This is a genomic window from Bradyrhizobium sp. 33ap4 (assembly GCF_032654765.1).
Taxonomy (GTDB): Bacteria; Pseudomonadota; Alphaproteobacteria; order Rhizobiales; family Xanthobacteraceae; genus Bradyrhizobium; species Bradyrhizobium australafricanum.
The window spans coordinates 54,195-110,105 of the sequence record NZ_JAUMTJ010000005.1 but is presented as its reverse complement, the minus strand read 5'-3'; the positions used below and the strand labels follow the sequence as shown (position 1 = coordinate 110,105).

Sequence of the window (55,911 nt, the reverse complement as noted above, 5' to 3'; positions counted from 1 at the left end):
CATTCCGGGGCGATGCGAAGCATCGAACCCGGAATCTAGAGATTCCGGGTCTGGCGCTAACGCGCCATCCCGGAATGACGACCTCTCATGACGCCATTCGACCGCGAGCGTTGACATCGGAGCGCACGGCCGATTGGATCAGCTCTAGATTCAATCCAGCGAGTTCAGATGTCCGCACCCGATACCAATGCCGACGGCAAGCCCCGCCGCCTGATGCACCGCCGCTCCGTCGAATGTCTCGGCTATCTCCGTGACGACGGATTGTGGGAAGTCGAGGCGCAGCTGGTCGACACCAAACCCTATGCCCGACAGGACAAGCATCGCGGGCTGCAGCAGCCCGACGATCCCGTGCACGACATCCGCCTGCGGCTCGCGGTCGACGACAGTTTTACGATCCGCGAGACCGGCACCACGATGGCCTCAACGCCCTACCCGTCCTGCCTCGACGTCGAGGGCATCTTGCAGCGCCTGGTCGGCGAACGCATCGGCAAGGGCTGGCGCGAACTGGTCCGTCGCAAGATTGGCAAGCTCGAAACCTGCACCCATCTCGCCGAGCTGCTGGGTCCCGCGGTGACGACGCTGTTCCAGACCGCAACCTCCGGCAAGGACCCGCAGGGCCGCGGCGCGCTCGATCACCAGCGCGATGTCACCGAGCCGCCATTCTTCGTCGGCGGCTGCTATTCATGGCGGCTGGATGGGCCTGTCGTCGCCGAGACCTTTCCGCAGTTCGCGCAGAAGCCTGTCGAGGCGAAGCCGGGTTCGTGAGTGGTGCTCCTGCTCCGCCGCTGACCAAGACGCGAGTATGGCGCGCCGCTGCTGGAGCTCAAATGTAGCTCCTCGTCGCAGCTTTATCCCATTCACGCAGATGATCGAACGCGGCACTAGCTCTCCGGCACGCCGGCCATGCGCATTCCCTCATAAAAGCGCTTACGCTTGGCGAGCCATACCGGATTGTCGGACAGGAAGACGACATTGACGTCGTATCGACGAATGCTGAAGTTGGGATCGAGCGCCAGTCCGGCTTTGGCACTGGATTGTGCTTCCTCGAGGTCTCCCATCATGGCCAACGCGCCAGCCAAGTGAAAGTGAGCGAGCGCAAAATTGGGATTAGCCTCAATGCTCCGGCGAAGCCAGTCCAGCGCCTCGAGGTCTGCGTTGGTGCAGGACATCAACTTGGCCATCCCGACAACCATGATCCAGAGAAAGGCACGCGTATCGCGAGGGGACAGTCGTAACGCCTCTTGAATATGCCCCTCGACTTCCTCACCACGCCCCAGCGCATGCTTCCCGAGGCCAATAAACCCATGCGCATCGGCCAAATTCCGATCGAGCGCCAGCGCCTGGCGACATTCAGCGATACCCTTTGCAGCGCGGTGCGTCCGAATTTGAACCGCGCCGAGCAACATGTGGGCTCTGGGGTGATTGGGCGCACGCAACAACACGCCATTCAGCGCCTTCTCCGCGGCCCTGAAATATGCCGGTCCGTCATCGGCCATGGAGGAAGAACCGATCGCAAAATCGACCTGAGCCGCGGCAACCGCTGCTTCAATATTGTCGGGATCAAGCGCGAGGGCGCGCATGAAGAAATCCCTTGCTCGCGCCATAACCGCTGGCGCTATTCCTTTATTCAGGACAGCCCTGCCCTGAAAATAGAGATCCATCGCGTCCGGCTGGGGCAACCGTTCTGCCCGTCGTGCTTCGGCCTTGATAAGCTCGGCGTTCAATGTATTGGCGAGCCGGGATACGATCTCATCCTGCATGTCCAGCAAGTCGGCAGCGGGCTTGTCGAAGCGCTCGGCCCACACATGGGCTCCGGTTTCCGTGTCAGTCAACTGAACGTTCAGGCGAAAGCGATTGCCGCCGCGTTGCACCGACCCTTCCAGCGCGTAACGGACATTCAATTCGCGACCGATCTCCCTCACGTCCACCGCCTTTCCCTTGAAGGTGAACGCAGTGCCCCGGCCGATGACGAACGCGCCGGCGATGCGCGACAGGTCGGTAGTCAGACTGTGAGTCACGCCATCGACAAAATATTCCTGCTCCAGATCGCCGCCAATATTTGTGAATGGTAGAACAACAATGGACAGGTGTGGGATCGAAGATGAACCCGCTGGCCTTCCGGCGTTGTCCGGCATCGACGAGGTCGTGACACTGGCAGAAGCCGGGCGGTCGGCCTGCTCGCCATCCACGACCAGCATGTAGCCGCGGCGAGGCAAGGTTCTCAGGGCCAATCGGCCCGCCCCTCCCAAGGCCTGCCTGATGTCGCCGATGGCCTGGACAAGCGAGTCTTCCGTGACCTCGCAGTCCGACCAGACCTCATCCAATATCTCGTCCTTATGCACCAGGCGCCCGACGCGTTGCGCGAGGAGCCGCAGCACCGCCCAGGCTTGAGGACGCAACGGCACGATGTCGCCGCGCCCGTCGAGCAGCAATTCGCGGGCTAGGTCCAAGGTCCGGTCGCCGATCACAATCGAAGGCTGCGATGACTTAAGCAAGAACGCCTCGTTGGGCCATTTCGGAAAGTATCGGCAGAATATCGGCGAGGTTTCGGGACCTGGCGGCAATTGTACAGCATCATCTTGCGGCGCGGGATAGCAAAACCGTCCCGAGCAGCGATCCACCAAAAGCGGTCAGCGCCAGGCAGGCCTCCATGATCAGTTCTGTCATCCATACTGCGCTAAGTATTTCAGGTTTCAACCCTTCCCCAATTGCGGGGACGGACCGGCGATGCGGTCCCGGCGTCAGCGACACCGAGATCAGGGTCGGCCAATCAATGCCGCGCAGCGCGCCGCTTTCGAGCCTGAGCAGGTTTGCCCGGGAGTGCTGGACCGGCACCAACTAGCAACATGAGGGGGAATGATCGATGGCCTCTGTCCAAGCATCCGCAAGATTGCTGCACCTTATTCAGTCGCAGCGCGTGACCGCGGTCATCTACGTCGCCGCGAAGCTGGGGATCGCCGAGCTCCTGCGCGATGGATCGCGGCCCCTCGGCGAACTCGTCGAGGCAACCGGCGCGAACAAGCAGGCGCTCCGCCGCCTGCTGACCGCGCTTTCGACCATAGGCATTTGCACGGTCGCTGAAGAGCGATACGCATTGACCGAACTGGGGGCTTGCCTTGACGGGGCCGCAACCCAGTCCCTCAAGAACTGGACGATCTTTGAAGGCCGGTTTCTGACCGAATCGTGGACCGGGTTGCTGGACTCGATCATGACCGGCAAGACCGCCGCGCAACTGCTTGACCATGAAAACAGCTTTGATCTGATGGCGCGCGATCCGGAGATGGTCAGCATATTTAATGCGGCTATGACGGAGGGGACCCGTCTGGCGATTCCGGATATCCTGGGGGCCTACGACTTCGGTGCGTTCGCTCATCTCATGGATGTCGGCGGCGGCTCCGGCGAACTCGTTGGCGCCATAGCCGGGCAGCATCCGCATATCCGAGGGACTATTTTCGACCTTCCGCGCTGCGCCGAATCCGCGACTGGCCATCTGAGGCGCAGCGGGCTCAGTGATCGCATCGAATTCATGGCCGGCGATTTCTTCCAGACGATTCCATCGATCGCGGATGCCATCGTCATGAAGAACATCATTCACGATTGGAACGATGAGCGCAGCATGGTCATCCTCGCAAACTGTCGAAGGGCGCTCCCCGGAGGGGGCGTGCTCCTGCTTATCGAACGGGTCATGCCGGAATTCCCGAGCGTAAGCGATGCGCACAGGGAACAGACGCTGACCGATCTGCTCATGCTTCGCGGTCCTGGCGGTCTCGAAAGAACGGAAAAGCAGTACGCCTGGCTGTTTCGCGAATCCGGCTTTACTCACACCGCGACCTGTCCGGCCGGGCGTCTCAGCGTCATCGAGGCAAAGGTCACCTGAGCTTTCGAGGTCAGACCATTACTCGCGCGCAATGGAGCAGCGACTGGTTTGAAGGACATCATAGGCAAAAGCATATTTTGGAAGGAACAAGAATGCATCTGCCTGCTGCAAGCAAGTCATCGTCGCCGATATTGGAGAACCCGGCGTACAAGGCCGTGTTCGCCAAGGTCGACTGGCGCCTTATGCCTTTGCTACTGATCGCCAGCATGGTCGCCTTTCTCGACCGCATCAACATCGGCTTCGCACAGCTTCAGATGAAGCAGACACTACCGTTTGATGATGCAGTCTACGGGCTCGGCGCGGGCATCTTCTTCGTCGGATATTTCCTGTTTGAGGTGCCCAGCAATCTTCTTCTGGAAAGGATCGGCGCGCGCAAAACCCTGTTGCGGATCATGGTGCTCTGGGGATTGGCGGCGACCGCCATGATGTTCGTATCGACGCCGCTCCAGTTCTATGCGGCGAGGTTCTTTCTTGGTGTCTTTGAGGCCGGCTTCGCCCCGGGCGTGCTGCTGTACTTGACGTACTGGTACCCGTCGGTGAGGCGCGGGCAGGTCATCGCGATCCTCGCGTCGGCGCCCCCCATTGTGATGTTCATCGCTGGTCCGCTGTGTGGTTCGATCCTGAAGTATTTCGACGGCGTCAGCGGTCTTTACGGCTGGCAATGGCTGTTTCTGATCCAGGGTTTGCCCGCGCCAATCCTCGGCGTTCTCGTGTATTACCTGCTCAAGGACAAGCCGTTCCAGGCCGCGTGGCTCTCGAAGGGGGAGAAGGCGCTGCTGGACGATGCTTTACAGCATGACGAAGAGAACATCGTGAAGGCGACCTCGGGGACGTTCCGGCAGCTGCTGCGAGACCCGAAGGTCTACCTGTTGTCGCTGGCCTGTTTTTGTCTGCTGGGCGCCAACTACACGATGGTATTCTGGATGCCGACCCTGATCCATAGCTGGGGAGTAAAGGATCCGCTACTGGTCGGCGTCTATCACGCAGTAGCCAACGCTGCGGGTATCGTCTGCATGATCCTGATCGGTCGTCATTCGGACAAGCGGCATGAGCGCCGCTGGCACTATGCGACCTGCGTCACGATTGCCGCCGGCGGCTTGTTCTTTCTCATGTTGCTCCACGGCACTTTTGTTGGTTCGATCCTGGCTCTCTCCTTCGCCGTCATCGGGTTTGTATCAGCGCCGCCGCTCTTCTATGCATTGACCAGTGAGTATCTCTCAGCGGGCGCGGCGGCCGGCGGCCTTGCCCTCGTCACTAGCCTCGGAAATCTCGGTCCGGCGGTAAGCCCGTCGATCACCGGGTTCATCGTGCGGAACACCGGCGACAACATCTATGGCATGTACTTCGTCATGGCGCTGTACTTGCTCTCCGGCGCACTCCTGCTGCTGAGCATGCGGCCCGCAACGAATGAGTTGCTTCCGTCCAGGAGTTGACCCATTCCTGCCAAGATCAAGCCGCCGCAGCGGAATGCTCGACCACAGCCTGCGGCGGGTTGCGGAAGCCGATGGCGATGCGGTTGTAGGTGTTCATCAGGCCGATCGCGATGGTCAGGTCGACCAGTTGCTTCTCGTTGAACACCTCGCGGGCCGCCTGGTAATCGGCATCCGGAATCGCGGTCTCCGCCACGCGGGTGACGGTTTCGGCCCAGGCCAGCGCGGCGCGCTCCTCGGCGTCGAACAGCGCCTCAGCCTCGCGCCAGACCTGCAGCACCGCAAGCTTCTCGACCTTGACGCCCATCTTCAGCAGGCTGCGGGTATGCGAATCCAGGCAATAGGCGCAGCCGTTGATCTGCGATATCCGCAGATAGACCAGTTCGACGAGCTGCGCGGAAAGCCCGCTTTGCGTGATGTAGCCATAGACGCCACCGAGCGCCTTGATGCCCGCGGGGGCGACCTTGTTGTAATCGATCCGCATGCTCATTGCTTGTGTCCTTCCTTGTCGAACACAGTCAGCGCCTTGTCGTTGCTGTCGACGACGAACACCGCAAGCAGCTTCGCCGGTTCGGTCGCGCTCGCGTTGCGCCCGAGCACGTGATGCGCGCCGGGCGGCTCGAAGAAGCTTTCGCCGGCCCGATAGACATGCGCGGCCTCGCCTTCCAGCTGGCTCTCGATCGCGCCCTGGAGCACGTAGACATAGAGAAACGCCGATTTGGCGTGATGATGCGGCGCCGACGGCTCGCCCGGCGGGAAGTTCACCTCCACCGCGATCAACGACTTGCCGGGAATGTTCGTGATCATATGCTCGAACTTCGGCGTCACCGATTGCGCCATCGCCGGAGTCGCAAGGGCCGCGCAGGCCAGCAGCGTTGTCATCAAGGTCTTCATCTCGTGCCTCCATTGCTACCGGATAGATGCGGGCACGCATGGCCAAAAAGAAGCACCAAGAATGAACCGAATTGGTGTACCACGAGCCATGCCCAACCCGCTTCCCATCGCGCTCGACCGGTCGGCCAGGACGCCGCTCTCCGAGCAGATCCGCAAGGCGATCGCGGCGGCGATCGACAACGGCGTGCTGGTGCCGGGCGCCCGGCTGCCATCGTGGCTCGACCTTGCCGCGCAGCTCGGCGTTGCGCGCGGCACCGTGCGGGCGGCCTATGACAAGCTGTCGGACGCCCAGCACATCGTGTCGTCGAAGGCGGGCGGCACCACCGTCGCGAGGCGGCCCAGGAAGGCCGCCAAGCCCGATGCGCCGGTCGCTCCCGGATCGGTCGTGGAGATGTTTCGCGATCTGAGCGGTCAGGGACACTTTCGGATGGGCGTCCCCGCGCAGGATAGGCTCCCCGCCAAGCTGCTGGCGCGAATCCGCGCGCGCGCCGTCCGGGCGGAATTGAGCGCGGTGATGCGCTATGTCGATCCACGCGGCGAGCTCGAATTGAGACGCGAGATCGCGGCGCATCTCGCGATCGCGCGCGGGCTCGAATGCTCGCCCGCGCAGATCGTCATCACCTCGGGATTCAGCGGAGGACTCGGCCTCGCGCTGCGCGTGCTCGGCCTCGAAGGCCGCCGCGCTTGGATGGAAAACCCGGGATTTCCATTGACGCGAAAGGGCCTCGATCTCGGCCGGCTGGAGGTCGTCCCGATCCCCGTCGATGCCAACGGCATCGATGTCGAGCACGGTCTCAAGCACGCCCCCGACGCGGCGCTCGCGGTCGTGACCCCGGGCCAGCAGGCGCCGCTCGGCCCGCCGCTGTCGCCGCAACGTCGCGCGCAGCTGCTCGACTGGGCCGCCCAAACCGGAGCCTTCATCATCGAGGACGACTATCTCGGCGAATTGCAGCTCGATGGCCGTGCCGCGCCGGCGCTCGCCTCGCTCGATCGCGCCGGCCGGGTGATCCATCTCGGCTCCTTCAGCAAGACGATCTCGCCGACGCTGCGCCTCGGCTTCCTGGTTGCGCCAGAGCCGTTGGCGGCGCAGTTCGCCGATGTCGCGACGTGCCTGGTCCCTGCTCCCGGCCCAGCGGTGCAGCTGTCCACCGCGGAGTTCATGCGCGACGGTCACTACATCCGCCATCTCAGGCGAACCAAGCGGGCCTATTGCGACAGGCGCGATGCGCTGACGACGGCGCTACGGAGCTGGAGCAACGATGTGCGGGTTGCCGGCCTCGCCGTCATGCTGACGCTGCCGGACAAGACCGCCGATGTCGAGATCGTCAGGGCACTGCTCGCGCACGGGCTGGCGCCCGCCCCGCTCTCGCCCTGGTATTTCTCACCGAAGCGCGCGCAGCCGGGTCTCTTGCTCGGCATTGCAACAGTGCCGGATCGCGGCGTTCCGGCCGCATGCAAGCGCCTGTTCGAGGCGATCCGCGCCCAAGGTCGCGTCCAAAGTGCGCCGGTCTCGCGCCGGATCAGGAAGCCCGCAGCCCGGTGAGCGTCAGGCTCAACGCCTTGAGCCGCTTGCGCGCCTCGGCGTCATAGGCCTGGGCATGGGCGCGCGCCTCGCGCTTACCGTCGAAGAACAGCCCGCTCCGGCCTGCCACATCGTCGTCCTGGACCAGACGCAGGATGGCATCACCGCCCTGCTCGACGGTCGAGATCGGCGTCGCGCCGCTGGCGCGCACCATGGTGGTGTTCATGTAGGTCGCGGGGTGCAGCGAGTTGACGGTCACGCCGGAGCCTTCCAGCTCCGTGGCCAGGTCGATGGTGAACATGATCTGCGACAGCTTGCTCTGCGCATAGGCGCGCGCACCGCTGTAGTTCTTCGTGATCATCACGTCGCCGAAATCGATCGGGTGCTGGCCGAGCGACGCGACATTGACGATGCGCGCCGGCGCGCTCGCCTTGAGCCGCGGCAGCAACAGATGCGCGAGCAGGAAGCCGGCGAGATAGTTGACCGCGAAGCGCAGCTCGTGGCCGTCCTTGCTGGTCTGCCGCGCCGGCCCCTCGTTTTGCGAACCGATGCCCGCGTTGCTGACGAACACATCAAGGCGTTCCTGGTCGTCGAGCACCAGCTGGGCGAACTCGCGGACCTCGGCGAGCGAGGACAGGTCGGCCTGGTAGAACATCGGCTCGCGGCCGCTGAGGCGCTTGATCTCGTCGGCGAGCGTCTGCGCCCGCTTGGTATCGCGGCCGTGGATCAGGACCCGGGCGCCGGCCGACGCCAGCTTCATCGCGACGTAGCGGCCGACGCCGTCGGTGGAACCGGTGATCAGCACCGTCTTGCCTGCCATATTCATCGAAATTGCCTTTCGATCGTTCGCCCAGCGCTGTCAGCAAAGATAAAGGCGCCGCGCGGACTTTGCCATGGCATGCCACCGCGCTGGCGGCGCCAAAATGGCGTCCAAGATCACCCCCAGGGTCTCGGGCCTTCTCCGGAACCGCATACGTACATCTTGTCGCGCGGCCGGCGGTCGCGCGGCGCCGCGTCGCGCGTCAAGGAGATCGCGTTCTGATATCCTCGACGTGAACGACAAGTCAGGATCGGTAAAGGACCGGAATGTCCTCGATCATTCCAGACACGATGCTGCGAAAGACTCCCTCTCTGGAGCCGTACGGCATGCTGCTGTTGTTCGGCGCGCTGACCGCGCTGCCGATCGTCCTGACGCTCCGTCTGGTTGAGCCCGCACTCGTGCTGCCCGTGCTCAGCCTGTTGTTGTTCGTCCAGGCAGCCATTGCCGCGATTGCGGCGCGCGTGATCCACGTGCGCACAAGCGTGGCGAACCTCACGCTGTGGGATTTTGCCGGCGCGTTCACCTTCATGGGGTGCGCGGCGGCGATCCTCGGCGAACCGGATCAGGCGGCGCTGTTCTTCGAGGAAGAAGCAGCAATGCGCCCGGTGTCACGACCGTAATCCCAGGCCGGGCCCCTCTGGCAGCCACAAGCTGCGATGTCGGACTGGAACCCAGTTGGAGTGGCCCTGCTTCGACCCGCGACGCGGATAAGCGTCGCGGTGGATTTGCCGTCCGCATGACGGCAAGAGCCGGTTTCGTCGAAAGGGTCCGCTCCCCGACCTCAAGGGGAACATGACCCATGTCCGAACTATTTTCGCCCGAGTTGTTTTCACTCGACGCCCTCAGCGCATTGCTGCAGGTCGTCGTCATCGACCTCGTGCTGGCCGGTGACAACGCCGTCGTGATCGGCCTTGCCGCGGCCGGCCTGCCGGAGAAGCAGCGCGGCAAGGCGATCCTGATCGGCATCGGTGCCGCGACACTGCTGCGCATCATGTTCGCGCTGGTCACCACGCAGCTGATGCAGATCGTCGGCCTGCTGCTGGCCGGCGGCATCCTGCTATTGTGGGTGTGCTGGAAGATGTGGCGCGAGCTGCGCGCCGACGCGCACGAGACCACGGCCGAACACGCCGATGGCGCAAAGGGCCAGCGCAAGACGCTGTGGCAGGCCACCACGCAGATCATCGTTGCCGACGTCTCGATGTCGCTCGACAACGTGCTGGCGGTCGCGGGTGCGGCGCGGGAGCAGCCGATCGTGCTGGTGTTCGGCCTCGCGCTCTCGATCGCGATGATGGGCGCGGCGGCCTCCGTCATCGCGCGGCTGCTGCAGAACCACCGCTGGATCGCCTATGTCGGACTCGCCGTGATCCTCTATGTCGCCATTGACATGACGGTTCGCGGGGCGAACGAGATCGCGAAGGTGGCTCCGGCCTGACCTTAGCCAACCTGTTTTGCGTCATTGCGAGCCATCCGGTCGGCGCAAAGCACCGCCGGATGACAGGCTCCGCGAAGCAATCCATCTCGACACTTGCGGAGACATGGATTGCTTCGTCGCTTCAGCGCAAAATTGCTCTGCAATTTTGTCGCGAGCTCCTCGCAATGACGGAGGGCACCTGCCCGCCGTCAGCACCATGCGCCTGCCTCAGTGGATTTCCGCCGAACGCTTCAGCGCGTCCTTGAGCTTCTCGAGCGAGAAATCCTTGCTGCGCGCGATGTCCAGGATCGGGGTCTCGCGGCGGCCGCAGAGTTCGGCGGCCTCGGGCAGCTTCGCCGCGACCTCATAGGGGATCACGATGGCGCCGTGGCTGTCGGCGTGGATCAGATCGTCGGATCGCACCGTCATGCCGGCGACGCGGACCTCGCCGCCAAAGCTCTCGGCATGCACCCAGGCGTGCGACGGGCCGATCGAGCCGGCCAGCGCCTGGAAGCCCGGCGCCCATTGCGGGATGTCGCGGATCGAGCCGTCGGTGATGACGCCGAGGCAGCCGAGCGCCTTGTGCACGTTGCTCTGCACCTCGCCCCAGAACGCACCATAGCCGACGTCCGGGCCGTCGATGTCCTGGATGACAGAGATGCGCGGGCCGAAGCCGGTGCCGACATATTCGTAATATTCGATGCGGCGCTTCGACTGCTCCTCGGCCGAGAGGCCGGATTTCAGCACCGAGCGGATCGTCGTGGTGCGGGCGTAGCCGACCATCGGCGGCAGCGTCGGAAACGGGCAGACCAGCGGCTTCACGGTGTAGCCGATCAGACGGCGCTCCGGCGCGACGATCTCCATCGCGTTGCAGATCGTCGGCGTGTCGTAGCGCGCCAACGCTTCAAGGACGGAAGCAGGAAGCGGGGCGGAAGCGGATGTCGTCACGGCGTTTCTCTCCTGATTTTTGGCGTCAGATCATGATGCGTTTCCAGGGAAACGCATCATGATCTCATTTCTTTGTTTGAGCATGATCTTTTCGGAAAACCGGTCTCCACTTTTCCGGATCATGCTCGAGCGGGCCGTTCTCAGCCTATAGCCGAGATCGCAGGCGAACCCAACCGAGGCACGCTCATGGCTGATATTTGCTGGAATGAAACCACTCTATCACCGTCACCCCCGCGCAACGGCGAAACCGTTGTCGCTGGAAGTGGCCGCTTCTTCAGCGGCCCTCGAAGGGTCGACGGCCCCAATCTCGGAGCCGGGCCGTACATCCTTCGAGGCTCGCCCGGCGGCGCAATTGCGCCGCAAGGCTCGCACCTCAGGATGACGGTCGACTACCGAGGGCGCACTCAGTGCAGATGCGTCGGACGATCGTCGTGGTCACTCTCCGCGACCGGCGCCGTATAGGGAGCAGCGGCCTGCGCCGCCACCGGCGCGCCCGCAGCTTGCGTCTGCGCGGCAAGCTGGCGCTCCTGGTCGCGGTAGGACTTCCAGCCCCAGGGCAGGCTGATCAGATAGAGCACCGAGCCCGCCGACAGGATGTGCCAGGGATAGCCGATCAGCAGCGCGACGATGAACACCACCGACACGAACACCGGCAGCACCATTTCCGGCGGCACGCGCATCTTCACGGTCTTGCCGGAGAACACCGGCAGCCGCGACACCATCAGGAAGGCGATCAACAGCGTGTAGAACGCCGTCAGCGTCGCCGGCGGCATCGGCACGCCGAGGAAGGCGAGATAGATCGGCAGCAGCACGGTGATCGCACCGGCAGGCGCCGGCACGCCAGTGAAATAGTTGGCGGCGAAGGCCGGCTTGTTCTGATCGTCGATCGAGGCATTGAAGCGCGCAAGCCGCAGGCCGCCGGAGATCGCGAACACCATCGCGGCGATCCAGCCGCCATTGTTCAATTCATGCAGCTGCCAGAAATACAGGATCAGGCCCGGCGCGACGCCGAAATTGACGAAGTCGGCGAGGCTGTCGAGTTCGGCGCCGAATTTCGACTGGCCCTTGATCATGCGCGCGACGCGGCCGTCGATGCCGTCGAGGATCGCGGCGAACACGATGGCGGCGACCGCCAGCTCCATCCGCCCTTCCGTCGACAGCCGGATCGCGGTGAGGCCGGCGCAGATCGCCAGCAGCGTGATCATGTTCGGCACCAGCATCCGCACCGGGATCGGGCGGAACCGCCGGCGGCGATACTCGTTGGAATTCGGATCGAATGGCGTCATGGCCTGATGAACATAGCAAGCGCCGCCCGGCTCCGCCATTGCGGCGGGAACCGGCTGATGGGGCTGGCGAAACAGAGTTAATCGGCGCGGTAGGTCCGGCCCGGATCGGCGTTGCGGAAATCCGCCAGAATCGTCTCGCCGGCGACCGCGGTCTGCCCCTCGGAGACCAGCGCCTTCGTGCCCTCGGGCAGATAGACGTCGAGCCGCGAGCCGAAGCGGATCAGGCCGAAGCGCTCGCCGGCGCCGATCGACTGGCCCTCCTTGACGAAGCAGACGATGCGCCGCGCCACGAGGCCTGCGATCTGGACCACGCCAATGCGCCCGTTGGAGGTCGAGATCACGAGCGAATTGCGCTCATTGTCCTCGCTCGCCTTGTCGAGCTCGGCATTGATGAAGGCGCCGGGCCGGTAGGCAATGCGGTCGATGCGGCCGACCACCGGGCTGCGGTTCACATGGCAGTTGAACACGCTCATGAATACCGAGACACGCGGCAGCGGCTTGTCGCCGAGCCCGAGCTCGGCCGGCGGCAGCGCCTGCACCACCATCGAGACGCGGCCGTCGGCCGGCGATACCACGATGCCGTCGCGCAGCGGCGTCACGCGAACCGGATCGCGGAAGAACAGCGCGCACCAGACGGTCAGCAGCGTCCCGATCCAGCCCAGCGGGGTCCAGATCCAGAACAGGATCAGGCTCGCCAGAGCGAAGCCGCCGATAAAGGGATAGCCCTCGGGGTGGATCGGCGGGATCTGCGCGCGGATGGAGTTGGCGATCGACATCAGAGCTCGCTTGCGTTTCCCCGCCCCATTTGGCGGGAGAGGCCCTAAATCGACTATTCCGCGGCGGTCGGCAAGGGTTTCTCACCCGCATCAGGGCTGGAATCCTCCGACGTTTCGGTGACCGCCGGCGGCAGCCGATTCGGCGCGGTGCCGTCGTCATCGACCTGGGCGAGCCGTTCGCGGGCCTCCTCGGCCTCGCGTTGCCGGTTCCACATGCTGGCATAGAGGCCGTCGGCGGCCAAAAGCCGCGCGTGGGTGCCGCGCTCGGCGATCCGGCCCTGGTCCAGCACGATGATCTCGTCGGCGCCGACGATGGTCGACAGCCGGTGCGCGATCACCAGCGAGGTGCGGTTGCGCGAGACCCGCTCCAGCGCGCCCTGGATCTCGTGCTCGGTGTGGCTGTCGAGCGCGGAGGTCGCCTCGTCCAGCACCAGGATCGGCGGCGCCTTCAGCACCGTGCGCGCGATCGCAACGCGCTGCTTCTCGCCGCCGGAGAGTTTCAGGCCGCGCTCGCCGACCTGCGTCTCATAGCCCTGCGGCGACATCCGGATGAAGCCGTCGATCTGCGCGAGGCGCGCCGCCTCCTCCACCTCGTCGTCGCCGGCATCCCAGCGGCCATAGCGGATGTTGTAGCGGATGGTGTCGTTGAACAGCACGGTGTCCTGCGGCACCATGCCGATCGCCGAGCGCAGCGAGGCCTGCGTCACGGTCTTGATGTCCTGGCCGTCGATCAGGATGCGGCCGCTCGAGACGTCGTAGAGGCGGAACAGCAGCCGCGAGATCGTCGACTTGCCGGCGCCGGAGGGACCGACGATCGCAACCGTCTTGCCGGCCGGCACCTCGAAGCTCAGGCCCTTGAGGATCGGCCGGTCCGCCTCGTAGGAGAAGCGGACATCCTCGAACCGCACGCTGCCGGATGACACCGCGAGCGGCTTGGCCCCCGGAATGTCCCTCACCTCGGGATCGCGCGCCAGCACGTCGAACATCTTCTCGATGTCGATGATCGCCTGCTTGATCTCGCGATAGACCATGCCCATGAAATTCAGCGGCTGGTAGAGCTGGATCATCATCGAATTGATCAGCACGAAATCGCCGACAGTGTGGGTGCCGTTGCGGATGCCGAACGCGCACATCAGCATGGTCGCGGTCAGCCCGGCGGTGAAGATGATCGCCTGCCCGGTGTTGAGCACCGCGAGCGAGGTATAGGTCTTCACGCTGGCCTGCTCGTAGCGCTCCATCGAGCGGTCGTAGCGCCGCGCCTCGCGCTCCTCGGCGCCGAAATATTTCACCGTCTCGTAGTTGAGCAGCGAGTCGATCGCCTTGGTGTTCGCCTCGGTGTCGGAATCGTTCATCCTGCGGCGGATCTCGATCCGCCACTCGGTCGCGATATAGGTGAAGTACATGAACACGACGACGGTGAGCAGCACCGCGAGCACGTAGCGCCAGTCAAACTGCCAGAGCAGCACCGCCGCCAACAGCGCGACCTCGACGATGGTCGGGATCAGCTGCAGGATCACCATCCGAACGATGGTCTCGATGCCGGAGCGGCCGCGCTCCAGCACGCGGGTCAGGCCGCCGGTCTTGCGCTCGAGATGGAAGCGCAGCGACAGTTCGTGCATATGCACGAAGGTGATATAGGCGAGCCGCCGCACCGCATGCATCGCGACGCGGGCGAAGATGCCGTCGCGCCACTGCGTCAGCACCGCCATGACGATGCGCACCGCGCCGTAGCTGATCGTCATCAGCACCGGCGAGGCGATCAGCCATACCACCCAGTTCGAGGCCGCAACCGGCGCCGAGCCGGTGCCGTTCAGCGCATCGATCGCCCATTTGAAGGTGAACGGCACCGACAGCGTGGCAAGCTTGGCGAACAGCAGCAGCACCACCGACCAGATCACGCGCGTCTTCAAATCGGCGCGATCACCGGGCCAGATATAGGGCCACAGATGAACGAGGGTGCCGAGCAGCGTCCCCTTCTCGGCGGCCGGCGACGTGGCCGTGGGCTGCGCGGCGCCGGTCACACTCTGTTGCGGCGGCACCATCAGCCGCCCGCCCGCGCGGTTACGGCGCGGCGGTCCGCCGCCACATCTTTTCCACGGTTTGCCATTGTGCCCGTCATATAGATCGTTTGAACGCGGCGTACAGGCTTATGACGAAAATTGTTCGCGATTCGCGGGAATTTACGGGATTTTTTGGCTCTCCATCCCCATATGGGAGTCTTGACCCTGTTTACGCTGCAGTGCCACAAGGAACGTATGAACCAAATCAAGACTGTCTGTGTTTATTGCGGCTCCGGCCCCGGTAACAATCCCCGTTTCGTTGAAGCTGCCGTCGCACTCGGCAAGAGCTTTGCCGAAAGCAACGTGCGCTTGGTCTATGGCGGCGGCTCGATCGGCCTGATGGGCGCGGTCGCGAAATCCACGCTCGATCACGGCGGCTCCGTCACCGGCATCATTCCCGAATTCCTGCGCGCGCGCGAGAACGCGCTGACCTCGGTTCAGGAGATGATCGTCACGCCCGACATGCATGAGCGCAAGCGCCTGATGTTCGAGCGCTCGGATGCGTTCGTCGCGCTGCCCGGCGGCATCGGCACGCTGGAAGAGTTGGTCGAGCAATTGACCTGGCAGCAGCTCGGCCGTCACCACAAGCCGATCCTGCTCGCCAACATCGACAATTTCTGGGAGCCCCTGCTCTCGCTTTTGAACCACATGCGCATGACCGAGTTCATCCGCCCCACGCTGCCGATCAACGTGCTGATGGCCGATCGCATCGACGAGATCCTGCCGCGGCTGCGTTCGGCCGTGGCGCGCACGCCCGAGGCCGCGAAGGATCTCGCGCCCGAAGTGGCGCGGCGGCTGTAACTGTTCGCCGCACTTTCGGCTCCATGACCGTCATGCTGAGGAGGCCGCAGAGCGGCCGTCTCGAAGCACGACGGCCCCGCTGGTGGCCGTGCATCCTTCGAGACGCGCTACGCGCTCCTCAGGATGACGGGTCGAGACAAGTGCTAGCCTGAAATCCTTACTACTCGCTCGGAAACGTCACGGCCTCGATGCGGTTGCCGTCGGGATCGAGGACGAAGGCCGCATAGTAGCGCACGCGGTCGTGCGGGCGCAGGCCCGGAGGACCATCGGAGAGGCCGCCGGACGCCAACGCAGCGGCGTGGAAGGCGTCGACCTCCGCGGTAGTCTTCGCGCGCAGGCAGATATGGGTGCCGCTCTCATGCGGCACCTGCGCCATCGTGGCGCGCAGATTGATCCAGAATTCTGGATAGGCCTTGCCGAAGCCGACCGTCGCCGGCCGCGTGACGAGGCGGCTCAGGCCAAGCGCGGCCAACGTCGGCTCGTAGAACCGCGCGGCCCGTTCCAGATCGCGAACGCCGACGGAGACGTGGTCGATCATGGATACTCCCTCCCCGTTGTCATTCCGGGATGGTCCGAAGGACCAGACCCGGAATCTCGAGATTCCGGGTTCGCTGTTTCGCATCGCCCCGGAATGACGGCTCAATCACTCACGCCTGCGCGCCCGACTTCACCAGCTTGTAGAACACCGAATCCATCAGCGCCTGGAACGAGGCGTCGATGATGTTGGGCGAGACGCCGACCGTGGTCCAGCTCTCGCCGGTCTCGTCCTCGCTCTCGATCAAGACGCGCGTGACCGCCTCGGTGCCACCATTGAGGATACGCACGCGGTAGTCGATCAGCTTCAGGCCATCGATATATTTCTGGTACTTGCCGAGGTCCTTGCGCAGCGCGACGTCGAGCGCGTTGACCGGGCCGTTGCCTTCGGCGGCCGAGATCAGCCGCTCGCCGTCGACATCGACCTTCACCACCGCGAGCGCCACGGTGACGCGCTGGCCGTTGGCGTTGTAGCGCTGTTCGACATTGACGTCGAACTGCTCGACCTTGAAATATTCCGGCACCTTGCCGAGCGTGCGGCGCGCCAGCAGGTCGAAGGAGGCGTTCGCCGATTCATAGGCAAAGCCCGCGGCCTCGCGCTCCTTCAATTCCTCGACCAGCCGCATCAGCCGCGGATCGCTCTTGTCATAGGCGATGCCGGCACGGTCGAGCTCGGCCATCACGTTGGAGCGGCCGGCCTGATCGGACACCAGCACCTTGCGGTGATTGCCGACGGAATCCGGCAGCACGTGCTCATAGGTCTGCGGATCCTTCATGACAGCCGAGGCATGGATGCCGGTCTTGGTGACGAATGCGCTTTCGCCGACATAGGCCGCATGGCGGTTGGGCGCGCGGTTCAGCATGTCGTCGAGCGTGCGCGACACCTTCATCAGCGTCGCCAGCTTCTCCGTGGTGACGCCGATCTCGAACTTGTCGGCAAACTCCTGCTTCAGCTTCAAGGTCGGGATCAGTGAGCAGAGGTTGGCGTTGCCGCAGCGCTCGCCGAGGCCGTTGAGCGTGCCCTGGATCTGCCGCGCGCCGGCCCGCACCGCGGCGAGCGAATTGGCCACCGCCTGCTCGGTGTCGTTATGGGCGTGGATGCCGAGATGGGCGCCGGGCACCTGCTTGATGACTTCGCCGACGATGGTCTCGATCTCATGCGGCATGGTGCCGCCATTGGTGTCGCACAGCACCACCCAGCGGGCGCCGGCCTGATAGGCCGCCTTGGCGCAGGCGAGCGCGTAGTCGCGGTTCTCCTTGTAGCCGTCGAAGAAATGCTCGCAGTCGACCATCACCTCGCGGCCGAGCGCCTTCGCGGCAGCGACGCTGTCGCGGATCGAGGCGAGGTTCTCCTCATTCGTGGTCTCGAGCGCGACGCGGACCTGGTAGGCGGAGGATTTCGCGACGAAGCAGATCGCGTCCGCCTTGGCCTCGAGGATGCCGGCAAGCCCGGGATCGTTCGACGCCGAGCGGCCCGGCCGCCGCGTCATGCCGAAGGCGGTGAAGCGTGCGTGGTCGAACGCAGGCTTCTTGCTGAAGAACTCGGTGTCGGTCGGATTGGCGCCGGGATAGCCGCCCTCGACATAGTCGATGCCGAGCGCGTCGAGCATGCCTGATATCACCTGCTTGTCCTGCAGGGTGAAGTCGACGCCGTTGGTCTGCGCGCCATCGCGCAGCGTGGTGTCGAACAGATAGAGGCGCTCGCGGCTCACGCGTGGCCTCCCGGGGTCGCGACACCATCGAGCTGCTTCTGCATCGTGGTGTTGGCGAGCCACTCATCGTTGATAGTGACCGAGTTGCGCTGCTGAGCGACGTAGCCGCGCTTGCGGAAGAATTCCAGCGCGGTGTCGCTGGCATCGACCTTCAGGGTCTTGGTGCCGCGGGCACTCGCGATCTTCTCAAGCGCATCGCACAGCGCGCCGCCGACACCCTGCCCGACCGCGCTCGGATGCACATAGAGCATGTCGATGAGATCGGCGCCCTTCAGCGAGGCGAAACCGACCGGGGCGCCCTGCAAGGTCGCGATCAGCGTGAGCTGGCCGGCGAGCTTCTTGCCGAAGGCCGCCTCGTCGTCGGCGGCCATCGCCCAGGCTTCCTGCTGCGCCTCGCTGTAGTCGTCGCCGGTCAGGTCCATGATCGAGGCCGAGAAGATCGCCGCCAGCAGCGGCGCGTCGTCGGGCAGATACGGGCGCAAGGCGGGCGCGGAGCGGCTCATCGCGCGACCTCCCAGGTGGTGATCGGCTTTCCTTCGGCATCCTTTCCGTCCTTGATCGCCACGCCCATCGCGGCGAGCTGATCGCGGATCCGATCCGACTCCTTGAAGTCCTTGCGGGCCCGCGCCGCGGTGCGCTCGGTGATCAGTGCTTCCACCGCGGCGGCATCGACACCGCTCGCCTGCTGCTTGCGGGCCTCCCACGCGGCCGCGCTCTCCGACAGGAAGCCGAGCAGCCGGAGCGAGCCGGCAAACTCCCTGCGGCTCTGTTCGCTGCTCGACGCAGCACCGCGCAGGCCGTGCAGCACGGCCATCGCCTGCGCCGTATTGAGGTCGTCGTAGAGCGCCTCGACCATCGCCGGCGACGGCGCGCCGGGATCGGCGTCGGCCGCGACCGCGTACCAGTCGTCGAGTGTCCTCGCGGCCTCCTCGGTGGCCTTGGCGGTCCAGTCGAGCGGCGAACGATAATGCGTCTTCAGCATGGCAAGCCGCAGCACCTCGCCGGGCCAATCGGCCAACAGATCGCGGATCGTGAAGAAGTTGCCGAGCGACTTCGACATCTTCTCGCTTTCGATCTGCAGGAAACCGTTGTGCATCCAGACATTGGCCATGCGGTCGGAGTGGAACGCGCAGCAGGTCTGGGCTAGCTCGTTCTCATGGTGCGGGAACACCAGGTCGATGCCGCCGCCGTGAATGTCGAACTTCTCGCCGAGATGCTTCCAGGCCATTGCCGAGCACTCGATGTGCCAGCCGGGGCGGCCCTCGACCTTGATGCCTGCGGGCGACGGCCATGACGGCTCGCCCGGCTTCGACGGCTTCCACAGCACGAAATCGGTGTTGTCGCGCTTGTAGGGCGCGACATCGACGCGGGCGCCGGCGATCATCTCGTCGAGCGAACGCTTCGACAGCGCGCCGTAACGCGGCAACATCGAATTGGCCGCGTTCATCGCCTGCGGCGAGAACAGCACATGATCCTCGGCGACATAGGCAAAGCCGCCGGCAACCAGCTTCTCGATGATGGCGCGCATCTCCGGGATGTGCTCGGTCGCGCGCGGCTGCACGGTCGGCGGCAAGCAGCCGAGCGCCGTGACGTCGTCCTGATACTGCTGATAGGTCTGCTCGGTGACCTTGCGGATCGCCTCGTTCAGCGGCACGCCGGGATAATCCCGCGCGGCGCGGACGTTGATCTTGTCGTCGACGTCGGTGACGTTGCGGACATAGGTCACGTGATCGGCGCCATAGCGATGGCGCAGCACGCGAAACAGCACGTCGAAAACGATGGCAGCGCGGCCGTTGCCGATATGGGCGAAGTCGTAGACCGTCGGTCCGCAGGCATACATGCGGACGTTTTCGGCATCGAGCGGCACAAACGGCCGCTTCTCCCGGGTCAGCGTATCGTAGAGGCGCAAATCCATGGAAACCGTTCCCTTGCGGCCGGGCGGTCCAATGCTCTCATGTGTTGAGAAAAGACGGCCTCAGCCAGCGAATCGCTAGCTCATAATCTCGCGGCAAATGCTGCAGATGGCGAGGTGGCCGTTCATGGTTCCACCATGTCTCACGGCCCCATTATTGCGTCAAGGGGCTGTTTTCGGGCAGTTAGCCACCCGCTCCGCACCGAAATCGCGTCAACGCCCTCATGGTTAATCATTATTAAGGATTTGGGCGTATCCGGTCGCTTGCGGATTCCCCGCCATTTTCACTGGTGCACCATGCGGCCTGTTTCAGCATTGATTGCCTGCACGCTCTTTGTTGCTCCGTCCTTCCTTGTTTCCTCGGCCGCGCTGGCCGACAGCCGCGTCTTCATCGTCGCCAACCAGGCCGACGGCTACGGCATCGACCAGTGCCTCGCCCGCGGCGATCGCTGCGGTGCCTCCGCCGCCCGCGCCTATTGCCGGTCACGCGATTTTGCGCAGGCCACCAATTACCGCCGCGTCGATCCCGACGAGATCACCGGTGCGGTTCCGCACGCCGCGAATGAAAAATGCAACGGCAACAGCTGTGGTGAATTCGTCGCCATCACCTGCCAGCGCTGAGCCAAGCCGCTGGCCAGACGGGGTTATTGCCACACCGGCGCCCCGGAAACGACGTGACGCTGCCCCGAGAAACGGCTATTGCAGCGGCCTTGCCCGCGCGCTTTGGCGTTGATCGCCGCGCGGCGTCGTTTTAATGGCCGGATATGCCCAATAGCTCCCGTTCTCGCTTCTCCCGCTGGTTTCTGAGTTGCGCCGTGCTGGCCGGCATGTCCCTGCCCGCCACGCATGCCCTGGCGCAAGTGCCGCCCGGCCCGCCCGGTCCGGCTCCGCAAGGCGCGCCACAGCCCAATCCGCAGGCCAATCCGATGTGCGGCCGGCTCGAAGGCCAGCTGGCGGCGATCGACCGCGGCGGCGGCTCCGGCGACCCGGCCAAGGACGAGCAGATCCGCCGCTATCAGGACGCGGCAACCCGCCAGCAGGGCGAGCTCGATCGCGTGACGGCGCAGGCCCGGCGCATGGGCTGCGACAGCTCCGGATTCTTCTCGCTCTTCAACAACAATTCGGCGCAGTGCGGTCCGGTCAACACCCAGATCCAGCAGATGCGCGCCAATCTCGACCAGATCACCGCCAATCTCGAGCGGCTGCGCTCGGGCGGGCTCGGCGGCGCCGACCGCGAGAACCAGCGCCGTTCGGTCCTGACCGCTCTGGCGCAGAATAATTGCGGCCCGCAATATGCCGCGGCCGCGCGTGGCCCCGGCAACTTCCTCGAGAACCTGTTCGGCGGCGGTGGCGGCGGCAATCCCAACAATCCGCTGCCCCCGCCCGATGCGCAGTATGGCGCCCAGTCCGGGACCTTCCGCACCGTCTGCGTCCGCACCTGCGACGGCGCCTATTTCCCGATCTCGTTCGCGACCGTGCAGGCGCGCTTCGCCGCCGACGAGCAGATCTGCAAGGCGCAGTGCCCTGCCGCGGATGCCAGCCTGTTCACCTACCGAAATCCCGGCGAGGACATCAACCAGGCGGTCTCGATCAGCGGCGTGTCCTACTCGTCGCTGCCGAACGCCTTCAAGTACCGCACCGAGTTCAATCCATCCTGCTCCTGCAAGCCGGCCGGCCAGAGCTGGGCCGAGGCGCTGAAGGCGGTCGACGACAAGGCGTCCGCCGAGCAGCAGGGTGACATCATCGTCACCGAGGAGAGCGCGCGGAAGATGCAGCAGCGCGCCCAGACCAAGGCCGCCGCCGGCAAGAAGGGCGCGCCCGCAGCCGCAGCTCAACAGCAGCCCGCCGCCGCTGACGCCGCGGCACCGGCCGCGCCGGCGAGCGACGGCCAGATCCGCACCGTCGGCCCGACCTTCATTCCCAAGCGGTAAGAAGAGTTCAGCCCTCGAACGCTTCCGCCGACGCGCGCGAGGTGCGCGCCACCAGCGTCTCGTCGGGCGCCGGCAGCGCCTTGCCGAAATCGCGGAAGCGGTTGGTGATGGGATAGCGGCGGTCGCGGCCGAAGTTCTTCCGCGTCACCTTCACCCCCGGCGCCGCCTGCCGCCGCTTGTATTCGGCGATGTTGAGCAGGCGATCGACCCGGGCCACCACGTCGCGGTCGAAGCCGGCTTCGATGATGGTCGCCAGCGGCTCCTCGCGCTCCACCAGCCGCTCGAGGATCGCGTCCAGCACGTCGTAGGGCGGCAGCGAATCCTGGTCGGTCTGGTTCTCGCGCAACTCGGCGGTCGGCGGCCGGATGATGATGTTGACCGGGATCACCTCGCCTGACGGCCCGAGCGCGCCGTCCGGCTTCCAGCCATTGCGCAGGCTCGACAGGCGAAACACCTCGGTCTTGTAGATGTCCTTGATCGGATTGAAGCCGCCGTTCATGTCGCCGTACAGCGTGGCGTAGCCGACCGACATCTCCGACTTGTTGCCGGTGGTCACCACCATGGCGCCGGTCTTGTTGGAGATCGCCATCAACAGCGTGCCGCGGGCGCGCGCCTGCAAATTCTCCTCGGTGATGTCGCGGTCCAGCCCCTTGAACACCGGCGCCAGAATCGTCTCGAAGCCGTTCACGGCATCGGCGATCGGCAGGATCTCGTAGCGGATGCCGAGCGCCGCGGCGAGCTTGGCGGCATCGTCGAGCGACACCTGCGCGGTGTAGCGGAACGGCAGCATCACGCCGCGCACCTTGTCGGCGCCGAGCGCATCGACCGCGATCGCCGCGCACAGCGCCGAGTCGATGCCGCCGGAGACGCCGAGCAGCACGCCGGGAAAACCGTTCTTGCGGACATAGTCGCGCAGACCGAGCACGCAGGCCGCGTAATCGGCCTTGTCGCCCTCGAGCTGCGCCGTGATCGGCCCGTTGCAGCGCCAGCCGTCGGCGGTCTTGCGCCAGGTCAGCGTCGTGATGTTCTCCTCGAACGCCGGAAGCTGCGCCGCGACGGAAAGATCGGCATTCAGCGCGAACGAGGCGCCGTCGAAGATCAGCTCGTCCTGGCCGCCGACCTCGTTGAGATAGACCAGCGGCAGCCCGCTCTCAGTGACGCGCGCGACGACGATCGACAGCCTGAGGTCGGCCTTGTCGCGGGCATAGGGCGAGCCGTTCGGCACCACGAGAATCTCGGCGCCGGTCTCGGCGAGACATTCGACGACGTTCTCGTATTCTTCGGACTCCTCGAGCCAGATGTCCTCGCAGATCGGCACGCCGATACGCACGCCGCGCACCGTCACCGGGCCCGGCGCCGGGCCGCGCGCGAACAGCCGCTTCTCGTCGAACACGCCGTAATTCGGCAGATTGGCCTTGAAGCGCAGCGCGGCGATGCGGCCGCCGTCGAGCAGCGCGCAGGCATTGTAGAGCTTGCCGTCCTCGACCCACGGCGTGCCGATCAGCATCGCTGGGCCACCATCCCTGGTCTCGCGCGCCAGTTCCTCGATCGCGGCGCGGCAGGCCGACTGGAACGCCGGCTTGAGCACCAGATCCTCCGGCGGGTAGCCGGCGATGAACAGTTCCGACAGCACCACGAGGTCGGCGCCGTCGGCCTTGGCTTTCTCGCGCGCGGCGCGCGCCCTCGCGGCGTTGCCGGTGACGTCACCGACCGTCGGATTGAGTTGCGCCAGGGTAATCTTGATCTGTTGTTCGCTCATACGCTTAAGTTGTCCTGCACAACAGCAAACTTCAATCATCTTCCAGTCATGGTGCGATTGCAGAAATCGCGCCATGACCGGCGGGAGCTTCTTTTGAGCATGATCTGATCGGAAAACCGGTTCCCACGTTTCCGGATCATGCTCGGGAATCAGAACGCGCCCATGCGTTCGGCGAGGGCGAACAGCCAGAACAGCCCGGCCATGACGAGCGCGACGCCGACCGCGGCCGAGCCCATGTCCTTGACCCGCCCGATCTGCGGATCGTGATCCATGGTCAGGCGATCGGCTAGCTTCTCGATCGCGGTGTTGAGCAGCTCGATGACGAGCACCAGCACCACGGTCGCAACCAATTCGACCCGGCGCATCACGGTGGCGCCGACCAGCCAGGCCAGCGGCAGCGACAGCGCCAGCGCCACCACCTCCTCGCGAATCGCCTGCTCCGAGCGAATGGCGAATGCCAGCCCGTTGCGCGAGTTGATGGTGGCTCGCCAGAACCTCAGCAAGTCACGGCCCCCAAGTCCAAGTCACTGCCTGCCCAAGCCACAGCCCCAATCACAACCCCGCAGCGGCCGGCATCGGCTTGACCTTGCCGGCGCGCTCCTGCTTCAGGAGTTCGGCGATCAGGAAGGCCATGTCGATCGACTGTTCGGCATTAAGACGGGGATCGCAGACCGTGTGGTAGCGGTCGTTGAGGTCCTCATCGGTGATGGCGCGCGCGCCGCCGATGCATTCGGTGACGTCCTGTCCGGTCATCTCCAGGTGCACGCCGCCGGCATGGGTGCCTTCGGCAGCGTGGATCTGGAAGAACGACCTCACCTCCGACAGCACGCGATCGAACGGCCGCGTCTTGTAGCCCGAGGTCGAGGTGATGGTGTTGCCGTGCATCGGATCGCACGACCACACCACCTTGCGCCCTTCCCGCTGCACGGCGCGGATCAGGCCTGGCAGATGGTCGCCGACCTTGTCGGCGCCGAACCGGTTGATCAGGGTCAGGCGCCCCGGCTCATCGTCGGGATTGAGGATGTCGATCAGCTTCAACAGTTCGTCCGGCTTCAGCGACGGGCCGCATTTCAGGCCGATCGGGTTCTTGATGCCGCGGAAATATTCGACATGGCCGTGATCGAGCTGACGGGTTCGGTCGCCGATCCAGATCATGTGGCCGGAGGTCGCGTACCAGTCGCCGGTGGTGGAATCGACCCGCGTCATCGCCTGCTCGTAGCCGAGCAGCAGCGCCTCGTGGCTGGTGTAGAAATCGGTGGCGCGCAGCTCGGGATGGCTCTCGAGGTCGAGGCCGCAGGCGCGCATGAAGTTCAGCGCATCCGAGATACGGTCGGCCAGCTCCTTGTAGCGGCGTGATTGCGGCGAATCCTTCAGGAAGCCGAGCATCCACTGATGCACGCTGCCGAGATTGGCGAAACCACCGGTGGCGAACGCGCGCAGCAGGTTCAGCGTCGCGGCGGATTGCCGATAAGCCATCAGCTGGCGCTGCGGATCGGGAATGCGCGCTTCCGGGGTGAAGGCGATGTCGTTGACGATGTCGCCGCGATAGCTCGGCAGCTCGACGTCGCCCTGCTTCTCGGTCGGCGACGAGCGCGGCTTGGCGAACTGGCCGGCGATCCGGCCGACCTTCACCACCGGCAGCGCGCCGGCATAGGTCAGCACGACCGCCATCTGCAACAGGACGCGGAAGAAGTCGCGGATGTTGTTGGCGCCGTGCTCGGCAAAGCTCTCGGCGCAGTCGCCGCCCTGCAGCAGGAAGGCCTCGCCGGCGGCGACCCGCCCCAGCGCCTTCTTCAGGCTGCGCGCCTCGCCCGCGAACACCAGCGGCGGAAAAGTCGCCAGCTGGGCCTCGACATCGGCCAATGCCTTGGCATCGGGATAATCGGGCACCTGCAGCACCTTCTTGGCGCGCCAGCTATCGGGTGTCCACCGCTCGGACATGAGGTCAACTCCTGAGCAAAAACCGCAACTTAATCACGGCATGACGAAAGCCCGGCTTATACACAGGGCCCCGCTTTCCCGCTAGAAGGATTCCTGCAATCTGGTCAAACCCTTGCAGGGAAATCCGAATTCGCATTTGGTAGAGCATAGCATGAATGCCGGGGAAATCGCCGTGGCCTCCGCCGCGCTGGACGACGTTTTTAGCGACGACATCGTCGTGCCGGCCGCGGACGGCTATCCGCTCGCCGCGACGCTGTTCCTGCCGCGCGGCACGCGGCGTCAGGCCGTGCTGATCAATTCGGCGACTGCCGTGCCCCGCAAGGTCTATCGCGGCTTCGCCGGCTACCTCGCCCGCCGCGGCGCCGCGGTACTGACCTACGACTACCGCGGCACCGGCGGTAGCCGGCCGATGGCGGCGACCGGCCTCAACAAGCCGAAATCACTGGCCGGCTTCAAGGCCACGATGGCGGACTGGGCTGCGCTCGACGCCACCGCGGCGGTGAGCTGGATGCGCGAGCGCTATCGCAGCCTCCCCTTCGCCTATGTCGGCCACTCCTTCGGCGGCCAGGCGCTCGGGCTGCTTGCCAACAATGCCGAGATCCCGCGCGCGCTCCTGATCGCATCGCAGGCTGCCTATTGGAAGCTGATGGCCTCGCCCGAGCGCTACCGCGTCGTCGCCTTCATGACCGGCGTCGGCCTGCCGCTGGCGCGCACGCTCGGTTACCTCCCCGCTTGGGCCGGCCTCGGCATGGACCTGCCGAGGGGCGCGTTCGAGCAATGGCGGAACTGGGTGATGCGGGAGCGCTATCTGCTCGATGATGCCACGCTGACAGCGCGCGAGAATTTTCCGAAGTTCAAGGGCAAGCTCCGCGCGCTTGTCATGACCGACGACACCTGGGCAACGCGGCCGGCGGTCGAATTGCTGTGCTCCGCCTTCACGTCGATCACGCCGGAGATCATCTCGATCCGTCCCGCCGACGCCGGCGCAAAAGCGATCGGCCATCTCGGCTTCTTCCGCAGCGACCACCGCGACGCGCTGTGGCGCGGTGCCGCGGAGTGGATTGAGGCGGAGGGATAGACGCGGCACTCTCCGGCGTCGTCCCTGCGCTTTCGCAGGGACGACGCCGCATTATATTGCGCCGCTGGTGAATCATAATTTCGCATTCTCGCGACATGAATCGCGCGAGCTTTGCTCTTCAACCCGGATTCGCGGTCAAGATGATGGGTATCGCTTCGCTCCGCCCACCCTGCCAGCCTCACACCACCTTCCGCGGCGCAGCCGTCGCAGCGTCACCCGTGTTCGGCGTCCCGGTCGGTTCGATCAGCAGCAGATGCACCTCTTCCCTTGCGACAGGCCGATGCTCGACGCCTTTCGGCACGATGTACATCTGGCCGGGCGTTAGCGTCACGGTGCGGTCGCGCAGCTCGATGTCGAGGATGCCTTTCAGGACGAGGAAGAAGTCGTCGGTGTCGTCGTGCTCAGACGAACTCGCCCTGCACCTTCACCACCATGACGTCGCAGGCGTTGAATTGCGCGACGGTGCGCGGCGACCAGTGATCGCTGAATGTCGACAGTTTCTGCGAAAGATCGATCGCGCCGCTCATGATGCCTCCGGGTCCGGGCCAGCCTGCCGGACTCGTTAGCTCAGCCGCGCGACGCACTCAATGCACGCCCCTCAGCCTCTCCGGATATGTACTCGGCCCATTGTGCCCGTTGATGTCGCAAGGCGCTTCGCCGTTGGTGGCCCGCCGCGCCAGCAGTTCCTTTTCGGCCTGATACCAGAGCTGATCCATCTTGCCCGGCGGCTCGCCGGCGTCCTTCCACAATTCGTAGGCGCGGGTCCGGATCTCCTGCTCGGTTGGGCCTCTCATGCGCGGCTCCCTCAATTTGAGACATCAAACTGTTTGAGAGTGGAACGGACAGCATAGCGCAAGGTTCCAGGGTGCGCGAGACGGCCGCGCGCCGATGGCGCATCGCCTGTGCACAAGCGCCGTTGCGCAGACCATTCGCCGGAAACCGCGTTCGATTTGAGGGCGCGAAGCGACCCTGAGGAAAAGTCCCGGGCGGATGTGCATGTCAACAAGGCTGCCCTAATTCCCGGGCACGAAGCACGGCCGTCGGCGTCGGTCTTGCGGAGGCGCGCTACCCCTTCCGAGGTATGAAACCTTTGCCCCGCTTCCGCAGACAAAAACTCATCAGGATTTTGCCAACCTTCCTGGGGCTAGAGACAGCGCCGTCCGCATGTATTTTAAGCGGGCGGCGTTGGGCTGTCAGGCAGGGCTCATTCCCCGTTCCCCATCGCCAGGAGAACACCAGGACGGCAGCGCCGGCCCCTGCGGGCTACCGCTATTCCGCTGCCTGGCGCACGTGGCGCGCGGTGGGCGTCCGCATCGTCACCAGCTCTTCGGAAGCGGTCGGATGCAGCGCGATGGTGGCGTCGAAATCGGCCTTGGTCGCCTTCATCTTGACGGCGATCGCGACGGCCTGGGTGATTTCGGCGGCGCCATCGCCGACGATGTGGCAGCCGAGCACGCGGTCGCTCGCGCCGTCGACCACGAGCTTCATCAGCACGCGGGTGTCGCGGCCGGACATCGTCGCCTTGATCGGGCGGAAATCGGTCTTGTAGATGTCGACGTGGCTGAACTGCGCCCGCGCCTCCTCTTCCGTCAGACCAACGGTGCCGACCTCCGGCTGCGAGAACACCGCGGTCGGGATCGTGGCGTGGTCGACCTCGACCGGGCGCTTGCCGAACACCGTGTCGGCGAAGGCATGGCCCTCGCGGATCGCAACCGGCGTCAGATTGGTGCGGTGGGTGACGTCGCCGACCGCGTAGATGTTGTCGACCGAGGTCTTCGACCAGCCGTCGACCTGGATGCCGCCATTCGCTGGATTGATGGCGACGCCGGCGGTCTCGAGCCCGAGATTGGCGACATTGGGATGCCGGCCGATCGCGAACATCACCTGGTCGGAGGCGATGCTCGAGCCGCTCGACAGGTGCGTGGTGAAGTCACGGCCGTGCTTGTCGACCTTCGCCACCGTGCAGCCGGTGATGATGGTGATGCCGCGCTTCTCCATCTCGGCGCGGACATGCTTGCGCACGTCCTCGTCGAAGCCGCGCAGGATGTTGTCGCCGCGATAGATTACCGTGACGTCGGAGCCGAAGCCGGCGAAGATGCCGGCGAATTCCAGCGCGATGTAGCCGCCGCCCTGGATCACGATCCGCTTCGGCAGCTCCTTGAGGTGAAACGCCTCGTTGGAGGAGATCACGTGCTCGATGCCGGGCACGATCGGCCCGTGATTGGGCGCGCCGCCGGTCGCGATCAGGATGTACTTCGCCGTCACCTTCTCGCCGGTGGCGAGTCTGATGGTGTGGGCATCCTCAAGCACCGCGCGGGTCTTCGCGATCCGTGCGCCCGACTTCTCGACGTTGGTGGTGTAGGCGCCCTCGAGCCGGGCGATCTCCTTGTCCTTGTTGGCGACGAGAGTGGCCCAGTCGAACGAGACCTGCCCGATGCTCCAGCCGAAGCCGGCCGCGTCCTCGATCTCGTCGTGGACGTGGCTGCCGATCACGAACAGCTTCTTCGGCACGCAGCCGCGGATCACGCAGGTGCCGCCCATCCGGTACTCTTCGGCGACCATGACCTTCGCACCGTAACCCGCGGCGATGCGGGCGGCACGAACGCCGCCCGAACCACCACCGATGACAAACAGGTCGACGTCAAACTCGGCCATGGTAAATCTCAGCTCTAATCGCCGGAATTCGGCTTGATCAACTGCTTTCCCTCAGCTTGAGGGCATCTAGTCTTTCACCGCCGTCATTGCGAGGAGCGATAGCGACGAAGCAATCCATCTCTCCGCTTGTGGGACAATGGATTGCTTCGCTTCGCTCGCAATGACGTAGATTAGTGCGGCGCACTCAACTTGACGCCCGTCATGCTGAGGCGTCGTTTAGATATCCTTGCCGCGCTTCTTCATCTCGGCCTTGAACTGGGCGTTGACGATCACGCCAAACTGCTGCGCCCACTGCTGCATATATTGCAGCGAATCGTTGATTGCCTTGGGCTCAGAGGTCAGAAGCTTCTGACCGAGCGGCGTCTTGTAGAAGATCACGAGATCCTTCAGCTCCTGCTCGGTGAACTCGGCGGCGTAGAGCTGCGCCATGCCTTCGCCGATTTCCTTCTCACTGCCACCCAGGTTCTTGGCGATGACGAGCGCGACCTCGTTGAGGTCCTTCTGGTAGTTGAGGTATTGCTGGAGCAGACCGGTCTTGGTCTTCTCGATGATTCCAGGAACGGCGCCGGCATACATCACCTGCACGTTCTTCATCTGAAGGATTTCCTTGGCGTACCCAATCGCCGCGGGGGTCGACTGCTTGACCTGGGGCATGGGAGGCAGCTGCGGCTGCTGCGCCATCGCCGGTGCGAGCGCCAGTCCAGCCGCCAGGGCCGCAGCCGACAAAAGTCCCGAAAAACGATTCATTCCAAGTCTCCTTGCTTGCGGCCTCATGGCCGTTCAACAACCCGAATTCCCTGCACGCCGGCCAGCACGGCGACGCTGCCAAGCCCGATGAACAGGCCGTGTTCGACCACGCCCGGAATCACGCTGAGCAAACCGGCAAGACGCGGCGGATCGCCGATCCGGCCGAGATGGGCATCGACGATCCAGTGGCCGCCATCGGTGACAAAAACGTGACCGTCCTTGCCCTGACGGACCAGCATTTCGCCGGATACGCCAGCCTCTGAAAACGCCCGCGCCATCGCGGCCTGGGTCGCGGCGAGCCCGAACGGGATCACCTCGACCGGCAACGGAAAGCGGCCGAGCACGTCGACCCATTTGCTGTCGTCGGCGATCACGATCATGCGATCACTGGCGGCCGCGACGATCTTCTCGCGCAGCAGCGCCCCGCCGCCGCCCTTGATCAGGTTGAGCGCCGGGTCGATCTCGTCGGCGCCGTCGATGGTGAGGTCGAGATGGTCGATCTCGTCCAGCGTGGTCAGCGGAATGCCGCAGCGGATCGCATCCGCGCGGGTCGCTTCGGAGGTCGGCACGCCGATCACCTTCATGCCCGACCGGACCTTCTCGCCGAGCAGCTCGACGAAATGCTTCGCGGTCGATCCGGTGCCGAGCCCGAGCTTCATGCCGTCGCGCACCTCTTCGAGCGCGCGCGCCGCCGCCTGGCGTTTCAGTGCGTCCATGTCCACGTGCCGATAGCCCCTCGGTTGGTCCGTTACGGGCCGCCATCGGGTGGCCCGGCGGGCGCATATCTAGCGTCGTTTTGCAGGCAGGAATAGCGGCAAGCGGACCAGTCTTTAGGCCGAAACGGCGTCCATCGCGGCCAAAATCGCCGAAAAGCGCTGTTCGACCTCGGCCCGCATCCCGGGGTGGGTGAAAATGTAGAACTGGTCGTCGCGGATCGCGGCCAGCACATGTCCTGCAACCGACGCCGGATCGAGACCGGCCTCCAGGCGTCGCGCGATCTCGGCGACGACAGCGGCCATCGGGCTTGCCGGATCGAACTGACGGGTCGGGCCGTACTGCTCCGGGCGGTTGCGCCCGCTCTCGCCGATCCGGGTCCGCACAAAGCTCGGACAGAGCACGCTGACGCCGATCCCGAGCGGCCTGAGCTGCATGGCGAGCCCTTCGGACAGGCTGACGACGGCGAACTTGGTCGCCGAATACGGGCTCAAGCCAAGCCCGGCATTCATCCCGGCCATCGAAGCCGTATTGACGATATGGCCACCCTCGCCGTGCCCGCGGATGTGCGGCAGGAAGCTCCTGATGCCGTGCACGACGCCCATCAGGTTGACGTCGATCACCCAGCGCCAGTCGTCGACCGAGATCGGGTCAATGCCGCCGCCGGCCGCGACGCCGGCATTGTTGCAGACGACATGGACCTTGCCGAAGGCGCGGAACGACGCCTCCGCCGCGCGATCGACGCTTAGGCGATCGGCAACGTCGCAGACCACGCCATGAGCATCCGCACCGCCGGCGCGCAGCGCATCGACGGCCTCGTCCAGCGGACCGGCTTCAATGTCGGCGAGCATCACCTTCATGCCCTCGCGAGCAAAGGCGGTTGCCATCGCCAGTCCGATTCCGCTGGCCGCGCCGGTGACGAAAGCGGCTTTTCCGGCAAGTTCCCGCATCTCAGCCTCCCCTATCTCATGACGTGCCCACATCTACTCTTGCATCGCAGCGCCCGGCCCGATAGCCAAAAGCATCATGTCCGCCGCCTCTCCCCCCATCGTCGTATTCGATCTCGACGGCACGCTGGTCGACACCGCGCCTGATCTGATCGGCGCGCTGAACCATGTGCTCGACCGCGAGGGCCTGCGGCCGGTGCCGCTGGCGGCCGCGCGCAACATGATCGGCGCCGGCGCGCGCAAGCTGCTCGAACGCGGGCTCGAGGTGGAAGGACGCGCGGTCAGCGTCGGTGACCTCGACCGCTTGACCGCGGATTTCGTCGACTATTATGCCGAGCATATCGCCGACGGCTCGCGACCGTTCGACGGGCTCGAGGCCGCGCTCGACCGGCTCGAAGCAAAGGGCCATCGCTTTGCGGTGTGCACCAACAAGCTGGAATGGCTGTCGAAGCTGCTGCTCGACCGGCTCGGCCTAACCAAGCGCTTCGCCGCGATCTGCGGCGCCGATACCTTCGGCATCGCAAAACCCGATCCCACGTTCCTGCGCGAGACGGTGGCCCGCGCCGGCGGCCGGCTGCCCGGCGCCATCATGGTCGGCGATGCTGGCCCCGATGTCGGGGTCGCAAGGCGCGCCCAGGTCCCGGTGATCGGCGTCGATTTTGGCTATACCGACGTTCCGATGACCGAGCTGAAGCCGGACCGGCTGATCAGCCATATGCGCGATCTGCCGGACGCCGTCGCCAGCCTGAGCGCGGCATAAACTTTCCGCAACACACTGATATCGCTTGGCAATATTTAGCCATGCGATTCCACCATTAACCATCCTTTAACGAGCAGGCCCCCCGCTGTTGCGCCTCTGTTCCGACGCACCTATGGTCCGCTCCGGGGATTGTGGCTGATTGCCGCAGTAGAGTGTGGATCATGCGTCGTATCATCGTGATTGCGGCCGCCGGGCTGAGCCTGGCCGGCTGCTCCTCCTTCTCATTGGATTCGTTCAAGTCGGCGCCGCCACCGATGCCGGTTCAGCTGGATTCAAACCCGCCGGGCGCCGACGCCGTGACCTCGCTCGGACCGGGCTGCAAGACGCCCTGCACCGTGTCGATCCCGGCGCCGGAGACCAACTTCTCCGTCACCTTCAACATGCCGAAGTTCCAGCCGGCGACCGTTCCGGTCACCGTGACCCGCGTTCCCGGCGACTTCACCACGCCGGCCACCACGACGCTGGATCCCAGTCCGGTGTTCGCCGAGCTGCAGCCGGCCGGACCGCCGCCGCGCGCGGCGAAGAAGCCGATACGGAAGAAGAAGCCGAAACCGGCTGCCGCTGCGGCGCCTGCCGCCGCTCCGGACTCCGCGTTCCCCGCCCCGAGCGCGGCTGCGCCGGCGCCGGCCGCCGCGCCGTCGCGCTAGCGCGGGCGGCCGAACCGCATTTGCACTGCACAAGAGCCCGGCCCAAAGCCGGTTTTTGTATTTGGTCGAGACACATCCGCGATTGCGATCCTACATCGCGCGATCTGCCTCGCCTATCGCTTTGCATGCTGCGGATCATCCATACGATCATCCCTTGGGACGCATTGTGACAACGCGCCAACATGCATAGATTGCGGATGCCGGAGCCGATCACGGCGCGGCAGGCAGGAAACAGATTGCAAGGCCCGAACTGAATGAACGGATCCACGCAAGCACATTCCGACACGCTGTTTCGTCCGATGACCGATCCGTTTGGCCGGACCATCCGTTATTTGCGCGTCTCCGTCACCGACCGCTGCGACCTGCGCTGCTTCTACTGCATGTCGGAAGACATGACCTTCCTGCCGAAGGCCGATCTGCTAACACTGGAAGAGCTCGACCGGCTCTGCTCGGCGTTCGTCGCCAAGGGCGTGCGCAAGATCCGCCTCACCGGCGGCGAGCCGCTGGTCCGCCGCAACGTGATGGGCCTGGTGCGCTCGCTGTCGCGGCATCTGACCACGGGCGCACTCGACGAATTGACGCTGACCACCAACGGTTCGCAGCTGGCGCGCTTCGCCCAGGAGCTGGCCGATTGCGGTGTGCGCCGCGTCAACGTCTCGCTCGACACCCTCGACCCCGTAAAATTCCGGGCCATCACCCGCTGGGGCGACATCGACAAGGTGCTGTCGGGCATCGAGGCGGCGCGGTCGGCGGGACTCGCGGTCAAGATCAACGCGGTCGCGCTGAAGAACCTGAACGAGGACGAGATACCGGCGCTGATGGAATGGGCGCACGGCAAGGGCATGGGCCTCACCTTGATCGAGGTGATGCCGATGGGCGACATCGGCGAAGGCCGGATCGATCAGTACGTGCCGCTGTCCTTGATGCGCGCGCGGCTCGAGAAACACTACACGCTGACCGATCTGCCCGACGACACCGGCGGCCCCGCTCGCTACGTCCGGGTCGCCGAGACCGGCGGCAAGCTCGGCTTCATCACGCCGATGACCCATAATTTCTGCGAATCCTGCAACCGGGTGCGGATCACCTGCACCGGCACGCTGCACACCTGCCTCGGCCACGAGGACGCCTCCGACCTGCGCCGGCCGCTGCGTGCCTCCGCCGACAACGATTTGCTGGCGGCGGCCATCGACCGGGCCATCGGACTGAAGCCGAAGGGGCACGATTTCATCATCGACCGCCGCCACAACCGTCCGAGCGTCAGCCGCCACATGAGCGTGACCGGCGGCTAGTCTTCAAGCTCCCTCCCGACGCGCGGCCTGTCCCCCGATTACCAAGGCGGGACAACAGTTTGCCGCGGCGTCAATTTGTCCATTTTCCGATTGACGGCGTTCCATGGCGCTGATTTGGTGAATCAGCTTTCACGCTAGTCTGGCCAGCATAGGCCGCTGCCCTCCGTCGGCTCCTGTCGACGATTCCCGGCAGCCAAGAACGGCTGAAGCGGATTTCGGGGGAGGACGAACGTTTGCAACTGCTCCTGAAAGTGAGCCGTGGCTCCGTGCGCATGCGCGCGGCGGCCAGATGATGCTTGAAGAGATATTCGGCGCGCGGATTGCGCGACCGTGGAGATCGTGATGCGCCCATTGTTGGCATTAAGTCAGGCCATCGACCAACTCAACGAGAAGATCGGCTACATCTGCAACCTGCTGGTGCTGATCTCGTGCCTGGTCAGCGCCGGCAACGCCATGATCCGCTACGCGTTCAGCTACTCGTCGAACGGCTGGCTCGAGGCGCAGTGGTACATGTTCGCGATCCTCGTGATGTTCGGCGCCTCCTACACCTTCAAGCGCAACGAGCATGTCCGCGTCGAGATCATGTATCTGATGCTGTCCGAACGCGGCCAGCTCTGGCTCGACCTGATCGGAACGCTGTTCTTCCTGATCCCGGCCTGCCTCCTGCTCGCCTATCTGTCATGGCCGTTCTTCTACCAGGCCTATGCAGTCGGCGAGATGAGCGGCAACGCCGGCGGCCTCTTACGCTGGCCGATCAAGTTCGTTATCCCGTCCGGCTTCGTGATGCTTGCGCTGCAAGGCGTCTCAGAGGTGATCAAGCGGATCGCCGCGCTGCAGGGCTACGTGACCATCGACGCGAAGTATGAGAGGCCGACTCAATGATCACGCTGGAGATGATGCCGCCACTGATGTTCGGCGGCCTGATCGTAGCGATGCTGATCGGTTATCCGGTGGCGTTCACGCTCGCCGCGGTCGGCCTGTCGTTCGGGTTCCTCTCGATCTATCTCGGCTTCTTCGACCTCAACTTCCTGCAGGCGATCCCGGGCCGCATCTTCGGCAGCGTGCTGTCCAACGAGCTGCTGCTGGCGATCCCTTTCTTCACCTTCATGGGCGCGATATTGGAGAGATGCGGGCTCGCCGAGGACATGCTGGATTCGATGGGCCAGCTGTTCGGCCCGATCCGCGGCGGCCTCGGCTATTCCGTGATCATCGTCGGCTTCATCCTCGGCGCCATCACCGGCACGGTGGCGGCGCAGGTGATCGCGATGGCGCTGATCTCGATGCCGGTGATGATCCGCTACGGCTACAACATCCGCTACATCACGGGCGTGCTCGCCGCCTCCGGCACCATCACGCAACTTGTCCCTCCCTCTCTCGTCCTGATCGTGCTCGCCGACCAGCTCGGCAAGTCGGTCGGCGACATGTATCTCGGCGCCTGGGGCCCATCGGTGTTCCAGATCCTGCTGTTCGCCGGCTACACCTTCCTGCTCGGCATCTTCAAGCCGAGCCATGTGCCGGCGGTGCCGATCGAGGCGCGCACGCTGACCGGGTGGGCGCTGTGGAAGAAGTGCCTGCTCGGCATCATCCCCTCGGCGGTACTGATCTTCGTCGTGCTCGGCACCATGATGATGGGCCTTGCGACCCCGACGGAAGCCGGCGCCATGGGCGCGGTCGGCGCCATCGTGCTCGCCGCCATCCACCACAAGGATTTCAGCGCCACCGGCAACAAGGTGCTGATGGTCGGTGTGATCGCCGGCGGCATCGGCACCATCATCGCGATGCTCTACAGCGAGAACCTGCTCTTCAAGCTCGCCTTCGCGATCACCTACGCCGCGGTGGTCTGGATCTGCCTCGAGGCCGTCAAGATCCCGGACCTGCGCGACCTGATCAAGCAGGGCTACGAGACCACCATGCGGATCACCTGCATGGTCACCTTCATCCTGATCGGCTCGACCTGCTTCTCGGTCGTGTTCCTCGGCGTATCCGGCGGCACCTGGCTGGAGCACCATCTGACCTCGCTGCCCGGCGGCGTCTGGGGCTTCCTGATCTTCATCAACCTGTTCATCTTCTTCCTGGCGTTCTTCCTCGACTTCTTCGAGATCGCCTTCATCATCCTGCCGATGGTCGCGCCGATCGCGCAGAAGGTGCTGGCGCCGGTGGTCGGCCCCGACGCCGCGCTGATCTGGTTCGGCGTGATGCTCTGCGTCAACATGCAGACCTCGTTCCTGCATCCGCCATTCGGCTTCGCGCTGTTCTATCTGCGCGGCGTGGCGCCCAAGGAAGTGAAGAGCTCGGACATCTACTGGGGCGCAATGCCGTGGATCGGCTTGCAGGCGATCATGGTGGCGCTGGTGATCGCGTTCCCGGTCGTCGTCACCGGACTGCTCGACAAGCCGCTCGATGTCGACCTCAACAAGGTCAAGATCGAGGTGCCGCAGATCGACCTGCCGCCGCTCGACTTCGGACAGCCGAAACAGTAGCCCGGCATCAGCGCATTCGGCGTGCCCAGAGCATTTCGGTTCTGATTAAATCAGAACCGAAGCCCTGGATTCTCGTTTTGTCGCGTTTTCTTCACGCGAACCGGCGTCCACTTCGCTCGAAAACGCTCGCGGGCGCGAGGCACGCCGCTGTTGACGGCACCGGCGAGGCCTGTGAAGACGGGGATACGGATCGTCCTCCAACTCACAGATCGCCGCCATGCCCCAATTGCATCCCGCCCGCTCGCTCATTCGCCCGCTGATGCTGTCGCTTGGTCTGGCGCTTGCCGCGCCCGCAGCGCATGCAGCCGACATTCGCGCGCTGGCGCAACAGGAACAGCAGCCGCTGCTCGACACCCTGCGCGACCTCGTGCAGATCGAATCCGGCAGCAAGGACATCGAGGGCCTGAACCAGCTCGCCGAGCGCGTCGCCGGCCAGCTCAAGCAGCTCGGCGGCACGGTCGATATCCTGCAGACCACCGATATCTACCGCCTCGACGACACGCCGGAGAAGATCGGTCCCGCCGTGCAGGCCGTCTTCAAGGGCACGGGCAGCGCGAAGATCATGCTGATCGCGCACATGGATACGGTGTATCTCAAGGGCATGCTGAAGGACCAACCCTTCCGCATCGATGGCGACAAGGCCTATGGGCTCGGCATTGCCGATGACAAGCAGGGCGTCGCCACCATCCTCCACGCCGTGGCGTTGCTGCAGAAGCTGAACTTCAAAAATTACGGTACGCTCACGGTGCTGATCAATGGCGACGAGGAGATCTCTTCGCCCGGCTGGCGCAGCACCATCACCCGTCTCGCCGCGGAACAGGATGCCGTGTTCTCGTTCGAGGGCGGCGGCACGGACGGCACGCTGCGCCTCGCCACCAGCGGCATCGGCTCGGCCTACCTCACGGTGCACGGCAAGTCGTCGCATGCCGGCGCCAGGCCCGAAGGCGGCGTGAATGCGCTCTATGAGCTGTCCCACCAGGTGCTGCAGATGAAGGACCTGTCCAAGCCGGAGCAGGGCCTGAAGCTGAACTGGACGGTGTCCAAGTCCGGCACCAACCGCAACGTGATCCCCGCCGAAGCCACCGCCCAGGCCGATGCGCGCGCGCTCAAGGTGGCGGATTTCGACGAGCTCGAGAAAGCCCTGCAGGACAGGATCAAGAACCGCCTGCTGCCGGACTCCAGGGTGGACGTGAAGTTCGAGGTGCGCCGCCCGCCGCTCGAAGCCAGCGACACCTCGCACCGCGTGGCCGGCCACGGCAAGACGATTTATCAGGAACTCGGCCTGTCACTGAACGTCGCCGAGCGGGCCACCGGCGGCGGCACCGACGCCGCATTTGCCGCCCTCAAGACCAAGGGCGCCGTGGTGGAAGGCATGGGCCTGTCGGGCTTCGGCGCGCACTCCAACGATGCGGAATACGTGCAGATCAACAGCATCGTGCCGCGCCTCTATTTGACCACGCGCATGATCATGGATCTGTCCGACGGCAAGGTGAAGTAGACCGGCAAGGCCGCGGCACGTTCGCGGGCCGGCTCAGGACGCCGCCGGCTCCGCCTTGGCGAGGCGGAAGCGCAGCGTGAACTGGGCGCCGCCGGACGGCAGGTTCTCCACCCTCACCGTCGCATCGTGATCGTCGACGACGCCGCGCACGATCGAGAGCCCGAGCCCCGCGCCGTCGGTGCGCTGGCGATCGCTGCGCCAGAAGCGCTGGAAGATCAGCCCCTGCTCGGCGGGCGCAATCCCCGGCCCGCAGTCGCGCACCTGCACCGAACCATTGTCGTGCACCTCGACATCGACCGAGGTTCTCTCCGCGGTGTACTTGATGGCGTTCTCCGCCAGATTGAAGATCGCCCGCTGCAGCATCTCCGCATTGCCCCTGACCTGCACCGGACTGTCAGTGCCGCGCAACGCGATGTCCTTTTGCTGCGCCAGCGCATAGGGCGCGATCGAGCCGACCACCTCGGTGCACACCGCGCGCAAATCCGCGGTCTCGCCGGGATCCAGCACCAGCGTGTCGAGCTCGGCGATCTCCAGCAGCTGGCTGACGATGCGGCTCATGCTCTCGATGTCGGCATGCAACTCCCTGGTCCCCTTGGCCGCATCGAGCGTCTCGATCCGGGTCCTGAGGATCGCAAGCGGCGTGCGCAGCTGATGCGCGGCATCGGCCGTGAACTGGCGCTGCACGTGAAAACCTTCCTCAAGGCGATCGAACGCCTGGTTGACGGCCGTCACCAGCGGCAGGATCTCGCTTGGAATCCCCTCCGTCGGCAGGCGGATATCGGTCCTTGCCGGTCCGATGCTTCTCGCCTCCTCCGAGGCCCGCAACAGCGGTGTCACCGCGCGGCGGAAGATCAGGATGTCGGTGGCAAGCAGGATCAGAAGGATCGGGATGGTGATCCAGCCAACCCGCCGGAAGAAGTTGGAGACGATGTCGTCGATGATGACGTCGCGATGCGACAGGTCCTCGGCGACCAGGATGCGCAGCGTCTGGCCGCCGAGCAGCTTGGTGACGCTGGCACCGGAAATCCGGTTGGCGGACGCCGGCAGTCGCGGCGCCTCGCGATGCGACGAGAACAGCAGATGACCGTCGGCATCGTAGATGTCGTAGCGGTAGCGGCCATAGGCGTCGGAATAGAGCCCCCTCAGGCTGTCCGGCAGGCTGAGCTGCACCTTGCCCGCGGCATCGACCGAGAGGTTCTGGCCGAGATCGGCGGCCTGGTCGCGCATCGCTTCGCGATGCAGCTGATTGATCTCCGAATTCAACAGCCACAGCAGCAGCAGCGGCAGGAAGATCGCCGCGACCGCGACCGCCACGATGTGCAGGAACACGATCCGCGACGTCAGCGACTTGAAGCGGAACACGCCTACTTCTCCTCCGCCATCAGATAACCGACGCCCCGAATGGTATGGATGATGACCCTGGCGCGGTGCTCGGTGAGCAGCTTGCGCAGCCGCGACACGTAAACCTCGACCGCGTTCGAGGCGACCTCGCCGGCGAGGCCGAAGATGTGGTCCTCGACATTCTTCTTCGGCACCACCCGCCCCTGCCGCCGCAACAGGATCTCCAGCACCGATGTTTCGCGCGCCGAGAACACGTGCGGAGCGCCGTCGACGAACACCTGCTTGCTCTCGGTGTCGTAGACCAGATTGGCGAGCTTCAGCGAGGAGCCGAGCAGCTGGCCGGGTCGGCGCAGGATGGCTTCGAGCCGCGCCACCAGCTCTTCCAGCGCGAACGGCTTCGCCAGATAGTCGTCCGCGCCGCTGCGCAGGCCACTGACCCGATCCTGCAGGCCGCCCCGCGCAGTCAGTACCAGGACCGGCAGCGGGTCGGTCTTGCGGCGAAGCTCCGACAACACCGACAAGCCATCGCCGTCGGGCAGACCGAGATCGAGGATCATGGCGGCATAACTGACGCTGCGCAGCGCATCGCGCGCCTCGGCAACGCTGTTGACGACATCGGACTCATATCCCGCCGCCATCAGCCCGCTGGCGAGCAGCCGCGAGAGCTCGACATTGTCCTCGACGATCAGAAGGCGCATCGCAGCAATCCTGACTTCATTCAATCGATCTTCTGCTTGCTGTCGTCAAAACAAGACGCATGCGAAGGTGACGTCTCGATGGCGACACAAGCGCATGTTGCTCCAGCTCGTGTTACTGCCCTGAAAACAGATACCGCCTCCCCGCTGCAATCAAAATCTACGCCAGGCGCCTTTGATTGCGCCCGTGTAAGGCTGACGTCAGCTAGCCATGATAACATAACGGATTGCGCGTTCGCGCCCGGAGATCGAGAACTGGCAGCTGCCGCCACGGCCAGCGACCGGCGGTCATGCGTCTTCGCAAGCCGCGTCGCGCCGCGGCCGCGATCGCGGCATGGAAAAAGCCCCGGCGCTTTCGCTCCGAGGCTGATTTCCTGTCCAACTCGCAGCAATCACGCCTGCGAGTGGCGCGCCATGAAATTGTCGTAGCCGACCTCGGCGACCTGGAACCATTGATAGCCGTTGTTGGAGAACGAGGTCAGCGAGTCATAGACCTTCTTGAAGTTGGCGTTGGTCGCGGAAACCTCGGCATGCAGCTCCTTGGCGGCCTTGAAGGAAGCTTCCATCACCGCAGGCGGGAACGGACGCAGCTTGGTGCCGACCGCGAGCAGCTTCTTCAGTGCGATCGGATTGGCCTGGTCGTAGCGCGCCATCATCCAGTTGTTGGCGAGATGGCCTGCCTGCTCGAGCACGAACTGATAATGCTTCGGCAGCGCGTTCCACTTGTCGAGATTGATCATCGCCACCAGCATGGGGCCGCCTTCCCACCAGCCGGGGAAGTAATAGTTCGGCGCGACCTTGTAGAAGCCGAGCTTCTCGTCGTCGTAGGGACCAACCCACTCGGCCGCATCGATGGTGCCCTTCTCGAGCGCCGGATAGATGTCGCCGCCGGCGAGCTGCTGCGGCACCGCGCCGAGCTTCTGCATCACCTTGCCGGCAAAGCCGCCGATGCGGAATTTGAGGCCCTTGAGATCGTCGACGCTGTTGATCTCCTTGCGGAACCAGCCACCCATCTGGCAGCCGGTGTTGCCGGCGAGCAGCGAGGTGACGTTGTAGCTCTTGTAGAACTCGTTGAGCAGGTCCTTGCCGCCGCCCAGCATGAACCAGGCCTGGTTGAGGCGCATGTTGGGCCCGAACGGCACCGCCGAGCCGAAGGTGAAGGTCGGGTCCTTGCCGAAATAATAATAGGGCGCGGTGTGCCCCATCTCGACGGTGCCGTTCTGCACGGCGTCGAGCACCTGCAGGCCCGGCACGATCTCGCCCGCGGCAAAGGTCTGGATCTGGAATTTGTTGTCGGTGGCTTCACCGACCGCCTTCGCCATCAGCTCGGCGCCGCCGTGCAGCGTGTCGAGCGACTTCGGCCAGCTCGTCGTCAAGCGCCACTTGAGCTCCGGCATCGACTGCGCGATCGCGGGAGCTGCGACCGTGGCGGCGCCGGCGACGCCCAGACCCGTGACCTTGATGAAATCTCTTCGCTTCATTTGAATCCTGCCCTGTTCGATTGTGTTGTCCGAGCGTCGACTGCTTTCGATCGTCGCGCCGCTTTTCTTTTTGCCGTCATGACCGGTGACCGATCACACGCCGCCTTCGTGCCGAGGCTTCGGATGCGAGCATGGAGCATCCCCTTCACGAATGCCAGACGCAAAAAACCCGGCCTCCTTGCGGAGGCCGGGCAATGCGTTCGCGTCGCGCGAACGCTCGTCCAAAAGGCTAGACGCCAATCAGCCGCGGGTGCGCGAGCGGATCATGAAGCTGTCGAAGGTGTATTCGGCGACCTGCCACCACAGATACTGGTCGGAGCGGTACGCCTGCATGGCCTCGATCGACTTCTTGAAGTCGGCATTCTTGGCCGAGATTTCACCCCACAGCTCGTTGGTCGCCTTGAGGCAGGCCTCGAGCACCTCGTTGGTGAACGGACGCAGCTGCGTGCCGCCGGCAACCAGCCGCTTCAGCGCGGAGGGGTTCTGCATGTCGTAGCGCGCGGCCATCCAGCTGTTGGCGTTGGCGGCGCCGTTGGCCAGGATCGCCTGGTAGTTCTTCGGCAGCGCGTTCCACTTCTCCAGGTTGACGAAGGAGTGCACGGTCGGACCGCCTTCCCAGAAGCCCGGATAGTAGTAGTACTTGGCGACCTTCTGGAAGCCGAGTTTCTCGTCGTCATAGGGACCGACCCACTCGGCCGCGTCGATGGTGCCCTTTTCGAGCGCCGGATAGATGTCGCCGCCGGCGAGCTGCTGCGGCACCACGCCGACCTTCTGCAGCACCTGGCCGGCAATGCCGCCGATGCGCATCTTCAGGCCCGACATGTCGGCGACGGTCTTGATCTCCTTGCGGAACCAGCCGCCCATCTGGGTGCCGGTGTTGCCGGTCGGGAAACCGATCACGCCGAACTTCTTGAAGAACTCGTTGCCGAGCTCCTGGCCACCGCCCTGATACCACCAGGAGTTCTGCATGCGGGCATTGAGACCGAACGGCACCGACGCGTAGATCGCGAAGGTCGGGTCCTTGCCGACATAGTAGTAGGCGACGGTGTGCGACATCTCGACCGTGCCGTTGGAGGTCGCGTCCAGCGCCTGCAGGCCGGGGACGACTTCGCCCGCCGCGAACACCTGGATCTGGAACTTGTTGTCGGTCATTTCGGCGACGTACTTCGACAGCTCGACGGCACCGCCATAGATGGTGTCCAGCGACTTCGGGAAGCTCGAGGTCAGGCGCCACTTGATTTCAGGCGAGGACTGCGCGATCGCCGGCGCGGCAACCGCCGTCGCGGCAGCACCGGCCGCAGAAACTTTCAAAAAATCACGACGCTTCATCGTAAGACTTCTCCTTCAGGGGCGTTTCCCAGTGACCGCAAGCAGTTCTCCGGCAGCCGCGTGAAAGGCTTGCCGAGGCGCTCTGGGTCGGCCCTTTAACACGGAAGGCGGCGTCACGGAAACGCGACAATGGCATGACCGCGCCAATTAAACGAAAGTCTGATGAGGCTGGAAATCAGCCGGAAAATGCGCCTTCAGGCAGCGACGATGACGCCTGGCAGGTGGCCGCGGAGCTGCCGCCGACCGCGCGGTAAATCGCCGCGTGCGGACCGTCCGGCCCGCTCTCAACCGTCGGGTTACCGGAGCTATCAGCGCCGCGTCGTCGCCCGCGCCTTCTTGGCTTGATCAGCCAAATACCGCCCGCGCCGGATCCAGCTTTGCGCGGTTGTCTTGCTGACACCATACGTCTTGGCGATCACCTCGGCGGCCTCGCCGATCGAGTCGGATTTCTTGGCCATGTTGAATGCCAGCCGGGAGGCCTCTGCGCGCTTCTCCCGCGTCAGATGTTTGCGGTGCTGTTTGTTTGCTTCGCGTGATGCTGCCATGTCGATGGTCGCCTCACGGCCCCTTCCCGCAGTTTGGTTTCACCCGTGGCCGCCTTCCGCTGATCGAAGGGTGGTACGATTCGGCCACTCCTGCATAAACATACAGGCCGGAACCGATTCAGCAATCGTCCAAAGGCCACGGGCCTGTGAAGAAAGCCCGCCGGGCTCCCGACGCTTCGCGACCAATCGGCCCAGCAGCGCAGGCTCAGGCAGCCGCGATGACGCCTTGCAGCTGCTCACGGACCTTGCCGCCGATCGCGCGGTAGATCGCCGCGTGCGGGCCGTCCGGTTCGCTCTCGACCACCGGGTTGCCGGCATCGGAGGCGGTGCGGATCGCGATGTGCAGGGGAATCTCGCCGAGGAACGGCACCCCCAGCTTCTCGGCTTCGTGGCGGGCGCCGCCATGGCCGAAGATATCCGAGCGGGTGCCGCAATGCGGGCACTGGAAATAGCTCATGTTCTCGACGATGCCGAGCACCGGCACGCTGACCTTCTTGAACATCGCAAGCCCGCGCCGGGCGTCGATCAGCGAGAGGTCCTGCGGGGTCGAGACGATGACGGCGCCCTTGAGCGGAACGTTCTGCGCCAGCGTGAGCTGGGCATCGCCGGTGCCGGGCGGCATGTCGACCACGAGCACGTCGAGCGTGCCCCAGGCGACGTCGCGCAGCATCTGGGTGATCGCCGACATCACCATCGGCCCGCGCCAGATCATCGCGGTGTCCTCCTCGACCAGGAAGCCGATCGACATGATCGACAGGCCGAAGCGCTGCAGCGGGACCATCTTCTTGTCGTCATTGAGCTGCGGCTTCTCGCGGATGCCGGTCAGCCGCGGCACCGACGGGCCGTAGATGTCGGCGTCGAGCAGCCCGACGCGCAGGCCGAGGTCGCGCAGGCCGAGCGCGAGGTTGAGCGCCGTGGTCGACTTGCCGACGCCGCCCTTGCCGGAGGCGACGGCGATGACGGCGGAGATGCCGGGGATCTCGGCCTGCCGGGCCATCGGCGATTGCCCGCCGGGCGGATGCGGATGGCGATGGGCGGACGCCGGCGGGACGCCGCCGGCCGGCCGCGGCGCCGGTGCCGCAGCGCCCGCCTTGCGCTCGGCGGTCAGCGCGATCATCGCGACGCTGACGCCGGGAATGGCGCGCACGGCATTCTCGGCCTGCGCACGCACGCTCTCCCAGGCGCGGGCCTCCGCGGCGTCGACATTGATCGAGAAGAACACCTTGCCGTCGGTTACCGTGATCGCCGACAGCACATTGGCGTTGGTCAAGGCTATGCCGCGTGGCGACATCACCTTGGCAAGGCAATCGAGGACCTGTTGCTGCGTCACGCTCACCGCGCATCTCCTGGAAAGTTCAAGAGACCGACCCATAGAGCGTTGCAGCGCAAAAGGCTACCTCGCTCCGACGTCGTCCCGCCGCTCGGCCGGCGCGGCGGAGCCGCCTTCCTTGGCGGCCTCGTAGTTCAGCTCGATCATGACCCCGTTGGGGTCGTTGACGAAGATCTGCCAGAGATCGCCGCCGGGAACCTGGCGCGAGTCGAATTCCATGCCCTTGGACTGAAGCCGCTGCCGCATCCCATCGAAGCCCTGGCTGGCAAAGGCGACGTGATGGACGACGCCCGAGTCAGGCTTTTGTGCCTCGTCGGTCGCCGAAATATCGACCAGATGCACGACCGCCTTGCCCTCGCTGTACATCCACGCACCGGGGAACGCGAAGTTCGGCCGCGCGCCCTTTTCCAGGCCCAGGATGTCCTCATAGAACCGCACCGTGGCGGAGAGATTCCGGGTCCGGATATTGAAATGATCGAGCACACCGACGCTCATGCCCATGCGATACACTCCCTTTTTTGTGAAGTTCGTTGGTGGCCCAATCCTAGCACAAAACCGCCTTCTGCCATCCCACCAAGGCCGTTGCCCTCCGCTGCACAGGGGGTATGGTGCGGCTCCTTCCATGGACGGAATGCCCTGCCCGCCGCGACGTTTTCCGGCGGTCTCAAGGGGCGATCACCACGGCAAATCACAAGGTAACAGATATGGCTAAAGTCGCTTTCCTCGGTCTCGGCGTGATGGGTTTCCCGATGGCGGGACACCTCGTGAAAAAAGGCGGCCATGAGGTCACCGTGTACAACCGGACCGCGGCGAAGGCGAAGGAATGGGCCGACAAGTTCGGCGGCAAGACGGCGCCGACCCCGAAGGCCGCCGCCGAAGGCCAGGATTTCGTGATGTGCTGCGTCGGCAACGACAACGACCTGCGCGCGGTCACGATCGGCCCCGACGGCGCCTTCGCCGGGATCAGGAAGGGCGCGACCTTCGTCGATCACACCACCGCCTCCGCCGAGGTCGCCCGCGAGCTCGATGCCGCCGCGACCAAGGCCGGCTTCAAATTCGTCGACGCGCCGGTGTCGGGCGGCCAGGCCGGCGCCGAGAACGGCGTGCTGACTGTGATGTGCGGCGGCAGCGAAGACGCCTATGCGGGCGCCGAGCCGATCATCACCGGCGCTTACGCGCGGATGTGCAAATTGCTCGGGCCGGCGGGCGCCGGCCAGCTCACCAAGATGGTCAACCAGATCTGCATCGCCGGTCTGGTTCAGGGCCTGTCGGAGGGCATCCATTTTGCCAAGAAGAGCGGCCTCGACGTCGCCGCCGTGATCGAGACCATCTCCAAGGGCGCGGCGCAGTCCTGGCAGATGGAGAACCGCTACAAGACCATGAACGAGGGCAAGTACGATTTCGGCTTCGCGGTCGAGTGGATGCGCAAGGACCTCTCGATTGCGCTGGCGGAGGCCCGCCGCAACGGCGCCACCCTGCCCGCCACCGCGCTGGTCGACCAGTTCTATGCCGAGGTCGAGAAGATGGGCGGCAAGCGTTGGGACACGTCGAGCCTGCTGGCGCGGCTGCAGCGGTAACACTTCCCACCATTTCGTCATGCCCGGGCTTGTCCCGGGCATCCACGTCTTTGGATCCACGAAAAGCAAGACGTGGATGGCCGGGACAAGCCCGGCCATGACAACATGGAATTGTCAGACCCGGCGTGCGCGTGTGCGCCCGCCATCGCACAACAGCGGGACCCCCGCGCAAAAGTTAATTTAACTCCCCGTTTACGCTTTTCCTTAGCTCTTTAAGGCAACGCTTAATGATTTAGCGTCACAGATAGACAATGCAAAAAGCCCGCGCGGTTCGTGGGCAGGATTTGTGTTGTTGATGAGTAATCCCGCAGAAAAGCCTGAAGTTGTAGCGCTTCCGGCAGGACCTCAGGTGACGGTGCCGGTGAACAGCCGGCGCGTCGCCGCGCAGCGGGTGCGCGAGGCGCGGGATCGGTTAACGTCAACCAGTGGAACCCGCCCGGCGTTCGACGCCGAACTGCTCCGTCAATACGCCCAGACCCGGATCTCGGCGTCCTACGTCGTGATGCTGCTCGTGGTGGCAACCGGCGTGCTGTTTGGCCTCTGGATGAAGCCGATCGTGGCCGGCGCCTGGACAGTCGGCATCCTCTGCGTCCATCTCGCGATCATCCGCAGTTGTTCCCGCTTCCTCGCCGAACCAACCTCGGTCGCGGTCACCCGCAAATGGCGGACCCGCTTCGTGCTGCTCGACCTGCTCTACGGCCTGTGCTGGACCGCGATCCTGATCCACCCCGCCGGGCGCGATCTCGCCTCCAACACGCTGATGATGTTTTTGATGCTGCTGGTGATCGCGGTCTCCAGCATGCTGGCCGCGAGCCTGCCGATCGCGGCCCTTGCGGCAACGGTTCCGGTGACGGTCGCGATCGCGCTCGACCTCGTGCTCAATGGCGCGTTCGACAATTACGTGCTGGCGCTGCTGGCGCTTGCGGCCGAAGGCTATTTCGCCCTGCTCGCGCACCGCCTGCATTCGACCACGCTGGCGACGCTGGAGGCCCGCGCCGAAAAGGATGCGCTGATCGGCGAGTTGGAACAGGCCAAGGCGATCTCGGACGAGGCGCGGCACCGCGCCGAGTCCGCCAACGTCGCCAAGTCGCGCTTCCTCGCCCAGATGAGCCACGAACTGCGCACGCCGCTCAATGCGATCCTCGGCTTCTCCGAGGTGATGAAGAGCGAGATTTTCGGCGCGCACACCGTGCCGGTCTACAAGGAATATTCCGCCGACATCCATAATTCCGGCGTGCATCTGCTCAATCTCATCAACGAGATCCTCGACCTGTCGCGCATCGAAGCCGGCCGCTACGAGCTGAACGAGGAGGCCGTGGCGCTGGTGCATGTCGTCGCCGATTGCCACCATCTCCTGAAGCTGCGCGCCTCCAGCCGCGGCATCACCATCCACGAGGTGTTCGAGCACGGCATGCCGAGGATCTGGGGCGACGAGCGCGCCATCCGCCAGGTCGTGCTCAACCTGCTCTCCAACTCGATCAAGTTCACCCCGCAGGGCGGCGAAATCTGGCTGAAGGTCGGCTGGACCGCGTCGGGCGGGCAATATCTGAGCGTCAAGGACACCGGAAGTGGCATCGCCGAGGACGAGATCCCGGTCGTGCTGGCCTCCTTCGGCCAGGGCTCCAACTCGATCAAGTCGGCGGAACAGGGCGCGGGCCTTGGCCTGCCGATCGCGAAAAGCCTGATCGACATGCATGGCGGCACCTTCACGCTGAAGTCGAAGCTGCGCATCGGCACCGAGGTGATCGTGACCTTGCCGCCGGAACGGGTGATGAGCGCGCTGGCGCCAATGGCGGAAGAAGCACCGCCGATGCAGCCGCCGGAGCCCGTCGAGCCCGCGATGGGCGCCGACCGGAAACGCGTGCGCCGCAAGTCGATCATGAGTGCCGGCACCGGATTGTAGAGCATGTCGCGGAAGATCGTGACGCGGTTATCACTAGAGCCCTTTCCGTTCCGATGGATTCGGAACGGGGCTCCAGATTTTGGCTCTGACGCGCTTTCTTTACGCGAACCGGTATCCACTTCGCTCGAAAACGCTCTGGCAATAAACCCAAGGCGTTCGCGCCGGGACCATGCTCGCGACAAAAAGCCGAGGCGTGATGCAGCATCCCACGTCAACCGGCTTGCACCGGCCGCCGAAACCGTTCAACACTTGAACAATGAGCTCAGAGACGCCGTGTATCGCAGTCTGCATGATGGACCCCAGAACGAAGCTCTGCTTCGGCTGTGGCCGCACGCTTCCGGAGATCGCGCGCTGGCACAAGATGGACCGCGCGGAGCGGCTGTCGGTGATGGCGACGCTGCCGACACGCATGGCCGAGGCTGGGCTCGAGCGCATGGAGCCGCGTCCGAAGCGCGCGTGATCGGCGTTGCGGCGGGAGTTGCGCCGTGACCCGTATCCTCCTCGTCATCGTGCTGCTGATGGCAACCGCCGGCGCCGTCGTCGCGTATGGCGACCCCGAGCAGATCGCCCGCGCCAGGGAGAATCTGACCCAGATCTTCGGCCGTAGCATCACCGCCTCAGCCTCCACCTCCAGCTCCGCCCCCGCCGTGCAGATCGCGCGCGGTCAGGGTGGCGAGTTCGCGTTCCGCGCCAAGATCAACGGCGTCAGCGCCCCGATGGTGATCGACACCGGCGCGACCTCGGTCGTGCTGACCTGGGAGACCGCGAAAGCGATCGGGCTGCCGATCGATATGCTCGAATACAATGTCGACCTCGAGACCGCCGGCGGTCACACCAAGGCGGCGCGGCTGACGCTCGACCGGCTCGCGGTCGGCAAGCTGGTCGAGAAATCGGTGCCGGCGCTGGTGGTGCAGCGCGGGCAGATGAAGACCAACCTGCTCGGCATGAGCTTCCTCGACCGGCTCGAGAGCTGGGGCGTTCGCGCCGACACGCTGAGCCTGACCGGCTACCCCGACGTCACCGGCAGTATCAACACCTCAAGCCGCCACCGGCGCGCGCGCACGGCCGTCGACTAGCGCGACGGCGCCTACTCCACCACTACCGGTCGTCGTCGTGGATCGACGACGGGTGCCGGCACAGCGGCGTGACCTGGATCTCCATGAACGGAAACAGCGGCAGGCTGGACAGGATGTCGTGCAATTCCTGCGCGCCAGACACGTCGAAGATGCTGACATTGGCGTAGCGCCCCGCCACCCGCCACAGATGGCGCCAGGCCCCGGTACGCTGCAGCTCCATGGCACGGACGCGTTCCGCCGCCTTCAGCGCGTCGACCTTCTCGACCGGGAGATCGTGCGGAATCCGCACATCCATTTCGACGTGGAACAGCATGACAAGTGAACCCCTTCTGCGACAAGATGGAACGGCGTGGAGCCGCCACGCAACTTGTGGCGGCTCCATTGATCCGTCTAACAAATCGTCAGCCCTGCACCAGACCGCGGCTGACGAGGTTGATGTCGTCGGGGTTGACGAGGTCCTTCGCCGTCCAACCGGAGACGTCGTAGTCGCTCATGCAATTGCGCACGAAATCCTGCATGGCGCCGAGGTCGCCGGTGGCGCTCGCGGCCATCAGCGTCTCGACGCGCAGGTTCTCGTAATTGCCCGCATAGTTGCGCTCGTAGAGCTCATGCCGGCCGCCGAACTCGGAGCCGACCGCGTCCCAGAGCAGCTTCAGCAGCTTGATCCGGTCGATCGCGGCATAGCCGTTGGAGCCGCGCACGAAGCGGTCGAGATAGGGCCGGATCGCCTCGCTCTCCAGATCGGCCGAGCTCGACGGCAGATAGATCAGGCCGCTCGCCACATGACGCTCGATCAATTCCTTGATCCGCGGATAGGCCATCGGTGCGAACACGCGATAGGCCAGCCCGTAGTTCAGATTCGGCAGATTGTAGCCGTCGGTCCCCTGCCAGGCGATCGGCGACTTCACCATGGCGTCCGCAATGCCGTGGAACAGATTGCGCCAGGCGATCACCTCGCCCACTGCCGTCTGCACGCCGCGAAAATCCTTCGACCCGGTCGCCTCGACGGCCATCGAGAACAGGCCGGCGATGAAGTCGAGCTTGACGGCAAGCCGCGTCACGCCGTGCAGCGTGAACCGCGGGATGAAACCCGAGGCCGGGAAGAACTGGTTGATCTTGTCGACATCGCCATAGATGAAGACGTTCTCCCAGGGCACCAGCACCTTGTCGAACACGAGGATCGAGTCGTTCTCGTCGAAGCGGCTGGACAGCGGATAGTCGAACGGCGAGCCGGTCGCCGCCGCCGTGAATTCGTAGGACGAGCGGGCAATCAGCTTGATGCCCTTGGCATCCATCGGCGCCGTAAAGATCAGCGCGAACGACTTATCCTTGATCGGAATACCGTAGTGGGCGATGAAGTTGTAGTGCGTCAGCGCCGAGCCGGTCGCGACCACCTTCGCGCCCGAAACGATCAGGCCGGCGTCTGTCTCCTTCTCGACATGCATGAAGACGTCGCGCACCTCCTCGATGGCGCGGTCGCGATCGATCGGCGGATTGACGATGGCATGATTCCAGAAGTCGAGACGCTCCTGGGTCCGGGCATACCACTTCTTCGCATTGCCGGCGTAATCGCCATAGAAGCTTGAATTCGCCCCCAGCGTGCCGAGGAACGACGCCTTGTAGTCCGGCGAGCGGCCCATCCAGCCGAACGCAACCTTCTGCAATTCGGCAATCGCATCGCGGCCCTTGACGAGGTCGTCGGCCGTCTTCGAGCCGAGGAAGAACGGATGGGTCAGCTGTCCCGAGCCGGTGTCGGTCAGGACGCCGATCTGATCCTTCTTCTCATGGAAACGGTCGTACCAGCGCGCCACCATCCGCGCCGAATTGCGGAAGGCTGGATGCTGGGTGACGTTCTTGACGCGCTCGCCGTAGATGTAGATTTCCCGGCCATCCTGGATGCTGTCCAGGAATTCCGCACCGGTATAGACGCTGGTGGTCGACGCTGGCACGTCGGCCCGCAGGGCTGCTGCTGTAGTCATGGGTTTCTCCTCCGCTTGTGTCGCTGGACCGGCGGCGTTGCCACACCGGCCTTAAGACCATCTCGTCACGCTCTTGGACGGCGTGACATCGGAGGAAACGCTACGCGCTCACCCGAAGCGGGCGAAAGGTATCACACCATACCGCGCAGACCGGCCTGGCTCGGGCTATGACTCGATGGCACGGACCGGACGGCAGGGATCGTTCGGCCGGCGCAAGCCGCAGCTGATGCAGCACGGCAAGGGAGCGAACCATGGGCAAGGGTTTTGACAGCAGCGCTGTCGCTTTCCATCGCGATGGGAAATTGGCCCTCGACGCCTGCGTCGTGACCATCGGCGCATTTGACGGCGTCCACCGCGGCCATCAGGAACTGCTGCGGCAGACCATCGCGGCAGCGCGGCGCCGCGGCATTGCAGCCGTGGTCTACACCTTCGATCCGCCGCCAAAAGTGTATTTCGGCCAGGCCAAGCCGCTGATTTCGCTTCGCGAAAAACTCGAGCGCATCGCAACATTCGCGCCTGACCACGTCGTCGTCGCCGATTTCAACCAGATCTACGTCCGGCGCACCGCGCTCGATTTCCTCGCCGAATTGCAGCTTCTGCGACCACGCGAAGTCATCGTCGGCGAGGATTTCCGCTTCGGGTCCTGCAAGGGCGGCACCGCGCTGCTGTTGCGGCAGCACTTCAACACCCGCATCCTGCCGCCGGTGCGCTGCGGCAATGGCGAGATCGTCTCCAGCAGCCGGATTCGCGCCTTGCGACGATCCGGCCTTGCCGCCACCGCGGCGACGCTGGAAAACTGGCGAGATATCGTGACCGCGCCACCGGCCAACCGATCCGGTTTGGCCCAACTCGAGGTCGCAAGCCAATGACCGCCATCGATCCGCGAGAGTTGCGCAATGCCTGTGGCCAGTTCGGCACCGGCGTCACCATCATCACCACGCATTGCCTGGGCCGCGATCACGGCATGACGGCCAACGCCTTCATGTCGGTCTCGCTCGATCCGCCGCTGGTCGCGATCTCGATCGCGAAGAGCGCGAAGATGCTGTGCAACATCCAGAACACCGGCCGCTTTGCGGTCAGCATCCTCGCCGAGGGCATGGAGGATCTCGCCTGGCATTTCGCCGGCAAGCCCAAGCTCGACCTCTGTGACGTGTTCGAGCGCCGCAACGAGTTGCCCGTCATCGCCAACGCGGCGGCATACTTCGTGACCGATCTCGCCGATGAGATCGTCGCTGGAGACCACACGATCTTCCTCGGCCACGTCCGCGAGATGGCGCTGGAGCCCAGCAAGAAGCCGCTGCTGTTCTTCCGCGGCCGCTTCGGCGGCCTTGCCGATCCGCACCCCGCGCCCGCGACGCTGGAGAATGCCGCTTACGAATTTGTCTGGTGAGACCAGCAACCGATATTCCCGAAAGAACGGGGATGCAAGTTTGAGCAAACTGCAAGAAAAGGAGGAACGACCATGCTGAACGTCAACAAGGACACCATCACCGACCACGTGATCGCCGCGCTCTCCAAGGACATTCCGGATCGCAACCGGCAGATCATGACGAGCCTGATCCGCCACATGCACGACTTCTGCAAGGAGGTGGACCTGACCTTCGCCGAGTGGTTCGCCGCATGCGAATTCCTGCGCCGTGCCGGCGACATCTCGGACGAGAAGCGCAACGAGTTCATCCTGATCGCCGACATCCTCGGCGTCGAGGTGCTGGTCGACATGCTCGATCACCGGGTCACCGACGGCGAGAGCGAGTCGACCGTGCTCGGACCGTTCTACCGGGAAAACCCGCCGGTGCTGCCCAAGGGCGCCTCCATCATCAAGAAGACGTTCGACAACGCGCAGACCGTCAAGGTCTCAGGGCGCATCAGCGACACCGCGGGGCGGCCGATCGAGGGCGTCACGATCGACGTCTGGGAAGACGCGCCGAACGGCCTCTACGACCTGCAGGATCCGGAACAGCCGGCCTACAATCTGCGCGGACGCTTCACGACCGACGCCAACGGCGAGTATGCCCTCGTGGCGCTCCGCCCCGAGCCCTATCCGATCCCCTATGACGGCGCCGGCGGCGAGCTGCTGAAATATATGGGCCACCATCCCTGGCGTCCTGGCCACATCCATTTCATGCTTTCGAAGGACGGCTATCAATCGCTGATCTCGCAGATCTACGATTCCGAGACCAAGTATCTCGACAACGACTCGGTGTTCGCCGTGAAGCAGAGCCTGATCGGCAAGTTCGCCAAGGCCCCCGCCGGCGCCGACACCGATCTGATTCTCAACTTCGACTTCAAGCTCAAGAAAGCCGCCGTCGAACGGCTCGTCGCGGCCGAGTAAGACCCGTTACGTCCTGCCAGGCCCATCAGCCTGGCAGGGCTCACTCTGAACTGACCTGCGAGGACATATGAGTCGTGCCGTGATCGAAATCGCCGAGCCCGTGGAGCGCGTGCAGGCTCACGCAAAGGACACTGCGATCCGCAGCATCCGCGCGACCATCGTGGAGGCACCGACCCGCCGCCGGCACAAGCTCTCGAACACGGAAGTCACGCATCAGGGTTACGTGCTGGTGCGCGTCCTGCTCGATAACGGCGTGACGGGCATCGGCGAAGCCTCGACGCTCGGCGGGCCGCGCTGGGCCGAGGAGAGCGTGGAGTCGATCAACGCCGCGGTCACGAATTATCTGGCGCCGGCGCTGCTCGGACAGCCTGCGCTCGCCTTCGAAGCCAATGCCTTGCGCATGAGCAAGGCCGCCACCCGCAATTTCGCCGCCAAGGGCGCCATCGAGTCCGCCCTGCTTGACGCCGCCGGCAAGACGCTCGGCCTGCCCGCCAGCGCGCTGCTCGGCGGCGCCGTGCGCGAACGCATGGAGGTGATCTGGGCGCTGGCGTCGGGCGACAGCGGCCAGGAGGTGGAAGAAGCGGAAGAGAAGCTGCGGCGCCGCGAACACCGTCAGTTCAAGATCAAGTTCGGCTTCAACCGGCCGCAGGTCGATCTGAAGCGGCTGCAAGCGCTGCGCGCCGGCCTCGGCGACGAGGTGCGCCTGATCGTCGATGTCAACCAGGGCTGGACCGAGGCCGAATGCATCCGTTTCATGCCCGCGCTGGAGGAGCTGGATGTTGCCCTGATCGAACAACCGGTGTCGGCGCTGCAACTGGAAGCGATGGCGCGGGTCGCGGCCCGCACTTCGATCCCGTTGCTGGTGGACGAAGCGGCTTTCACCAAGGAGGAAATCGCGCGCGCGGGCGCGATGGGCTGCGGCAGCGTCTACTCGCTGAAGCTCGTCAAGAGCGGCGGCCTGTTCGAGATGAAGCGCGCCGCTGCGGTCGCGGCCGCGCACGGGCTCGAGCTCTATGGCGGCTGCCTGCTGGAGAGCAGCATCGGCGCGGCGGCGCATCTCGCCGCCTTCGCCACCCTGCCCAGGCTCGAATGGGGCACCGAACATTTCGGTCCGCGAATCCTGGTGGAGGATCTGGTCGTCAAGCCGATCAGATTCGACGAGTTCGAGATCTGCGTCCCTGATGGCCCCGGTCTCGGCGTAGAGGTCGACGAGGACAAGATCCGCACCTTCGCCCGGAAGGACTAACCGGATGGCGTCGTTCCCGCGGACAATTGACAATCCACGGACCCACGCCCAGTCTTCGCGTCGGAACCATCGTCTCGATCGTGCGCACATGACCACGCGATATCGAACCCGGCAGGGTTTTTCCGCCGCTTCCGCGGAAGCGCGCGAGCAAGCGTTCGGCTAGCCGTGACCGATCGCGACGATGTCATGGATCTCAGGCGGCTGGTCTATTTCGTCGCCGTCGCCGAGGAATTGCATTTCGGCCGTGCTGCATCGCGGCTCGCGATCGCGCAGCCGCCGCTCAGCCGGCAGATTGCGCAACTCGAGAGCGATCTCGGCGTCATGCTGATCGACCGGAGCCGCAGCCAGATCAGGCTGACCCAGGCTGGCGGCGTTCTGCTGGAACGCGCGCGCGACGTGCTGGAGCGGCTCGACCGCACGCACCGCGAGATCAAGCGGATCGGCGAAGGCTTTTCCGGGCACCTGCGCGTCGCCTTCGTCGGATCGGCGACCTATGGCGTGCTGCCAAGCGTGATCCAGGCGTTTCGTTCGGCCTATCCTGACGTCGAGCTCGCGCTTTCGGCGATGAACAACGCCGAGCAGAAGCGCGCGGTGATCCAGCGCGAGATCGATATCGCCATCGCCCGCCCCTCGCTCGACGACGAGGAG

The 55,911-nt window shown here is 64.7% G+C and carries 55 protein-coding genes and 1 pseudogene (1 of these 56 cut by a window edge); 25 read left to right on the top strand and 31 right to left on the bottom strand.

Annotated elements, in window-relative coordinates; genetic code table 11:
- The first annotated feature begins 168 nt into the window (after window positions 1-168).
- Complete coding sequence (locus tag Q2M23_RS05590; RefSeq protein WP_057019693.1) at window positions 169-765, top strand: DUF2889 domain-containing protein; 597 nt, start codon at window positions 169-171, stop codon at window positions 763-765.
- A gap of 116 nt (window positions 766-881) precedes the next feature.
- Here Q2M23_RS05590 and Q2M23_RS05585 read toward each other — a convergent pair whose 3' ends face one another.
- Both Q2M23_RS05585 and Q2M23_RS05580 read right to left on the bottom strand, forming a co-directional pair.
- Complete coding sequence (locus Q2M23_RS05585; protein WP_316394891.1) at window positions 882-2,495, bottom strand: winged helix-turn-helix domain-containing tetratricopeptide repeat protein; 1,614 nt, start codon at window positions 2,493-2,495, stop codon at window positions 882-884.
- Window positions 2,496-2,574: 79 nt separating this feature from the next.
- Entirely contained in the window at window positions 2,575-2,838 is a 264-nt protein-coding gene (locus tag Q2M23_RS05580) for a hypothetical protein (protein WP_316394890.1), read from the bottom strand.
- Window positions 2,839-2,863: 25 nt separating this feature from the next.
- Here Q2M23_RS05580 and Q2M23_RS05575 point away from each other — a divergent pair, with 25 nt between their 5' ends.
- Window positions 2,864-3,877, top strand: coding sequence for a methyltransferase (locus tag Q2M23_RS05575; protein ID WP_316394888.1), 1,014 nt, complete (start codon window positions 2,864-2,866; stop codon window positions 3,875-3,877).
- A 92-nt stretch (window positions 3,878-3,969) separates the two neighbouring features.
- Window positions 3,970-5,310: an MFS transporter gene (locus Q2M23_RS05570; protein WP_316394886.1), complete on the top strand. Its 1,341-nt coding sequence runs from the start codon at window positions 3,970-3,972 to the stop codon at window positions 5,308-5,310.
- Window positions 5,311-5,326: 16 nt separating this feature from the next.
- Here the strand turns inward: Q2M23_RS05570 and Q2M23_RS05565 are convergent, their stop codons facing one another.
- A complete protein-coding gene (locus Q2M23_RS05565) occupies window positions 5,327-5,797 on the bottom strand; it encodes a carboxymuconolactone decarboxylase family protein (protein WP_168855732.1) in 471 nt (156 codons plus the stop codon).
- A complete protein-coding gene (locus tag Q2M23_RS05560) occupies window positions 5,794-6,201 on the bottom strand; it encodes a cupin domain-containing protein (RefSeq protein WP_316394883.1) in 408 nt (135 codons plus the stop codon). The genes Q2M23_RS05565 and Q2M23_RS05560 overlap by 4 nt, the downstream gene beginning before the upstream one ends.
- 88 nt (window positions 6,202-6,289) lie before the next feature.
- Here Q2M23_RS05560 and Q2M23_RS05555 point away from each other — a divergent pair, with 88 nt between their 5' ends.
- Window positions 6,290-7,744: a PLP-dependent aminotransferase family protein gene (locus Q2M23_RS05555; protein WP_316394881.1), complete on the top strand. Its 1,455-nt coding sequence runs from the start codon at window positions 6,290-6,292 to the stop codon at window positions 7,742-7,744.
- On the opposite strand, the gene Q2M23_RS05550 is transcribed toward Q2M23_RS05555, so the two are convergent.
- The gene (locus Q2M23_RS05550; protein WP_057017274.1) at window positions 7,722-8,549 is read right to left on the bottom strand and encodes an SDR family NAD(P)-dependent oxidoreductase; all 828 of its coding nucleotides are present in this window, start codon (window positions 8,547-8,549) and stop codon (window positions 7,722-7,724) included. The two genes, Q2M23_RS05555 and Q2M23_RS05550, sit on opposite strands and share 23 nt — an antisense overlap.
- A 320-nt stretch (window positions 8,550-8,869) precedes the next feature.
- On the opposite strand from Q2M23_RS05550, the gene Q2M23_RS05545 reads away from it, so the two are divergent.
- Together Q2M23_RS05545 and Q2M23_RS05540 are read left to right on the top strand one after the other, a co-directional pair.
- On the top strand, window positions 8,870-9,163 hold the full coding sequence (locus tag Q2M23_RS05545) for a hypothetical protein (RefSeq protein WP_076826731.1): 294 nt from the start codon (window positions 8,870-8,872) through the stop codon (window positions 9,161-9,163).
- A 179-nt stretch (window positions 9,164-9,342) separates the two neighbouring features.
- On the top strand, window positions 9,343-9,975 hold the full coding sequence (locus Q2M23_RS05540; protein WP_076826466.1) for a TerC family protein: 633 nt from the start codon (window positions 9,343-9,345) through the stop codon (window positions 9,973-9,975).
- A gap of 207 nt (window positions 9,976-10,182) precedes the next feature.
- Here the strand turns inward: Q2M23_RS05540 and Q2M23_RS05535 are convergent, their stop codons facing one another.
- The 4 genes from Q2M23_RS05535 to Q2M23_RS05520 form a co-directional block, all read right to left on the bottom strand.
- Window positions 10,183-10,902, bottom strand: a complete 720-nt coding sequence (locus Q2M23_RS05535) for an RraA family protein (RefSeq protein WP_028344569.1) — start codon at window positions 10,900-10,902, stop codon at window positions 10,183-10,185.
- 404 nt (window positions 10,903-11,306) lie between these two features.
- The gene (gene pssA, locus Q2M23_RS05530) at window positions 11,307-12,188 is read right to left on the bottom strand and encodes a CDP-diacylglycerol--serine O-phosphatidyltransferase (RefSeq protein WP_316394879.1); all 882 of its coding nucleotides are present in this window, start codon (window positions 12,186-12,188) and stop codon (window positions 11,307-11,309) included.
- Between the two features lie 77 nt (window positions 12,189-12,265).
- Window positions 12,266-12,964, bottom strand: a complete 699-nt coding sequence (locus Q2M23_RS05525; protein ID WP_016846296.1) for a phosphatidylserine decarboxylase — start codon at window positions 12,962-12,964, stop codon at window positions 12,266-12,268.
- A 53-nt stretch (window positions 12,965-13,017) separates the two neighbouring features.
- Entirely contained in the window at window positions 13,018-15,006 is a 1,989-nt protein-coding gene (locus Q2M23_RS05520) for an ABCB family ABC transporter ATP-binding protein/permease (protein ID WP_244558752.1), read from the bottom strand.
- A 213-nt stretch (window positions 15,007-15,219) separates the two neighbouring features.
- Here Q2M23_RS05520 and Q2M23_RS05515 point away from each other — a divergent pair, with 213 nt between their 5' ends.
- Window positions 15,220-15,825, top strand: coding sequence for a TIGR00730 family Rossman fold protein (locus Q2M23_RS05515; protein ID WP_076826465.1), 606 nt, complete (start codon window positions 15,220-15,222; stop codon window positions 15,823-15,825).
- Window positions 15,826-15,985: 160 nt separating this feature from the next.
- On the opposite strand, the gene Q2M23_RS05510 is transcribed toward Q2M23_RS05515, so the two are convergent.
- The 4 genes from Q2M23_RS05510 to cysS form a co-directional block, all read right to left on the bottom strand.
- Window positions 15,986-16,363: a VOC family protein gene (locus Q2M23_RS05510; protein ID WP_057017270.1), complete on the bottom strand. Its 378-nt coding sequence runs from the start codon at window positions 16,361-16,363 to the stop codon at window positions 15,986-15,988.
- A 109-nt stretch (window positions 16,364-16,472) separates the two neighbouring features.
- Window positions 16,473-18,071, bottom strand: coding sequence for a citramalate synthase (gene cimA / locus Q2M23_RS05505; RefSeq protein ID WP_076826463.1), 1,599 nt, complete (start codon window positions 18,069-18,071; stop codon window positions 16,473-16,475).
- Window positions 18,068-18,574: a GNAT family N-acetyltransferase gene (locus Q2M23_RS05500; protein ID WP_310884805.1), complete on the bottom strand. Its 507-nt coding sequence runs from the start codon at window positions 18,572-18,574 to the stop codon at window positions 18,068-18,070. The genes cimA and Q2M23_RS05500 overlap by 4 nt, the downstream gene beginning before the upstream one ends.
- A complete protein-coding gene (gene cysS / locus Q2M23_RS05495; RefSeq protein ID WP_316394873.1) occupies window positions 18,571-19,986 on the bottom strand; it encodes a cysteine--tRNA ligase in 1,416 nt (471 codons plus the stop codon). The genes Q2M23_RS05500 and cysS overlap by 4 nt, the downstream gene beginning before the upstream one ends.
- 294 nt (window positions 19,987-20,280) lie before the next feature.
- Between cysS and Q2M23_RS05490 the strand changes: the two genes are divergently transcribed.
- Entirely contained in the window at window positions 20,281-20,604 is a 324-nt protein-coding gene (locus tag Q2M23_RS05490; protein WP_057017266.1) for a hypothetical protein, read from the top strand.
- A 143-nt stretch (window positions 20,605-20,747) separates the two neighbouring features.
- Window positions 20,748-21,914: a DUF2865 domain-containing protein gene (locus Q2M23_RS05485; RefSeq protein WP_076826456.1), complete on the top strand. Its 1,167-nt coding sequence runs from the start codon at window positions 20,748-20,750 to the stop codon at window positions 21,912-21,914.
- 7 nt (window positions 21,915-21,921) lie between these two features.
- On the opposite strand, the gene Q2M23_RS05480 is transcribed toward Q2M23_RS05485, so the two are convergent.
- The 3 genes from Q2M23_RS05480 to Q2M23_RS05470 form a co-directional block, all read right to left on the bottom strand.
- Window positions 21,922-23,673, bottom strand: coding sequence for an NAD+ synthase (locus Q2M23_RS05480; protein WP_057017264.1), 1,752 nt, complete (start codon window positions 23,671-23,673; stop codon window positions 21,922-21,924).
- 149 nt (window positions 23,674-23,822) lie between these two features.
- Window positions 23,823-24,176, bottom strand: coding sequence for a diacylglycerol kinase (locus Q2M23_RS05475; protein WP_028334253.1), 354 nt, complete (start codon window positions 24,174-24,176; stop codon window positions 23,823-23,825).
- A 49-nt stretch (window positions 24,177-24,225) separates the two neighbouring features.
- On the bottom strand, window positions 24,226-25,614 hold the full coding sequence (locus Q2M23_RS05470) for a class II 3-deoxy-7-phosphoheptulonate synthase (protein ID WP_028334252.1): 1,389 nt from the start codon (window positions 25,612-25,614) through the stop codon (window positions 24,226-24,228).
- Window positions 25,615-25,765: 151 nt separating this feature from the next.
- Here Q2M23_RS05470 and Q2M23_RS05465 point away from each other — a divergent pair, with 151 nt between their 5' ends.
- Window positions 25,766-26,692, top strand: a complete 927-nt coding sequence (locus tag Q2M23_RS05465; protein WP_253623951.1) for an alpha/beta fold hydrolase — start codon at window positions 25,766-25,768, stop codon at window positions 26,690-26,692.
- 178 nt (window positions 26,693-26,870) lie between these two features.
- Here Q2M23_RS05465 and Q2M23_RS05460 read toward each other — a convergent pair.
- The 6 genes and pseudogenes from Q2M23_RS05460 to Q2M23_RS05435 all read right to left on the bottom strand — a co-directional run bounded on the left by Q2M23_RS05460 (window position 26,871) and on the right by Q2M23_RS05435 (window position 31,758).
- Window positions 26,871-27,219: pseudogene (locus tag Q2M23_RS05460) on the bottom strand (cupin domain-containing protein).
- 57 nt (window positions 27,220-27,276) lie between these two features.
- Window positions 27,277-27,486, bottom strand: coding sequence for a DUF2934 domain-containing protein (locus Q2M23_RS05455; protein WP_057017262.1), 210 nt, complete (start codon window positions 27,484-27,486; stop codon window positions 27,277-27,279).
- Window positions 27,487-27,961: 475 nt separating this feature from the next.
- Entirely contained in the window at window positions 27,962-29,347 is a 1,386-nt protein-coding gene (gene gor, locus Q2M23_RS05450) for a glutathione-disulfide reductase (RefSeq protein ID WP_057017261.1), read from the bottom strand.
- A gap of 216 nt (window positions 29,348-29,563) precedes the next feature.
- On the bottom strand, window positions 29,564-30,094 hold the full coding sequence (locus Q2M23_RS05445; RefSeq protein WP_057017260.1) for a DUF2059 domain-containing protein: 531 nt from the start codon (window positions 30,092-30,094) through the stop codon (window positions 29,564-29,566).
- A 23-nt stretch (window positions 30,095-30,117) separates the two neighbouring features.
- Window positions 30,118-30,816, bottom strand: a complete 699-nt coding sequence (rpiA, locus tag Q2M23_RS05440) for a ribose-5-phosphate isomerase RpiA (protein ID WP_141340543.1) — start codon at window positions 30,814-30,816, stop codon at window positions 30,118-30,120.
- A 108-nt stretch (window positions 30,817-30,924) separates the two neighbouring features.
- On the bottom strand, window positions 30,925-31,758 hold the full coding sequence (locus tag Q2M23_RS05435; protein WP_253623952.1) for an SDR family NAD(P)-dependent oxidoreductase: 834 nt from the start codon (window positions 31,756-31,758) through the stop codon (window positions 30,925-30,927).
- A gap of 76 nt (window positions 31,759-31,834) precedes the next feature.
- On the opposite strand from Q2M23_RS05435, the gene Q2M23_RS05430 reads away from it, so the two are divergent.
- The 6 genes from Q2M23_RS05430 (at window position 31,835) to Q2M23_RS05405 (ending at window position 38,429) form a co-directional block, all read left to right on the top strand.
- Complete coding sequence (locus Q2M23_RS05430; protein WP_092084387.1) at window positions 31,835-32,515, top strand: HAD hydrolase-like protein; 681 nt, start codon at window positions 31,835-31,837, stop codon at window positions 32,513-32,515.
- Window positions 32,516-32,676: 161 nt separating this feature from the next.
- Complete coding sequence (locus tag Q2M23_RS05425; protein ID WP_076826447.1) at window positions 32,677-33,162, top strand: PEGA domain-containing protein; 486 nt, start codon at window positions 32,677-32,679, stop codon at window positions 33,160-33,162.
- Between the two features lie 254 nt (window positions 33,163-33,416).
- Complete coding sequence (moaA, locus tag Q2M23_RS05420) at window positions 33,417-34,451, top strand: GTP 3',8-cyclase MoaA (protein WP_168858324.1); 1,035 nt, start codon at window positions 33,417-33,419, stop codon at window positions 34,449-34,451.
- Window positions 34,452-34,793: 342 nt separating this feature from the next.
- On the top strand, window positions 34,794-35,333 hold the full coding sequence (locus tag Q2M23_RS05415; RefSeq protein WP_028334243.1) for a TRAP transporter small permease subunit: 540 nt from the start codon (window positions 34,794-34,796) through the stop codon (window positions 35,331-35,333).
- Complete coding sequence (locus tag Q2M23_RS05410; RefSeq protein ID WP_057017254.1) at window positions 35,330-36,931, top strand: TRAP transporter large permease subunit; 1,602 nt, start codon at window positions 35,330-35,332, stop codon at window positions 36,929-36,931. The genes Q2M23_RS05415 and Q2M23_RS05410 overlap by 4 nt, the downstream gene beginning before the upstream one ends.
- A 217-nt stretch (window positions 36,932-37,148) precedes the next feature.
- Window positions 37,149-38,429 (top strand): M20/M25/M40 family metallo-hydrolase, encoded by a 1,281-nt coding sequence (locus tag Q2M23_RS05405; protein WP_316394857.1) that lies wholly within the window; start codon window positions 37,149-37,151, stop codon window positions 38,427-38,429.
- Between the two features lie 33 nt (window positions 38,430-38,462).
- On the opposite strand, the gene Q2M23_RS05400 is transcribed toward Q2M23_RS05405, so the two are convergent.
- The 7 genes from Q2M23_RS05400 to Q2M23_RS05370 all read right to left on the bottom strand — a co-directional run bounded on the left by Q2M23_RS05400 (window position 38,463) and on the right by Q2M23_RS05370 (window position 45,651).
- Complete coding sequence (locus tag Q2M23_RS05400; protein WP_316394855.1) at window positions 38,463-39,791, bottom strand: sensor histidine kinase; 1,329 nt, start codon at window positions 39,789-39,791, stop codon at window positions 38,463-38,465.
- Window positions 39,792-39,793: 2 nt separating this feature from the next.
- Entirely contained in the window at window positions 39,794-40,468 is a 675-nt protein-coding gene (locus Q2M23_RS05395) for a response regulator transcription factor (RefSeq protein WP_057017251.1), read from the bottom strand.
- Between the two features lie 389 nt (window positions 40,469-40,857).
- A complete protein-coding gene (locus Q2M23_RS05390; protein WP_028334238.1) occupies window positions 40,858-41,946 on the bottom strand; it encodes a TRAP transporter substrate-binding protein in 1,089 nt (362 codons plus the stop codon).
- A gap of 240 nt (window positions 41,947-42,186) precedes the next feature.
- Entirely contained in the window at window positions 42,187-43,275 is a 1,089-nt protein-coding gene (locus Q2M23_RS05385) for a TRAP transporter substrate-binding protein (protein ID WP_092084399.1), read from the bottom strand.
- Between the two features lie 308 nt (window positions 43,276-43,583).
- Window positions 43,584-43,820 carry a hypothetical protein gene (locus tag Q2M23_RS05380; RefSeq protein WP_076826437.1) on the bottom strand — a complete coding sequence of 79 codons (237 nt, stop codon included), beginning with the start codon at window positions 43,818-43,820 and terminating at the stop codon, window positions 43,584-43,586.
- 205 nt (window positions 43,821-44,025) lie between these two features.
- Window positions 44,026-45,156, bottom strand: a complete 1,131-nt coding sequence (locus Q2M23_RS05375) for an Mrp/NBP35 family ATP-binding protein (protein WP_316394848.1) — start codon at window positions 45,154-45,156, stop codon at window positions 44,026-44,028.
- Between the two features lie 57 nt (window positions 45,157-45,213).
- Complete coding sequence (locus Q2M23_RS05370) at window positions 45,214-45,651, bottom strand: VOC family protein (protein WP_016843272.1); 438 nt, start codon at window positions 45,649-45,651, stop codon at window positions 45,214-45,216.
- Between the two features lie 203 nt (window positions 45,652-45,854).
- On the opposite strand from Q2M23_RS05370, the gene Q2M23_RS05365 reads away from it, so the two are divergent.
- The 4 genes from Q2M23_RS05365 to Q2M23_RS05350 all read left to right on the top strand — a co-directional run bounded on the left by Q2M23_RS05365 (window position 45,855) and on the right by Q2M23_RS05350 (window position 49,706).
- Entirely contained in the window at window positions 45,855-46,727 is an 873-nt protein-coding gene (locus tag Q2M23_RS05365; protein ID WP_076826435.1) for an NAD(P)-dependent oxidoreductase, read from the top strand.
- A gap of 295 nt (window positions 46,728-47,022) precedes the next feature.
- On the top strand, window positions 47,023-48,630 hold the full coding sequence (locus Q2M23_RS05360; RefSeq protein WP_316394847.1) for a HAMP domain-containing sensor histidine kinase: 1,608 nt from the start codon (window positions 47,023-47,025) through the stop codon (window positions 48,628-48,630).
- 256 nt (window positions 48,631-48,886) lie between these two features.
- Window positions 48,887-49,090 (top strand): DUF1289 domain-containing protein, encoded by a 204-nt coding sequence (locus tag Q2M23_RS05355; protein ID WP_316394844.1) that lies wholly within the window; start codon window positions 48,887-48,889, stop codon window positions 49,088-49,090.
- Window positions 49,091-49,115: 25 nt separating this feature from the next.
- Window positions 49,116-49,706, top strand: a complete 591-nt coding sequence (locus Q2M23_RS05350; protein ID WP_076826434.1) for a TIGR02281 family clan AA aspartic protease — start codon at window positions 49,116-49,118, stop codon at window positions 49,704-49,706.
- 22 nt (window positions 49,707-49,728) lie between these two features.
- Here Q2M23_RS05350 and catC read toward each other — a convergent pair whose 3' ends face one another.
- Window positions 49,729-50,019 (bottom strand): muconolactone Delta-isomerase, encoded by a 291-nt coding sequence (catC, locus tag Q2M23_RS05345; protein WP_026192617.1) that lies wholly within the window; start codon window positions 50,017-50,019, stop codon window positions 49,729-49,731.
- A gap of 88 nt (window positions 50,020-50,107) precedes the next feature.
- Complete coding sequence (locus Q2M23_RS05340) at window positions 50,108-51,685, bottom strand: 4-hydroxyphenylacetate 3-hydroxylase N-terminal domain-containing protein (protein WP_028334229.1); 1,578 nt, start codon at window positions 51,683-51,685, stop codon at window positions 50,108-50,110.
- 251 nt (window positions 51,686-51,936) lie between these two features.
- Between Q2M23_RS05340 and Q2M23_RS05335 the strand changes: the two genes are divergently transcribed.
- From Q2M23_RS05335 to Q2M23_RS05315, 5 genes are all read left to right on the top strand, one after another.
- A complete protein-coding gene (locus Q2M23_RS05335; protein WP_246786706.1) occupies window positions 51,937-52,554 on the top strand; it encodes an FAD synthetase in 618 nt (205 codons plus the stop codon).
- Entirely contained in the window at window positions 52,551-53,075 is a 525-nt protein-coding gene (locus Q2M23_RS05330; RefSeq protein WP_316394830.1) for a flavin reductase family protein, read from the top strand. Before Q2M23_RS05335 ends, Q2M23_RS05330 begins: the two co-directional genes overlap by 4 nt.
- Window positions 53,076-53,147: 72 nt before the next feature.
- Window positions 53,148-54,017: an intradiol ring-cleavage dioxygenase gene (locus tag Q2M23_RS05325; RefSeq protein WP_316394829.1), complete on the top strand. Its 870-nt coding sequence runs from the start codon at window positions 53,148-53,150 to the stop codon at window positions 54,015-54,017.
- Window positions 54,018-54,084: 67 nt separating this feature from the next.
- Window positions 54,085-55,263: a muconate/chloromuconate family cycloisomerase gene (locus Q2M23_RS05320; protein ID WP_316394827.1), complete on the top strand. Its 1,179-nt coding sequence runs from the start codon at window positions 54,085-54,087 to the stop codon at window positions 55,261-55,263.
- Between the two features lie 186 nt (window positions 55,264-55,449).
- Window positions 55,450-55,911: the 5' portion of a LysR family transcriptional regulator gene (locus Q2M23_RS05315; protein ID WP_316394824.1), read on the top strand. The gene runs 435 nt beyond the window's last position; 462 of the gene's 897 nt are visible here — the first part of the coding sequence; it begins with the start codon at window positions 55,450-55,452; its stop codon lies beyond the right edge, outside the window.

Bases quoted from the DNA above. Each gene is read 5' to 3' on its own strand.
- Q2M23_RS05590 (WP_057019693.1), top strand. From the start codon at position 169: ATGTCCGCACCCGATACCAATGCCGACGGCAAGCCCCGCCGCCTGATG.
- Q2M23_RS05575 (WP_316394888.1), top strand. From the start codon at position 2,864: ATGGCCTCTGTCCAAGCATCCGCAAGATTGCTGCACCTTATTCAGTCG.
- Q2M23_RS05570 (WP_316394886.1), top strand. From the start codon at position 3,970: ATGCATCTGCCTGCTGCAAGCAAGTCATCGTCGCCGATATTGGAGAAC.
- Q2M23_RS05565 (WP_168855732.1), bottom strand. From the start codon at position 5,797: ATGAGCATGCGGATCGATTACAACAAGGTCGCCCCCGCGGGCATCAAG.
- Q2M23_RS05560 (WP_316394883.1), bottom strand. From the start codon at position 6,201: ATGAAGACCTTGATGACAACGCTGCTGGCCTGCGCGGCCCTTGCGACT.
- Q2M23_RS05555 (WP_316394881.1), top strand. From the start codon at position 6,290: ATGCCCAACCCGCTTCCCATCGCGCTCGACCGGTCGGCCAGGACGCCG.
- Q2M23_RS05550 (WP_057017274.1), bottom strand. From the start codon at position 8,549: ATGAATATGGCAGGCAAGACGGTGCTGATCACCGGTTCCACCGACGGC.
- Q2M23_RS05545 (WP_076826731.1), top strand. From the start codon at position 8,870: ATGCTGCTGTTGTTCGGCGCGCTGACCGCGCTGCCGATCGTCCTGACG.
- Q2M23_RS05540 (WP_076826466.1), top strand. From the start codon at position 9,343: ATGTCCGAACTATTTTCGCCCGAGTTGTTTTCACTCGACGCCCTCAGC.
- pssA (WP_316394879.1), bottom strand. From the start codon at position 12,188: ATGACGCCATTCGATCCGAATTCCAACGAGTATCGCCGCCGGCGGTTC.
- Q2M23_RS05525 (WP_016846296.1), bottom strand. From the start codon at position 12,964: ATGTCGATCGCCAACTCCATCCGCGCGCAGATCCCGCCGATCCACCCC.
- Q2M23_RS05520 (WP_244558752.1), bottom strand. From the start codon at position 15,006: ATGGTGCCGCCGCAACAGAGTGTGACCGGCGCCGCGCAGCCCACGGCC.
- Q2M23_RS05515 (WP_076826465.1), top strand. From the start codon at position 15,220: ATGAACCAAATCAAGACTGTCTGTGTTTATTGCGGCTCCGGCCCCGGT.
- Q2M23_RS05510 (WP_057017270.1), bottom strand. From the start codon at position 16,363: ATGATCGACCACGTCTCCGTCGGCGTTCGCGATCTGGAACGGGCCGCG.
- Q2M23_RS05500 (WP_310884805.1), bottom strand. From the start codon at position 18,574: ATGAGCCGCTCCGCGCCCGCCTTGCGCCCGTATCTGCCCGACGACGCG.
- cysS (WP_316394873.1), bottom strand. From the start codon at position 19,986: ATGGATTTGCGCCTCTACGATACGCTGACCCGGGAGAAGCGGCCGTTT.
- Q2M23_RS05490 (WP_057017266.1), top strand. From the start codon at position 20,281: ATGCGGCCTGTTTCAGCATTGATTGCCTGCACGCTCTTTGTTGCTCCG.
- Q2M23_RS05485 (WP_076826456.1), top strand. From the start codon at position 20,748: ATGCCCAATAGCTCCCGTTCTCGCTTCTCCCGCTGGTTTCTGAGTTGC.
- Q2M23_RS05480 (WP_057017264.1), bottom strand. From the start codon at position 23,673: ATGAGCGAACAACAGATCAAGATTACCCTGGCGCAACTCAATCCGACG.
- Q2M23_RS05470 (WP_028334252.1), bottom strand. From the start codon at position 25,614: ATGTCCGAGCGGTGGACACCCGATAGCTGGCGCGCCAAGAAGGTGCTG.
- Q2M23_RS05465 (WP_253623951.1), top strand. From the start codon at position 25,766: ATGAATGCCGGGGAAATCGCCGTGGCCTCCGCCGCGCTGGACGACGTT.
- Q2M23_RS05455 (WP_057017262.1), bottom strand. From the start codon at position 27,486: ATGAGAGGCCCAACCGAGCAGGAGATCCGGACCCGCGCCTACGAATTG.
- gor (WP_057017261.1), bottom strand. From the start codon at position 29,347: ATGGCCGAGTTTGACGTCGACCTGTTTGTCATCGGTGGTGGTTCGGGC.
- Q2M23_RS05445 (WP_057017260.1), bottom strand. From the start codon at position 30,094: ATGAATCGTTTTTCGGGACTTTTGTCGGCTGCGGCCCTGGCGGCTGGA.
- Q2M23_RS05435 (WP_253623952.1), bottom strand. From the start codon at position 31,758: ATGCGGGAACTTGCCGGAAAAGCCGCTTTCGTCACCGGCGCGGCCAGC.
- Q2M23_RS05430 (WP_092084387.1), top strand. From the start codon at position 31,835: ATGTCCGCCGCCTCTCCCCCCATCGTCGTATTCGATCTCGACGGCACG.
- Q2M23_RS05425 (WP_076826447.1), top strand. From the start codon at position 32,677: ATGCGTCGTATCATCGTGATTGCGGCCGCCGGGCTGAGCCTGGCCGGC.
- moaA (WP_168858324.1), top strand. From the start codon at position 33,417: ATGAACGGATCCACGCAAGCACATTCCGACACGCTGTTTCGTCCGATG.
- Q2M23_RS05415 (WP_028334243.1), top strand. From the start codon at position 34,794: ATGCGCCCATTGTTGGCATTAAGTCAGGCCATCGACCAACTCAACGAG.
- Q2M23_RS05410 (WP_057017254.1), top strand. From the start codon at position 35,330: ATGATCACGCTGGAGATGATGCCGCCACTGATGTTCGGCGGCCTGATC.
- Q2M23_RS05405 (WP_316394857.1), top strand. From the start codon at position 37,149: ATGCCCCAATTGCATCCCGCCCGCTCGCTCATTCGCCCGCTGATGCTG.
- Q2M23_RS05395 (WP_057017251.1), bottom strand. From the start codon at position 40,468: ATGCGCCTTCTGATCGTCGAGGACAATGTCGAGCTCTCGCGGCTGCTC.
- Q2M23_RS05390 (WP_028334238.1), bottom strand. From the start codon at position 41,946: ATGAAGCGAAGAGATTTCATCAAGGTCACGGGTCTGGGCGTCGCCGGC.
- Q2M23_RS05385 (WP_092084399.1), bottom strand. From the start codon at position 43,275: ATGAAGCGTCGTGATTTTTTGAAAGTTTCTGCGGCCGGTGCTGCCGCG.
- Q2M23_RS05380 (WP_076826437.1), bottom strand. From the start codon at position 43,820: ATGGCAGCATCACGCGAAGCAAACAAACAGCACCGCAAACATCTGACG.
- Q2M23_RS05370 (WP_016843272.1), bottom strand. From the start codon at position 45,651: ATGGGCATGAGCGTCGGTGTGCTCGATCATTTCAATATCCGGACCCGG.
- Q2M23_RS05365 (WP_076826435.1), top strand. From the start codon at position 45,855: ATGGCTAAAGTCGCTTTCCTCGGTCTCGGCGTGATGGGTTTCCCGATG.
- Q2M23_RS05360 (WP_316394847.1), top strand. From the start codon at position 47,023: ATGAGTAATCCCGCAGAAAAGCCTGAAGTTGTAGCGCTTCCGGCAGGA.
- Q2M23_RS05355 (WP_316394844.1), top strand. From the start codon at position 48,887: ATGAGCTCAGAGACGCCGTGTATCGCAGTCTGCATGATGGACCCCAGA.
- catC (WP_026192617.1), bottom strand. From the start codon at position 50,019: ATGCTGTTCCACGTCGAAATGGATGTGCGGATTCCGCACGATCTCCCG.
- Q2M23_RS05340 (WP_028334229.1), bottom strand. From the start codon at position 51,685: ATGACTACAGCAGCAGCCCTGCGGGCCGACGTGCCAGCGTCGACCACC.
- Q2M23_RS05335 (WP_246786706.1), top strand. From the start codon at position 51,937: ATGGGCAAGGGTTTTGACAGCAGCGCTGTCGCTTTCCATCGCGATGGG.
- Q2M23_RS05330 (WP_316394830.1), top strand. From the start codon at position 52,551: ATGACCGCCATCGATCCGCGAGAGTTGCGCAATGCCTGTGGCCAGTTC.
- Q2M23_RS05325 (WP_316394829.1), top strand. From the start codon at position 53,148: ATGCTGAACGTCAACAAGGACACCATCACCGACCACGTGATCGCCGCG.
- Q2M23_RS05320 (WP_316394827.1), top strand. From the start codon at position 54,085: ATGAGTCGTGCCGTGATCGAAATCGCCGAGCCCGTGGAGCGCGTGCAG.